The sequence below is a fragment of the Liquorilactobacillus uvarum DSM 19971 genome (assembly GCF_001434935.1).
In the GTDB taxonomy this organism is placed as follows: Bacteria; Bacillota; Bacilli; order Lactobacillales; family Lactobacillaceae; genus Liquorilactobacillus; species Liquorilactobacillus uvarum.
In genome coordinates this window covers 1-57,671 of the sequence record NZ_AZEG01000005.1, presented here as the reverse complement: position 1 = coordinate 57,671, position 57,671 = coordinate 1, and the positions used below count along the sequence as shown (strand labels likewise).

Here is a 57,671-nt window from a genome sequence, read left to right as displayed (position 1 = left end):
AGAAATATTGAATGTGATTTGGAAAGGAATAAACAAGGTTCCGATGCAGGAGCATAGTAATGAGCTTAAGCTTAATGTGTTCCCTACACCTTTAGGCAAAATGCTCAGTTTGTCTGATGAACGCTATTTATATTTATTGGAGTTTGTGGATAAAAGAGGGCTAGATAAGGAAATCAAAAAGCTGATTCAACATTTGACTGTGACAGTTGCTTTAGGGAGTTCAAACGTAGCTTTGGAAACACAAAAGCAGTTGCAGGAGTATTTTTCAAGACAAAGGACAAGCTTTTCGTTGCCTCTTTTTAAAGAAGGCACCGCTTTTCAAAAGAAAGTATGGACTATCTTAGAGTCAATTCCAGTCGGAAGAACATTATCTTATCAGGAAGTAGCAGCTGAGTTAGGGAATATCAAATTAGTTAGAGCAGTTGGAAATGCAAATGGAGCAAACAAACTTGCAGTCGTTATCCCTTGCCACCGAGTTATCAGGGCAAATGGCAAGTTTGGTGGATATGCTGGTGGATCAGAACGCAAGGCTGCTCTGCTTCAGTTCGAAATTGCTAATGTGGGGAACACAATTTAAGCTGAGAGGCTGAAATTAAAAAAATATTTCCTGGGAAATAAGAGTTAACAGTCACTTTGTCTAGTAACAAAGCACGAGAGCGTGGCAATTTAGTGGAAATATTGTCGGTAAGCTGCTTGCATATGTTTATTGGAACTCAAATCAAACTTTATGTGTTTAAAACAAAGCCAGAATGTTTAGTTCTACTGTGTCAAATTCATCGACGAACCAAGGAACAGACATTTTGATGTTTTTGAATGCCCAATCTGGTTGGTTTTCATTAAGGGCTTACTATAGTGCGGTAGAGAATGCAGAAAAAGGTGTGCGGTATTTTCTGCCGGCTTATTCTGTTCGTATTGCGTAAAGGTTCCTAAAATAATTCCCGCCAGATCTGAAAAGCCGGAGAGCTGTGATAATTGATGGAAATTTGAAAACAATAAATTTCTTTCCGCACCGTAGCTTTCTAAAAAAAGAATTTTATTTTTTAAATTTGGAAGATATCTAGTACCTGCAAGTTTTAAAAAGCAGCGAATATTTCCACCGACTACAATCCCTGACATAGCATGGCCTTGGACAAAGGAGTAATCGAAAGAATAAAGATCATTTGATTCTTTAAAAAGAAGATTGTAAAGAAGTTCTTTTTGTTTCCCGGTTTTATCCCAAACGATTGTTTTTAATTGAAATAATTCTACTTGAAGATCAGAGCAGGTTACGATCGCGTTTAATATAGCAGTTAGATCGCTATAACCAAAGAATAATTTGGGATTTTTTTTAATCAGGGAGTAGTCGAGGTATGGTAGAAGACTGTTCGACATGTTACCACCGCTGATGTCAAAGATTGCTTTGATTTTTTTGTTAGCAAAATGGTGATTGATAACAACAGCTTTTTGAATAAAATTACCAAGATCATTTTCATAGATTAGCGGGCTGATCTCTGTAATTAATCCCCACGAATTAAGAATATTTACTAGAGAATCAACAACTATCTTGTCGGAGGGCGAAAGCGGATCAGAACTTGCAATTAAGGCAACTGTGTCACCTTTTAATAAATGTGTATTCAATATAAAAAGACTCCTTATTTTTTCTTTATTATACGCGATGCAGATACTTTTTTGAATGACAACGAAGTTGCATATTCATAGACACTGAGTGCGGATTCAAGTTAAACTAACATTGGTAAGGAATAGTTGATTCGATTCGTAAAGCTTTGTTATCAAAAGGAGGAGTTACTTTGAAGAAACTACACGTTCTAATTCTGGGTGTGAGCTTTTTGGGACTACTGGCGGGGTGTTCTTCAAATAATCAAGATGCCGCTTCATCTAGCAGCAGCTCGGAGATTACAAGTTCAAAGACGAATCAAAAAAATGTTTTAGATGATAAGGTCAAGGTTTCTGCTAATCAAGTAATTGAAATTTATCAAAAGGCATATCCTGACACAGATATCACTTCAATCGAGCTGGATTCAACATTTGGTAAATATTATTATGAGGTTGAAGGTGTGGATGATAATAATGAATATTCACTTAGAGTTGATGCTAGCAGTAAGGCCGTCAGCCAAAAGAAGCAGGAACAACTTGATAATGATGAGAAAAACGGAACCAAACGCAATGAAGATAAGTTGAACCTGGATAAGTTGATTTCTGTGAAAGAAGCAGCCGACATAGCTGAGAAAGCGGCAGGTTCAGGAAATGCATCGGAATGGACGTTGGACAAAGATATGGACACCACATATTGGGAAGTTCAGGTAAAGAATGGCAGTAAGCAGGTCGAGGTTAAGGTAAATGCGCAAACGGGTAAAGTTTTGGAAAAAGAAACAGATGATTAAGCCGCTATTTTCCAGCGATTTATTTTTTGTTCAATACATGCAAACGCTAACTGAAAACTGCAGTTTATAAAAAAGCTGGTGTGTATGGACAAAAATGACTGCTTGTTTCGAATTTTTAGCGAATGGTAGTCAACTAGGTTTGTTTTTAGGACAATTAATTTAGTGTATTAGTTTTACAAGAGTGTTACCAAAAATGGTTATACTCTTTTTTTGACGTAATATAATAAATTAAAGAAAAGGTTTTTTCTTTATTTACAAACAATTGTCAGATTGTACTTGTTTTTTTTTGTTTTTCTAATTAAAATGAGAAGAACATTAGATTTTTAAAAAGTAAAAGTAGTAATTTTTCTAAGTAATGAAACTAATGTCTGTTGGAACTGACTTGTTAGATTAAGGTGGGAATTTATAATGATTGAAAAAAGCAAAACAATGTATACCCCGACCTTTGAACATGATGCTTGCGGAATGGGCTTTATTACGCAAGTTGACGGCAAAACTAGTCATGAGCTAGTTGAGCGTGCCTTAATTATGTTAAAAAGAATGAATCACCGTGGGGGAACTGGTGCGGAGCCAGACACTGGTGATGGAGCAGGTATTTTACTTGCGATGCCAGATGCTTTTTTTAGAACGTATGCTGAAAAAAATGCACTTAAGTTACCGGCGTTGGGTGAATATGCTGTTGGAATGTTTTTTTTGCCACAAGAAAAACATGAAAAAGATGCAATGTTAAGTTCAGTGAATGATGAAATTTCGCGGTATGGTTTTCCAGTTATTGGTTCACGAAATGTTCCGTATGTTTATGAAAGTTGCGGTCCTACAGCTCAAAAAGCCATGCCGGGATTTGTCCAAGTAATCGTAGGGAAACCTGCTGACATAGAGGCGGGAAGGCCATTTGAAGATGCTTTGTATTATTTAAGACGTCATTTAGAGAAGACTTTTTCATCCGATGAGTTCGCTATTGTCAGTTTTTCGAGTCGGACAGTATGTTACAAAGGAATGCTGCATGCATATCAAGTAGGGGAATTTTATCCTGATTTGCATGATCCTAAAATGAAATCTGCAATTGCTTTGATACATTCGCGTTTTTCGACTAATACATTTCCAAGCTGGGAGCGGGCACAACCATTTAGATTCATTGCACACAATGGTGAAATCAATACATTAAAACGTGCAGAAAACTGGATGGTTAGTCATAACATCGAAATTTATAATGAAGACGACTCGGATTCTGCAAAATTAGAAAATTGTATGGAATATCTTTACAGAAATGGGCGTGATATACCTCAAATACTTCTAATGATGGTTCCTGAGGCATGGGGCAAGGATGCTCATTTATCTGCTAAACAAACAGCTTTTGATGAGTATAATTCTAGTTTTGTGGCTCCATGGGATGGACCTGCGGCACTATGTTTTACTGATGGAATCCAAGTAGGAGCTATGTTAGACCGAAATGGTCTGCGGCCTTCAAGATATAATCTTATAAAAGGCAACTTTTTAATTGTTGCTTCTGAATCTGGTGTGTATGATGTAGAGCCGGAAAATATTATCGAAAAGGGAATTCTTGGTCCTGCAGATATGATTTTAGTTGATACTTCTGAAGGAAAGTTTTATCGAACAGAAGAGATCAAGTCTCATTATGCGAACCAACATCCTTATGAAAAATGGTTAGAAAAAGAACAGTTAAAGCTTGAAGATCTTTCAGAGGCAGATGTAGATGAAAATATATCATCTAACGCTCTACGAACGTTATGGCGTCGCCATGGCTATACAGAAGATGTTATCCGCGATGCAATTATTCCGATGGCTCAAAACGGTGAAGAACCGGTCATCTCGATGGGGTATGACTCGCCTTTATCTGTCTTGAGCAAAAAGCCCCAATCATTGTTTACGTACTTTAAGCAACAGTTTGCGCAAGTTACTAATCCGCCAATTGATGCGATTCGTGAAAAACTTGTTATCGGGACAGAGATGTTTCTGGGTTCCGATGGAGACATTACTAGTGACAGTCCATTAAATGCCAAAAAAATAAAAGTTGACTCGCCTATTTTGAGCTCAGCTGACTACGAACGGTTGAGACATTTAAATGGGAAAAATGGCTTTAAAGTAGCTGAAGTTTCAATGTGTTATGACAAGGTTCAGCGCCCGAATCGTTTGGAACAGGCACTTGATGATATGTTTAAAGATGCTGAAACAAAAATCGATAGTGGAGCTAATCTTATTATCCTAACTGATCGAGGAGCAACACGTGAAAAACTGATTATACCGGTCTTGCTGGCTGTTTCAGGCTTAAATAACTATTTAGTACGCAAGGGTAAGCGAGAGCTGGCCTCAATAATTGTAGATACGGGTGAGGCTTGCGAGATTCATCATTACGCAACATTGTTGGGATATGGTGCTTCTGCAATTCATCCTTACGGAGCGTACGCAACTTTGATAGCTTATGATCTTGGAAACAAGTTAGAAAATTATCGTAAAGCCTCCGAAAAGGGAATCGTTAAGATTATGAGTCGGATGGGAATTTCGACGATTATCGGTTATCAGGGAGCGCAGCTCTTCGAAGCTGTAGGGCTTTCGCAGTCAGTTGTTGATGAATACTTCACGGGAACTGAAAGCCGAATCGGCGGCTTGTCACTTGATCAGATTGAAGCTGAATATCTTGCTCGTTATGATAAAGCATTTGGATCCAAGGCTGTAGAGGATCTTCCGTCTGGTGGTAGTTTCAAATTCAGACATGAAGGTGAACACCATCTCTACAATCCTTTGACAATGTACAAGTTTCAACATGCGGTTCGAACAGGTGATTATGAGGTTTATAAAGAGTATGTTAGTGAAATGCATGAAGAAGAACTGGCAACTCCAACAACACTTCGTTCGCTTTGGGAGATAAAGAAGCAAAATAATAAAATACCTTTAAGCGAGGTTGAACCAGTCAGTCAAATTGTTAAACGTTTTAAAGCAGGTGCAATGAGTTTTGGTTCCTTATCGAAGGAAGCACATGAGTGCATTGCAGAAGCTATGAATGAGTTGGGAGCAAAGAGTAACAGCGGTGAAGGCGGCGAAAACCGTTTGCGTTTTAAAAAACAAGCTGATGGACGTAATTTGAACAGCAAAATAAAGCAAGTTGCATCAGGCCGTTTTGGAGTCAATGCTGAATACTTGATGAGTGCTGAAGAGATTCAGATAAAAGTTGCTCAAGGTGCTAAACCAGGTGAAGGCGGACAACTTCCAGGAAACAAAAACTTCCCTTGGGTAGCTGAAATTCGTGGTTCTGTACCAGGTGTTCGCTTGATTTCACCACCACCGCATCATGATATTTACTCAATTGAAGATTTAAAGCAATTAATATATGACTTAAAGCAAGTCAATCCATTTGCCAAAATTACTGTTAAACTGGTTTCGAGTACTGGAGTTGGAACGATTGCAGTAGGTGTTGTTAAGTCAGGAGCTGATAAGGTTGTTATCAGTGGTTATGATGGCGGAACAGGGGCTGCTCCACGGAACTCTGTTCGTGATGCGGGATTACCATGGGAGATGGGCTTAGCAGAAGCGCATCAAACCTTAGCACTGAATAATCTGCGGCAAAGGACGACTTTAGAAACTGATGGCAAGTTAATGACCGGAAGAGATGTCTTGATCGCAACGATGTTGGGAGCAGAGGAATATAGTTTTGCCTCATTAGTACTTGTTTCGATTGGCTGTATCATGATGCGTGTCTGCAGCAAAAATACTTGTCCAACAGGTATTGCAACTCAGAATCCAGGACTGCGCAACTTCTTTATAGGCAAACCTGAGCATGTTAAAAACTGCATGAAATTTATTGCTGAGGATTTACGCGAAGAAATGGCTGAGTTGGGATACCGTACAATCGATGAGCTGGTTGGACATACAGAAAATCTGCGACCACGCTTTATCGCAAAGGGAAAAGCAAAGTCACTCGATTTTTCAAGAATTTTAGGTACGCCATTAGGGATTGAACGCAAGTCTGTTAATCCGTTCCTGCCAAAATATCAGTGGCCAGATTTAAATGATTTTGCTGAAACGGCAATCGCAAATAAACAGGATGTTGTTATTAAGAGCAAAATTAATAATAGAATGCGTACAGTAGGTGCTAGAATGGGTGGCTGGATTGCACAACGTTTCGGAAACGACACTCTGCCAGCTGGGCACTTGAAATATGAGTACACAGGTGTAGCCGGGCAGAGTTTTGGAGCATTTATTACACAAGGTCTGGAACTTGAATTGACTGGAGAAGCAAATGACTATGTTGGCAAAGGGTTAAGTGGTGGCCGGCTGATAGTTAGGTCTCCTAAAAAGGCACAAGAATTGTATAGTAACGCCCCAATTGTAGGAAACGTTGCTTGCTTCGGAGCAACCGGTGGTGAAGCATACTTTAATGGTCGTGCAGGCGAACGATTCTGCGTACGTAATTCAGGAGCGAGAGTTGTTGCGGAAGGGATCGGAGACCATGGTTGTGAGTATATGACTGATGGGATTGCTTTGATTCTGGGTTCAATCGGGCGCAACTTTGGGGCAGGAATGTCCGGCGGAGTTGCTTATATCTATGATCCTGCTGGCAGCTTTAAACAAAAATGCAACTTTGAAATGGTTGAACTGTTTAAGCTGAATGAAAAAGGCGATGATAGCGTAGTTTTAGAAATGTTGAAGAAACACGTTAAATATACAGGATCTCGGAAGGCTAAGTATATTTTGGATAATTGGAATAGTGAACAAGATAATTTTGTTAAGGTCTATCCGAAAGAATATCGACATGTAAATGAAATCATGGCACGATTTGCAAACCAAGGTGTCGCAGCAGATCAGTTGGAACAAAAAGCTTTTGATACTGTAGTAGGCACGCAGCCGACAATGATGAAATAAGGAAAGTGAGGAAGCGAAATGGCAGATCCGTTTGGTTTTATGAAATATGCACGTGTCGATAATCCCATCAGACCAGTGGAAGAAAGAATCAAAGATTTTGAAGAAATGCAGAATGCTTTGAGTGATGAAGAGCGACGGAAACAGGCTGCACGATGTATGAATTGCGGGGTACCCCACTGTCATGTAGGTTTCTTTTATGCTGGAGGACGTGCCGTTAGCGGTTGTCCTAATGATAATTTGATTCCTGAGTGGAACGATCTTGTTTACCGGAATGAAGATAAACGTGCTTTTGAGCGCTTGACAAAAACTAATCCTTTACCTGAGTTTACTGGGCGTGTCTGTCCGGCACCGTGTGAAGTTGCCTGTAACGAGGCTTTGCATGGCAAGGGAATTACGATTAAGGATAATGAGCGGTTTATTATCGAGCAAGGTTTTAAATTTGACTGGGTTAAAGACAGCGGCACCCCTCTGAGAAAAAATGGGATCAAGATAGCTGTTGTGGGTAGCGGACCGGCTGGCTTATCAGCAGCTTGGGAATTAAATAAAATGGGCTATACGGTTACTGTCTTTGAAAGAGATGATCATCCCGGTGGTTTGGTAATGTATGGTATTCCTAACATGAAGCTGCCTAAAGAGATCGTTCAGCGACGTATCCGAGTTATGGAAGAATTAGGGATTAAATTTAAGGTCAACACTGAAGTCGGTGTAGATGTTACGGCCGCCGAACTGAAAAAAGAATTTCAGCGAGTTATTCTGACCATCGGTGCACGTTCAGCCCGTGATTTGAATGTTCCCGGGCGTCAGTTGAAGGGGATTATGCAGGCAGTTGATTATTTAACTTTAGCTACAAAACAAGTTCTCAAAGATGGAACGAAGGCTAATAAGGTTCTGGCAGGCAAGAAGGTTGTTGTTATTGGCGGTGGGGATACAGGTAATGACTGTATCGCAACAGCAGTCCGTCAAGGTGCTGCTAATGTCCGTCAGCTTGAGATTACACGACAAGCACCCAAGAAGCGTTTAGCCAGCAATCCTTGGCCACAGTGGCCAATGGTGTCTAAAATGGGGTACGGCCAAAAAGAAGCTCAGGAACTATTCGGTGGCGTGCTCACATCTTATGAAATGACAGCTGTTGGTTTCAAAGGTAAAAAAGGTAAAGTGACGAGTATGACTACAAGCAAAGTCCGTCTATTTAAACCGATTGAGGGAACTGAGCAGGAACAACCTGTAGATCTTGTTCTGTTGGCAATGGGCTTTACTGGAGCACAGCAGAGTGTACTGGATGCTTTCAACATTACACAGGTCAACGATGACTATACAACCGACCAAGAGCAGGTTTATGTGGCTGGTGACGCACGTCGAGGCCCAAGTCTTGTTATTTGGGGCATTCACGAAGGAAGAATGGTTGCAGATACTGTTGATCAATCTTGTCAGGTCCGTGTCTAAAGTTTATTTTTTAATATAATTCAGATTTATATTTATTGATTAGACTAATTAAAGTAATTTTAAGCAACAAAAAGGTTCCACGGCAAATTTAATTTTGCCGTGGAACCTTTTTTAATCTGCAGTTTTCTTAGCTAGCATGTTCCAAAAAGTAAAATTTTATTTATTTTTAGAGCATACGTTCTTTGATTACGTACATTAAAATTAGAAGGTGAAAAATACAAGTATAAATTGATAGAAAAGTAATTTCTGATTAATTACATTGTTGCAAATTTTTCTCGAATTGTTGCAGCTGAATTAGCTAGTTTTGCTTCTTCATTCTCAGGTAATGGAATGTCGATCAATTCTTCAACACCGTTTTTCCCGATAATTCCAGGCTGTCCAACGTAAGAATCATATTTTTTATTGTAGGAAGAACATGGACACATAAGACGGGCATCGTCCAAAACGGCACGACTCAGTTTGACAGCACATGTCGCAATTGCATAACTTGTATAACCTTTGCCGGAATGAATTGCCCAGCCACCAGACCTTGATTGCGATTCGAGCTCTGTAAGGTCGATATTGCGTTCCCTTGCAAGCGGAACAACATCGAGTCCGTTAACTTTAACTGTCGACCAAGCAACGAATTGTGATTCACCATGCTCACCATAAACAAAACCACTAATGTTTTTAGGATCAACATCGAATTGTTCCGCGACAACACGCTGCATCCGTGCTGTATCTAGGAATGTACCTGTTCCGAGAACTTGGGAACCTGGTAAACCGATCTCCTTTTGAAGATATTGTGAAATTGCATCGCATGGATTCATCGTGTCGATCAGGACACCATGAAAGCCGCTTTTCTTTATTTTAGGTGCGATATCTTTTACAATTTCGCGCGTATATTCGAATTCTGCCCAGCGATTACCGCTAGCGTGGTCAAGTGCGTGGATGTTTCCAGCGGTAACAAATAAAATGTCTGTATTAGCCAGTTCAGAATAATCCTGAATTTTGATCTTCGGGCGGGTTTCAAGCCGTGCTGTTGCATCCTGCAAGTCAAGTTGTTCTGCGCGCGCCTTTTTTTCATTTTTGTCAATCAAAATCAATTCGTCTGCATCACCCTTGGTAACAAGAGCAAAGGCAATCGTTGCGCCTACATGTCCAACGCCGATAATTGCGTATTTTCTTCCCATAAAAAAACAAGTTCCTCTCTAAAATTAGTAATAAATTATTCGTTGGTAATTAAACAATTTCCAAATGCAATTGATTATCTTTGATGAGGCCAGCCTTTTTCATCATGCTGTAAGCAACAAGTGAAATAATAGCTGGCAAGACAACCCCAGTAAACATATAAACCGAGAAACTGCCCCATCCTTGCGCTGCGTAGGCTAAAGGAGCGATGAATGAGTTGAGCCCCAAGCCGGCGAGCTTATAAGTTGAGCGGAAACCGAACATAATTGTTGCGATCGGTGCGCAGACAATAGCGGATAAGATAGACGGTAAGATAAGGTAAGGGTTGATCAGCAGATTAGGAAATTGAACCTTAGGTGTGATAACACCTTGAGCGATATTTGCTCCAATATTGTTCTGCCGGAAAGACATAACAGTGAAGGCAACGAACTGTGATGTTGTCCCGATCAAAGCAGCAGCAGAAGAGATAGGATCAAGTGTCAAGGCGATCGCTAAGGCTGCAGAAGAAGCGGGTGTCATTAAGAACAATGCCCAGACTACAGAAACACAGATTGATCCGATCAGCGGGTTAACTTGCATTGTTTCTGCAATATAAGCACTAACACCTAATAAGAATGGGGTGGTAACAGCAGCTAATCCCAAGCCGGCAACTCCGCCAATAAAGGTTGCAGCAAGTGGAACCAGCATCATATCTAATGGTGTTTTGCCTGTCAGATACTTACCTACTAAAGCGGCGATTAAACCAGCTAAAACAGCACTGATGGGCTGTCCAGTTGAAAAAGTGATTGAACCAGCGGCCTGCATCAGATTAGCACCGGTGGCTGTGGTTCCGTTAACAGCACTTGTAGTAAAGTGAACAGCATTTGCACCAATTGTTGATGAGATCATTGCACTAAAGATGACTAATGAATTTGTTCCCAGTTGGGAAGCAACTGCAACACCAAGTGCTGGGGCAAGCAAGCTATTTGCTATTAAACCAACTTGAGAAAGTGCATTCCAATGAACAAAAGAAGCAAATGTCTGTAATAAAAGTCCAATTCCTAATGTTACTAAGACAGCATTAGCGATTGCGGCAGTAATACGGTATGCATATTCTTTAACAGTTGGGTTTGATTGTGCCTCAGCGTTTTCCATAATTAACACTCCTTTAAAAAATTAAGCTAACTAAACTTTTTCGATCCAGCCTTCAGGTGCTTTAACATCACCAAATTGAATGCCGGTTAATTCATCATATAATTTACGTGTTACAGGCCCAACTTCAGTCTCACTATAGAAGACATGGAAGTTATTACCATATTTGAATCCTCCGATAGGGGAGATAACAGCAGCGGTTCCACAAGCGCCAGCTTCTGCGAAATGATCTAATTGATCAATAAAGATATCACCTTGTTCAGTTTCCATTCCGAAATTGTGTTCTGCTAAATAAAGCAGTGAGTATTTAGTTACACTAGGCAAAATAGAAGGTGATTTAGGTGTAACAAATTTGCCATCTTTTGTAATTCCGAAGAAGTTTGCTGACCCAACTTCTTCAATCTTCTTGTGTTCGATTGGATCAAGGTAGATACAGTCAGAGAAGCCATCGTTGTGTGCAAGTTGTCCAGGGAAGAGGCTAGCAGCATAGTTACCACCGACCTTGCTTGCACCGGTACCTTTGTGTGCAGCACGGTCATATTCAGATGCAACAAAGCTCGTGGGTGTCAGGCCACCTTTGAAGTAATTGCCAACAGGCATTGCAAAAATCGAGAAGATATATTCTTGAGCAGGATGGACACCGATGTTACCGCCAACTCCGATAAGATATGGACGAAGATAAAGTGTGCCACCTGAACCATATGGAGGAATATATGCTTCATTTGCTCGAACAACTTCTTTTAATGCAGCTACAAACATATCAGTTGGAACTTTAGGCATCATCAAACGTTCACAGCTTTTCTGCATACGTTTGGCGTTTTGATCAGGACGGAAAAGGTTGATGCTGCCATCTTTACAGCGGTATGCCTTTAATCCTTCAAAAACTTCTTGACCATAGTGCAGACAAGTTGAGCCTTCACTGATCGTCACATTTGCATCTTCAGTCAAGCCAGTATCCTGCCATTCTCCATCACGCCAGTAGGCACGGTAACGATAAGGAAGGTTCATATAGTTAAAACCGAGATTATTCCAGTCGATTTCTTCAGGTTTCATTGTTTTTGGTTCTGACATAGTCATAAAAAATTCCTCCTTCTAATTATTACAAAGTGGCTATTTGATTAAATAATAATGAAAAAGCACCCGTCGCCATAAAACTAAGCGATAGGTGCTAAAAAAATCCATCGCCTAAGATTGCCTTAGCGCGATGGATTCAATGTTCTCAGATTTAATCAGCCGAGACATTAAACAACACATCGCGCGTGCTAATAATGACTAGGCTCACTAGGTATGCAACTGCAGAAAAACTTCTATTTAACATAGTCCTACAAGTTCGTGACATGCTGTCTAACTCCCTTCCATAGCTTTCTAAATTCCACTTCGTAATTGATAAACCTAATTATATACAATAAAATTAAAATTGCAAGCATTTTTTAATAAAAATATCATTTTGTTGTTTTTCAAAATAAGAGTAGTTATTGTAGATAGATTTTTTTAAATTGAAACAGTTATGTAACTGATAATCCGTAGATAGGGTACGAAAAATATTTTTATAATGATTGAACTTACTATAATAAACGATTACAATTATGGGGTAAGGGATCACGATCTGAGAGGTGTCGATAGTTTTAGTTGTTTCTTAAGATACAGCGGATGAGATATCCTCAATTGAGTATCCCTTATAGACAGCAGTTGGACTGTGTTGCATTGAAGGAAGCTTGTATTGTGGTCTGGTTATCACAAGTAGCGGCTTTTGCCAGTGACAGCAAACAATAAGGACGTTGAAAGATGTTTCCTTAGTCTAGCTGTTGTTTTGACGTGTGCTGTAGCCTAGTTATGTACTATTTAAGTTAAGGTCGAAGTACACTTGTTGACAATTTTAGTGTTTGAAAGTATATTATAAGCAATCATTCTTATCTTAATTGATAAAGTAGTCAAAGTGCTTTGTCCACGTTTTTTGGCGTGGAGTGGCGCTTTTTTTATTGTCTAAAAGGAGGAAGAACTTGTTGACAACAACAGAGTTTGACACGATTGCTGCTATTTCTACTCCACCAGGTGAAGGAGCAATCTCAATTGTTCGTTTAAGTGGAGAAGAAGCAATTCTAGTCGCAGAGAAGGTTTTCAAGGGAAAAAACCTCTCGCAAGTTGCGAGCCATACCATCAATTATGGGCATATTATTGATCCTAAAACGAAACAAGAAGTAGATGAGGTAATGGTTTCTGTTATGCGGGCACCTAAAACATTCACACGCGAGGATATAATTGAGATCAACTGCCATGGCGGAATAGTAGCGACTAATCGTATTCTGCAGCTGTTGCTGAGCAATGGGGCTCGCCTTGCCGAACCTGGAGAATTCACTAAGCGTGCTTTTTTGCATGGTCGAATAGATCTATCACAAGCTGAGGCCGTAATGGATCTGATTAGAGCTAAAACTGATCGTTCAATGAAAGTTGCTTTGAATCAATTGGATGGAAACCTGTCTCATCTTATTAAAAATCTGCGCCAGGATATTTTAGATGTGTTGGCACAAGTCGAGGTTAATATAGATTATCCAGAATATGATGCTGTTGAGGAGATGACAACGCGTCTCCTCAAAGAAAAAGCAATTGATGTAAAAGGAAGAATCCAGCAGCTGCTACAAACTGCCAAACAAGGCAAGGTTTTAAGAGAGGGCTTGGCGACAGCTATTGTTGGACGGCCAAACGTGGGGAAGTCCAGTTTGCTGAACCACTTGCTGCATGAAGATAAAGCAATTGTAACAGATGTAGCAGGAACGACACGTGATGTCATTGAAGAATACGTGAATGTCCATGGAGTTCCTTTAAAGCTGATCGATACAGCCGGAATCCATGACACGTCCGATAAAGTTGAAAAAATTGGTGTTGAACGTTCTAGGAAGGCGATTGAGCAAGCTGATTTGGTGATGCTGGTTCTTGATAGCAGCCAAAAGCTCACTGAGCAGGATAGAAAACTGATCGATTTAACAGATGATAAAAAAAGAATTGTTCTTCTGAATAAAGTTGATCTGCAACAGCAAATTGAAATTGAAAAGCTGACAAAAAGAGTTGGTGCGGATGAGCTGCAAACGACCTCTGTTTTGAAAAATGAGGGGCTTGACCAGCTTGAAGAAAAAATTGCCAAATTGTTTTTTGGCGGTATTGAAAATAGCCAGACAACGATTATGGTTACGAACGCAAGGCATATTGCTTTGCTTAACCAAGCCGAAGATGCATTAGACAATGTACTCCAAGGAATTGAAGCGAATATGCCTGTTGATTTGGTCCAGATTGATATGACAACTTGCTGGGAGCTCTTGGGCGAAATCACTGGCGACAGTTATCAAGATGAACTTTTGAACCAGTTATTCAGTCAATTCTGTTTAGGAAAATAATAAAACTAACCTTTAAGTGTATAGTGGGAGATTGAAATGGAAGTAAAACAATATGTAAGCAAAACATATGATGTGATTGTGGTTGGTGCTGGTCATGCTGGATGCGAAGCAGCTCTGGCAGCAGCTCGAATGGGAAATAAGACACTTTTAATGACGATTAATCTTGAGATGGTAGCTTTTATGCCTTGCAATCCTTCAATTGGAGGACCGGCAAAGGGAATTGTTGTTCGTGAAGTGGACGCACTCGGCGGTGAAATGGGACGCAACATCGACAAAACCTATGTCCAGATGAGAATGCTTAATACAGGCAAAGGGCCTGCAGTCCGTGCATTGCGTGCACAGGCTGATAAACGTGCATATTCGATTGAGATGAAGCATACAATTGAGCGTGAGCCTAACCTGACTTTGCGGCAAGGAATTGTTGATGACTTAATTGTTGAAAATAATGTTGTTAAGGGTGTTATTACTAATACTGGTGCACGCTATGGTGCAAAGAGTGTGGTTTTAACCACAGGGACAGCAGCTCGGGGAAAAATTATTATCGGAGAGCTAATGTACTCTTCCGGTCCGAACAATTCTCAGCCATCAATGAAACTGTCAGGCAATTTGGAGAAGCTGGGATTTGAATTGAAAAGGTTCAAAACAGGAACCCCGCCACGTGTCGATGGAAATACAATTGATTATGATCAGACAGAGGAACAAAAAGGCGACGCCGAACCTAACCATTTTAGTTTTGAATCTAATGATAAAGACTATTTGGCAGTTAAGGACCAGCTATCGTGTTGGTTGACTTATACTAATGAAGTAACACATAAAATGATCCGTGCGAATCTCGACCGTGCTCCAATGTTTTCCGGACTCATCGAAGGCGTTGGTCCACGATATTGTCCTTCTATAGAAGACAAGATTGTTCGTTTTGCGGACAAACCGCGACATCAACTTTTTATTGAGCCAGAAGGACGCAATACAGATGAGTATTATTTGCAAGGGCTCTCAACTTCGATGCCCGAGGAAATTCAGCAGAAAATGGTTCATTCAATTAAGGGTCTGGAGAACGCTGAAATGATGCGCCCTGGTTATGCGATTGAATACGATATCGTTTCACCTTACCAATTGAGAGCAACTTTAGAAACAAAATTGATCAGTGGTTTATACACTGCTGGACAAACAAATGGAACTTCCGGTTATGAAGAAGCGGCAGGTCAGGGGATGCTGGCAGGAATTAATGCTGGATGTCATGCGCTGGGCAAGGAAGAGATTGTTCTGAAGCGCAGTGATGCTTATATTGGTGTGATGGTCGATGATCTGGTTACTAAGGGAACAAATGAACCTTATCGCTTGCTGACTTCGCGTGCGGAATACCGTTTAATTTTGCGTCATGATAACGCTGATTTAAGATTGACGGAGTTAGGCCACAAGTTGGGCTTGATTTCAGATCAACGTTATGAAGCATTTGAGACCAAGAAAGCTGCCATTGAGGCTGAGAAAAAACGTTTGGGAGAGTTTAGGATCAAACCTAATGATGAGGTTAATACTTTTTTAGCTGTTAAAGGCGACGCGCCGCTCAAAGATGGGGTATTGGCAAATGAATTTTTGCGACGGCCAGAAGTTAAGTATACCGATCTATTAAAATTTATTCCGGCACCTGAACGACCTTTAGATCGTAGAGTCATTGAGCAGGTTGAGATTCAAATAAAATATGATGGGTATATCAAAAAGGCTTATCAAAAAGTTGAGAAGCTGAAACGGATGGAAGCCAAGAAAATACCAGACCGAATTGATTATGACGCGATCGAAGGTCTTGCAACTGAAGCACAGCAAAAACTTAAGAAGATTCAGCCTGCTACGCTGGCACAAGCTAGTCGGATAAGTGGGGTGAACCCGGCTGATCTATCTATTTTAGCCATATACATTGAACAAGGAAAGATTGCTAAAGTTTAATTAAAAAACCCGCATCAGTTTGTCTTACCTCAAGTAACGGGGTACGATAAAATAGGATGCGGGTTTTCTATTTGCCTTTCTTTTCTTCATCTTCTTTATCTTTTTTTCTTTTTCTAAGTGTCTCAAATACCAGAATAGAGAGCAATGTTGACTCTACCGTCAGGTAAAAGAAGTCGAGCAAAAAGATACTAAAAATAATCCATTTGTTTGAAGTAGAAAGAGCCCAAATAGTTGCCAGTAATAAAGGGATAAAAAGGATACTTAGAAATGCGAAGGCCAAGCGCAACTTTGTTTTGATTTTTTCCAATTGACATCTTCCTATCTGAGTTAGTAATTTAAAGTCATTATACCTTTATTTGAAGAAATTTGTACTTGGAAAATAAAAGAACCTGTTGGGGTTAATAAACAAAGCAAAAGACTGTATAATCAGCATAGTAATTGATGGCAAATATGAAACTGAGCAAATAAACTTTTTACTATGAGTTAAATTATTAGATTTAAGTCGATAAGGAGATACCAATCAATGAATAAGTTAATTTCACTTGTTGTACCTTGTTACAACGAACAAGAAACAGTACCGCTTTTTTATAAGGCACTCGAGGGGGTTAAAACGCAACTCAGAGGTAATGAGCTCGAATATATTTTTATTGATGATGGTTCAAGAGATGATACCTTGAAGGAACTGAAAGAACTGCAGCAAAGGGATCCTAAACATGTTCATTATGTATCTTTTTCAAGAAACTTTGGTAAAGAATCGGCTTTGTATGCTGGATTGAGTTATTCAACAGGTGATTACATCGCTGTGATGGATGTTGATCTTCAAGATCCGCCAGAACAGCTGGCAGAAATGCTTGCCGGTATTGAGGATGAAGGATACGATGTGGTAGGAACAAGGCGGACAGACCGCAGCGGGGAACCGCCTATCCGTTCGTTTTTCTCCAACATGTTCTACAAAATTATTAATAAGATTTCCAACACACCCATCCTTGATGGGGTGCGGGATTATCGGTTGATGACCAGACAAGTTGTTGACTCTATTCTAAAATTGAGCGAATATAATCGATTTTCAAAAGGGCTTTTTAGCTGGGTCGGATTCAAGACTAAGTATTTGGAATATCAAAATCGTGATCGAGTGGCTGGTAATACTTCCTGGTCATTTTGGAAGTTATTTAAATATTCTTTAGATGGCATCGTCAACTTTTCTGATGCTCCGCTTTCAATTGCATCATTTGTCGGATTTTTCTCATTTATGGGGTCAGGTGCAGCGATGATTTTCATCATTATTCGCAAACTTGTTTATGGAGGAAGTGTTGACGGCTGGGCATCAATAGTGACACTTGTTCTTTTAGTTGGCGGAATGCAGCTGTTTTGTTTGGGCATCGTGGGTAAATATATTGCCAATATCTATCTGGAAGCCAAACATCGTCCGGTCTATATCGTCAGAGAGAAAAAATAGGTTTTTAGTTTATAATTACGTCTTATCAAATAGAATGTAAAAAAGCATTGAACACTGTTGTGGAGTGGTCAATGCTTTTTTTGATCGTACAAGTTTTGTGACACCTAATATATCACTTGCCAAGGCCGCAAATAATGATCCAATTACATTAAAAACTTCTTCCATAGCAATAGACCTCCTAGTTCGAATATAAGTTTACAGTATATTGTTTTGTTTATCACAAAGATGTTGAATGCAGAAAAAATCACTGAAATATGGTCAAGTGCCAAGTTGAAATAACTGATAATTAAGTATGTTACAAAATCAACAATGTTTTGTTTTTATCTGAAAGGGGTTACAATTTAGATGCAAGCGGTCCCTAAAGTTCTGAGCATGATAGATGCATAATTCTAATTCCTTTTATTATATCAAAGGTTATGTTATCTAGTAAGTAGTTACCGCAGTGAATTTTTGTTGAGGAGGTTTCAAAAATGTCTAAGAAAATTATTGATTTTGAAAAGTTAAAAGAGCAGTGTGATGAATTTGAAACTATTAAGCTACTGTCTGAAGAGGGGGAGATTGTTGATCCTGAATGGCAGCCTGATTTAAGTGATGATGAATTGATAGAGCTTTTTAAACAGATGCTTTGGTCAAGAACGCTTGATACACGTTCGACTAAATTGAATCGACAGGGAAGGTTAGGCTTTTACGCACCAACCGCCGGAGAAGAGGCAAGTCAAATAGCCTCCAACTTTGCAATGGAAAAAGAAGATTTTGTTTTACCGGCTTATCGTGATGTTCCGCAATTAGTGCAGCATGGTTTGCCATTATATAAAGCGTTTCTCTGGTCGCGGGGGCATGTTGAGGGTAATAAATATCCAGCAGACTTCAATGCTTTACCACCACAAATTATTATCGGAGCTCAATATGTTCAGGCGGCGGGAGTAGCACTCGGTTTTAAGCTTAAAGGGCAAAAAAATGTAGCTTACACATATACAGGTGATGGTGGAACTTCTCAAGGTGATTTTTACGAAGGCATTAACTTTGCGGGGGCATTTCAGGCACCTGCAGTCTTTATTATTCAAAATAACGGTTTTGCTATCTCGGTTCCGCGTGAAAAACAGACCGCTGCTAAAACACTGGCACAAAAAGCTGTTGCTGCCGGTATTCCAGGCATTCAAGTTGATGGAATGGATGCATTGGCAGTTTATGAGGTAACAAAAGCTGCACGTGATTTTGCGATAAATGGAAATGGACCTGTCCTGATTGAAACCCTAACTTACCGCTACGGTCCGCATACATTGTCTGGAGATGACCCTAAACGTTATCGGACTAAAGAAACAGATGATTTTTGGCGTGAGAAAGATCCACTTGTCAGAATGAGAAAATTTTTAAATTCAAAGGGCATATGGTCACAGGAAAAAGAAGAAGAATACATTGAGAAAGTTAAAGCTGAAATTAACGAGGCGATTGACAAAGTTGAAAATATGCCGAAACAGAAAATCAGTGAATATCTGAAAAACACCTTCGATGAAGTACCTGCCAATGTTCAAGAGGCAGTTAAGTATTACGAAGCAAAGGAGGTCAAATAGTTATGGCTAAAAAAACAATGATCAAGGCTATCACGGAAGCACTAGATGAAGAACTGGCACGTGATGAAAAGGTCTTAGTTTTTGGTGAAGATGTTGGTAAAAACGGCGGGGTCTTCCGTGCAACAGAGGGACTGCATGATAAATATGGAAATGAACGTGTTTTCGATACACCCTTAGCTGAATCTGGGATCGGCGGTTTGGCTGCAGGACTTGCACTGCAAGGATTCCGAGTTGTTCCCGAAATTCAGTTCTTTGGTTTTGTCTATGAAGCAATGGATGAAATAGCAGGCCATATTTCACGAATGCATTTTCGTTTGGGCGGTACGCGAAAAATGCCGGTTACAATCCGGGCACCTTTCGGTGGTGGGGTGCACACTCCAGAATTGCACGCTGATAGTTTGGAAGGACTCGTTGCGCAAATGCCTGGTTTACGTGTTGTCATTCCTAGTAATCCGTATGATGCGAAAGGTTTGTTGATCTCTGCGATTCGTTCAAATGATCCGGTTGTTTTTCTGGAACATATGAAGTTGTATCGTTCTTTCAAAGAAGAGGTTCCTGAAGAGGCGTATACAGTACCGCTCGATAAAGCAAAAGTTGCATTAGAAGGCACGGATATAAGTATTATTTCCTATGGTGCAATGGTTCGTGAGAGCTTGAAAGCCGCGCAAGAACTTGCCAAGCAAGGTATAAAAGCTGAGGTTGTCGATCTGCGAACAGTTTCTCCAATAGATGAAGAAGCAATTTTGGATTCTGTTAAGAAGACCGGGCGGGTTGTTATAGTTCAAGAAGCTCAGAAACAAGCTGGCGTGGGTGCACAGGTTGCTGCATTGATTGCAGAAAAGGGGATTCTCTATCTTGAAGCTCCTATTGGCCGAATTGCTGCACCGAATACACCATATCCTTTCAGCGAAGCCGAGAGCGATTGGCTGCCAAACAAACAGGACATTGTCGATAAAGTAAAAGAAAACATGAATTTCTAGGAGGCAAAAAAATGAGCGTATACCAATTCAAGTTGCCTGACATTGGTGAAGGAATTTCTGAAGGGACTGTTGCCCAATGGTATGTTAAACCAGGTGATGTCTTAAAAGAAGATGATGATTTATTAGAGATTGAAAATGATAAATCAGTTGAAGAGATACCTTCGCCAGTTTCAGGCACGATTAAGAAGATCTTAGTCGAGGAAGGCGAAACAGCAGAGGTTGGACAAGGACTCGTTGAATTTGAAATAGAGGGAGATCTTCCCGCTGGAGCGCAAGAAAAGGGTTCCGAACCAGCAGAGGAAGAGAAGGCTCCAGAATCTGTCGAGCAGACACCTGCTGCTCCGGCCTCTAAGACCGCGCCAAAACGAGCAGCGGAAACGAATATTGAAAAAAATTTCCAAGAAGAAGAGCCAGTTTCTGAACAAGCAGACCGCAGTTTACCTGTTTTAGCCATGCCGGCTGTCAGAGTTTATGCTCGGCAGCAGAGTGTCGATTTAAAACAGGTTAACGGGACCGGCAAACATGGTCATGTCACACGTGAAGATGTTGATGCTTTTCTTAAAAATGGACCAGCAGTCACACCCGAGCCAGCGAAGCAGGAAACTGAAAAGACCGTATCAGTGTCTGTTGCAGGTGACTGGCCGGAAACAAGGGAAAAAATGTCTGGTATCCGTAAGGCAACGGCCAAAGCAATGGTTCGCAGTAAGAGCGAGATACCGCATGTGACAGTGTTTGATGACGTGGTGGTAGATAAACTATGGGCACATCGTAAAAAATATAAAGAAATGGCTGCAAACAGGAATGCTCGCTTAACTTTCTTGGCCTATATCGTGAAAGCATTGGCAGTTATTTTGCGTGAATACCCTATCTTTAATTCCAGAGTCGATATGGAAAAACAAGAAATTGTTTATCGTAATTACATCAATATCGGTGTCGCAACGGACACCGATCGCGGGTTACTTGTTCCAAATATTAAACATGCGGATGAAAAGAGCCTTTTTTCTATCGCACGTCAGATAAGTGAAAATACTCAAAAAGCCAAAGACAGCAAATTGCGTGGAAATGACATGCAACACAGTAGCATGTCCATAACAAATATTGGTTCAATTGGTGGTGGCTTTTTTACACCTGTCATTAATTGGCCTGAAGTTGCGATACTAGGAGTCGGCAGAATCAAAAAGGAACCTATCATAGTGGACGATGAAGTAAAAGCAGCATATGTTATGAAATTATCCTTATCTTTTGATCACCGTGTAATTGATGGGGCAACTGCTCAAAGAGCCCTCAATCGACTAAATGAATTATTGAGCGATCCAGAACTTTTATTAATGGAAGGATGACGACAATATGGTAGTGGGAGATTTTGAGATTGAGTTAGACACGGTTGTTGTTGGAGCAGGGCCTGGTGGTTATGTGGCGGCGATCAGAGCTGCCGAAAAGGGACAGAAAGTAACTGTTATTGAACGCGAGTTTATTGGCGGTGTTTGTTTGAATGTCGGTTGTATTCCATCCAAAGCTTTAATCGAGGCAGCACACCGTTATCAAGCAGCAATGAGTTCACAAGATATGGGTTTGCGGGTTACTGCGGCGACTTTGGACTTTAAACAGACGCAAAGGTGGAAGAAAGAAGGGGTCGTTGATAAACTAACAGGCGGTGTAGCCAGTTTATTTAAAAAGCATCATATAGATGTAATATGGGGCAGTGCATTTTTAAAGGATGAGCATAGCTTGCGTGTTATTAATAACGATCAAGCACAGACATACACTTTCAATAACTTGATTGTTGCAACAGGAAGTCATCCGATAGAGATTCCTAATTTTAAATTTCAAGGACGAGTTCTGGATTCAACGGGTGCATTAGCGCTAGAAGAGGTTCCTAAAGAACTAATTGTCGTTGGAGGTGGTTATATTGGATGCGAGTTGGCATCTGCATACGCTAACTTAGGCGCACATGTCTCAATTTTGGAAGGCACCGACGGAATATTGGCAAATTATGAGCGTGACCTTGTTTCAGTCGTTGAGCATCATTTTAGTTCACAGCACGTTGATATTTATACAAAAGCAATGGCTAAAAACACAGAGCAAGATGATGATGGAGTAACTGTAACATTTGAGATCGATGGGGAAGAAAAAAAATTGCATGCGGATTATTGTGTGGTTTGTGTTGGACGACGTGCCAATACATCTGACATGGGCTTGGAACATTTAGGAATACAGATCGATAAGCGTGGTTTGATTGATGTGGATGCTCAGGGTCGAACGAGTGTTTCTAATATTTTTGCGGTTGGAGACGTTGTTGTTGGGGCTGCGCTTGCACATAAGGCCAGTTACGAGGGCAAAATAGCCGCAGAAGCTATTTCTGGTTCGAAGGGAACTGTTGATTATCATGCAATGCCAGCTGTCTGTTATACAGATAGCGAAATCGCGACAACAGGTCTGACTGTGAAGGAAGCAAAGGAACAGGGACTGGATGTTAAAAAAGCACAATTTCCCTTTGCAGCAAATGGACGTGCAATTTCGATGAACAGTACGGATGGTTTTGTCCGAATTGTCTTTGAGAAGCAGAGCCAAGCTCTTGTCGGTGCACAAATTGTTGGGCCCAATGCTAGTGATATGATTACAGAACTAACTTTGGCAATTGAAAGCGGAGCAACGGTTGAAGATATTGCTTTGACGATTCATCCGCATCCGAGTGTTAGTGAAGCTATCATGGATGTAGCTGATTTGGGTTTGGGATTACCAATTAATATCTGACAAGGAAGTGTAAACGATATGCAGTATGTAGCAATGCCAACATTTGATATCAGAAGGAATCTAGCAACTGAACAGTATCTAATGAATAACGATAAACTGACTTTACCGTTAATGTTATTCTATATCGAGAAACCATGTGTAATTGTGGGGCGCAATCAAAATACGTTGGAAGAAGTCAATCAAAAATACTGCCGAGAAAAAGAGGTGACGGTCACTCGGCGTTTGTCTGGTGGTGGCGCAATGTATCAGGATTTGGGCAATCTTTGTTTTAGTTTTATCGTTGATGCGGATAGCCGCCAATTTGGGGATTTTAAAACAATGGTCGCACCGATTGTTGATGCTCTTCACAAGATGGGCGTCACTGGGGCTGAGGTTACAGGACGAAATGATATTGTTGTTGATGGGAAAAAGTTTTCTGGAAATGCGATGTATACACGTGGAGGAAAAACATTTTCGCATGGAACATTGATGTTAGATGTAGATACAGATGAAGTTACCAAGACATTAAACGTTCCATTAGACAAAATAAAATCAAAGGGCATTAAATCTGTTCGCAGCCGTGTAACGAACTTGCGACCTTATTTATCACCTGAATTTAAAAATATTACTACAGAAGAGTTTCGCGATTTACTGATAAAAAATGTTCTGGGTGTTAACGATATCAGCCAAATTGGTCATTATGAATACAAGCTGACTAAGGATGACGAGGAGCAGATTGCCAAAATTGAAGAAAAACTTTACAGTAATTGGGATTGGGTCTATGGCCAGTCCCCAGAATTTACTGTTAAAAAAAGACAGCATTTTACGAATGGAACAATTGATGCTCGCATTTTAGTTGAAAAGGGCAAAATCAAAAATATTACTTTTTTCGGTGATTTTTTTGGGACTAATGTTGTTTCAGAGCTGAGTAAAGTACTAGCAGGATGTATGTTTGAAAAAGATGAGATAGAAAAAGCTTTAGAAGATGTTGATCTTAATCAGTATTTTCAAGGGATTCCTAGGCAGAGTGTTATTGAACTGTTAACGATTTAAACATTTTATAAATTAAAAAGGCTGGAAGTAAGAAAAGTTCCAGCCTTTTTGTTTTCATAAGAAAGTTTTTGAGTGAAAGGAAGTGATGAAATGGAATGGCGATTAGGATGGTACCATAGCTGTGATGACTACCGAGCTTTGCCTTTTACGTTTACAGAACTAACAGAAGTTATTCAAGCTGTGGTCAATATCAGTGGGAGGGGTGTTCGACTCAGTTTATCCAACTTATATGGCAAGACAAAGCTGGTGTTTCAAAAGGTGGAGCTTTCTTTAGATGAAAAGTTTCACGTGAAACAAACTGTAACTTTTAACGGAATGACCCAAGCAGAGGTTGAGAAGGGGACCGCAGTCATGAGCGATCCAGTTTGGTTAAAGATAGAGGCTGGTGTGAAGCTTTATGTAAAAATCAGCAGTCGTGACAAGCAAATATATTCTGATTTTTGCTGTACCTATGATACAACAGTAACTAACGCAGCCTTTGTGCGCAATTATGAGGGAATACCTCATCTTCAACATTCAATGAATGCACGAAGAGGATGGTTCTGTTTAAATGAGATCAATGTTTTAACAGACAGCAAACCTAAGCTTATAAATATGACAGGTGATTCATTAGTCGAAATGGGACAGATTTCAGCTAGTGTGGCTGAAACGCTATATCATGCTTATCCTGAAAAAGTGGTTGTCGTGAACACAGGAGCTTCCGGTGGAAGACTTTTATATGATGCTCCTAATGATGAACAGCTTTATCAAACCTTTGGTCCAAGCTTAATAAAGAGAGTTTTTACCGAGTCGCAAAAACTGCGACCGGCATTGACAATTGCACTTATCGGTTCGAATGATTTACTCTTGCCATTACTTAGTAGAGAAGCAGAAGGACAAATAATTACAGTAGTAGAATTTATGCAGGGAATCACACAGCTTAAGAAAATATTAGCCCAACATAATAGTGATCTATTGTTAGGAACCATTTTACCTTTCAGCTTAGGTCATGGTGCAGTTCCACACATTAAAAGGTATGCACAGGCACTAGAAAAACGTATGGAAATCAATCATTGCTTGCAGCAGTTACCTGAAGTATTGGATTGCAGCCACATAGTGGAAGATGGCAAACAGCAATTGAAATCTGCTTATGACTTTGGAGACCATATTCATTTAAATAAACAAGGCGGTCAAAAAATTGCAGCTGCCATTTGTGCCAAGATTAATGTTGAAAATTGATTTAGAATAATGATTTTTTTAAAATAAAGCGGTTACTTTAATTTTGAGAAAGAAAGTGGAATTATGAAATATTTAGCGATGCCGACATTTGATATCAGAACGAATCTGGCAACAGAACAATATTTAATGTCTAAAAAAGATATTGAATTGCCATTAGTGCTATTTTACATCCAAAAACCATGTGTAATTATTGGACGAAATCAAAATACCCTTGAGGAGATTGATCAGCAGTACTGCAGAGATAAAAATATTGTTGTTACACGTCGCTTGTCTGGTGGTGGTGCAATGTATGATGATTTAGGTAACTTGAGTTTCAGTTTTATTGTCAATGCAGATAAACAGCGTTTTGGTGATTTTAAGACAATGGTTGCTCCGATTGTTGGAGCACTGCATAAACTGGGGGTATCAGGAGCTGAGGTTACAGGGCGAAATGATATTGTGGTAGACGGGAAAAAATTTTCGGGCAATGCGATGTACACTAGATCAGGCAGAACATTTTCACATGGAACGTTGATGCTGGATGTGGACATGAACGAAGTGGGCAAGGCTTTGAGCGTTCCAAAGGATAAAATACAGTCAAAGGGGATTAAATCAGTTCGCAGCCGTGTAACAAATTTACGTCCATATCTGGCAGAAAAATATAAAAGAATCACAACAGAAGAATTTCGAGATTTTATAATTCAGAGTATCTTAGGGTCAGTATCAATGAGTGAAGCTCGAAAATATGCTTATGACTTAACAATTGAGGATCAAGCAGAAATCGAACAATTAGAGCAAAAATATTATCGTAATTGGGACTGGGTCTACGGACGGTCACCCAAATTCACTCTCAAAAGAAGGCGGCACTTTGAAAACGGAACGATTGACGCGCGTGTTTTAGTGGAAAATGGCAGAATCGAGACCATACGATTTTTAGGCGACTACTTTGGTGTTAAGGATGTTGCCCATCTAGAAAAGCTTTTAGCTGGGCAGACCTTTGATTCGCAGAAAATTGCAAAAGTATTGGCAGCAATTGATATCAATGATTATTTTCAAGGAATAAACAGCGGCCAGATAGTGCGACTTTTATTTAATTTATGATAACTTATAGTTGCTCAAGCAAAAAATGGAGAATATCAAACATGAATGGGCTTGAGTGGCCTGGCGATTATGTTATACTAATTTACAAAAAATGTGATTTATTTTTATGAAGGTGAAAAAGTGATCGATTTGCACGAAATTCTGGACAGAATGAACCAAAATCAAAAAATTAATTATGATAAAATTCTGCAAAAAATGATAAAAAATTGGCAGCAGCAAGACCTTAGACCCAAAATTTTATTGCACAGCTGCTGCGCTCCTTGTAGCACTTATACATTGGAATATTTAACAAAATATGCTGATGTTACAGTTTACTATGCTAATTCTAATATTCATCCGCGCGACGAATACAAGCGACGTGAATACGTCCAACAAAAGTTCATCACTGATTTTAATAAAAAGACAGGCGGCACCGTTCGGTTTATTGCGGCTCCATATGAACCGCAGCAATATTTTGAGGCAGTTAGAGGGCTTGAAAAAGAACCAGAGGGTGGGCAACGGTGTGAAGCCTGCTTTAATTATCGGTTAGATTTGGTTGCGGCTAAGGCAGTCGAGTTGGGATTCGACTATTTTGGAAGTGCACTGACTATTAGTCCGCACAAAAATTCACAAGTTGTTAATCGGGTAGGGATTGATGTTCAAAACTTTTATACCACTAAGTACTTACCAAGTGATTTTAAGAAGAACAATGGCTATAAACGTTCTGTCGAGATGTGCAAAGAATATGATGTTTACCGGCAGTGTTATTGTGGCTGCATTTTTGCAGCTAAAACACAAGGCGTTGAGTTGCCGCAGATCCGTAAAGAAGCAAGGGCCTTTATGCAAGGAAAAGATGCGGATAAGGAATTTCCTGATATTAGATTTGTCTATCATGACGAAGTGAAAGAATGAGCGTTTAAAATTGGTTAAAAATTCTTACTTTGTAAGATGATACTTAGGAGGATTACATAACATGGACAAAAAAGAATTGGAGCAATATGAGGTTGAAACTATCTTAGCACAGGCAGGAAATCGAAATAATGGGGATTCGCACGGTTCTATTTCAACTCCAATTTACTTGGCATCAAACTATCGCCATAAGGACTTGGAAGACATACGTAATTTTGATGAGCATAAGCAGTACTCTTATTCACGTCTAGAAACACCAACTAGAAAAGTGCTGTCTGAGACACTGGCTACTTTGGAACATGGAACACAAGCGTTTGCCTTAAGTTCAGGGATGGCAGCAATTCAGCTACCTTTCAGCCTTTTTAAAAGTGGGGATCATATAGTAACTTTGGATGACCTATATGGAGGAACATTCCGTTATTTTGATCAGTTGGACGAGCAGTACGGTATCCGTTTCAGTAAATGGAATGGTAAAAAAATCGAGGAATTGCATGACTTGCTTCAACCGGAAACGCGTGCGGTTTGGATTGAAACGCCCTCTAATCCAACTATGAAAGAAGTTGACATTGCGGCTGTTGCAGATATGGTCCATGCGGTTGATCCAAAAATCTTAGTAATGGTTGACAATACTTTTTATACACCCATCTACCAATTGCCTCTGACCCAAGGGGCAAACATCGTTGTGCACAGTGCGACCAAGTATCTCTCGGGTCATAATGATTTGTTAGGTGGAGTGGTAGTTGCACGTGGGGAAAAACTTAGCGAAAAGCTGGCATTTAATTATAAAACAACGGGTGCGACTCTTGCTTCCTTTGACTCGTGGCTGCTGCTGCGGAGTCTTAAGACGCTACCATTAAGAATGCGTGAGCATACAGCAAATGCACAAAAAGTTGTTGCGTATTTAAAACAAGAAGCAAAAGTTGAAAAGGTAATGTATCCTGGCAAGGGCGGGATGATAAGTTTTTATGTGCGGGATGAAAAAATTATTGATAAGATGTTTAAAAGCTTGAAAGTTATCTCATTTGCTGAAAGTTTAGGCGGAGTTGAAAGTTTGTTGACTATCCCATATATTCAAACGCACCGTGACATGGAAGAGTCTGAGAGATTAAGGTTAGGCATTACGCCGACATTGTTACGGTTATCCGTGGGCCTTGAAAATGCTATCGATCTTGTCTCTGACCTTAAGCAGGCTTTAGCATAACCTTTTTTCAATAAGTTATTGACAACGGCAAATTCAGCATGTAACATTAAAAATATATTAGAAAATTAAAAATGCTTAATTTAAAAGGAGCATAAATCTATGCTAAGCCAAGACGTAAAATACAAACAAGTCATGTGTATGGTTTCATGTTGCACAATGTGCAATGTGTGTTTTGGTGTACTTAAAAATGTAGATTCGTGTGGCAGTTTAATTTGAAGAGTATCTTAAAAATGTTATTGGCAGGACACACAATTTTAAGATCTTTGATAAAGCACCGACGATCTGCATAGATCATTGGTGCTTTTTGTTTGCAGATTATAAATTACCGGAAGGAGAACGTGTATGACAATTAAAGTTTATGCAATCGGCGGAGGCCAGATGGTTGAGGCAATATTGCGGGCAGCGTTGAGGAACAAAGTTATAGAACCATCTGCAACTACAGTGACAGATATTTCAGAACAAAGAGTCAGTTTTCTGCATGAAAATTATGGAATTGATGCACAAACGATAATTGATGAAAAAAAGCTGTCTGCAGCTGAAATTATTCTGCTAGGTGTTCGGCCTCAAGATGATTGGAAAGCATTAACAGCACAAATCGGAGCTACTGAAACAGCAGCACAAGTCATTTCAATCATTGCAGGCGTAACACTCGCTCAACTACAAGCAGCAAGTAACAAAAAATTAGCGTTTACACGTATCATTCCTAATACTTTGACGGACACAGGTTATGGATATTCCGGAGCTGCGCTTGGAGAAGGAGCTGAACGCGAACTGGTAACACCGTTTTTGGAAAGCTTCGGCAAGGTTGATTTTATTCCAGAAGAACAGATTGATATTTATACAGGTTATGCAGTTTGCGGTCCTAATTATGTTTATAATTTCTATATTGCTCTTACTAATGCAGGTGTACTTAGCGGACTTTCGCGTAAACAGGCAAACGCGATTGCACTTGAAAATTTGAAAGGAGCGGCTAAGTTTCTAGAAATGACAGGCAAACATGCTTATGAGTTATTAGATGTTAATAATTCTGCTGGCGGAGTTGGTATTACAGCACAGCATGAAATTGATGCAAGTGACTTTGCGGCTGGAGTCCAGAATGCAGTATTAGCAGCCGTAAAAAGGACAACTCAATTAGGAAAGAAGGGTTAGGATGGCAAAACTTAACTGGGATCACACAATGATCAATATCACAGATCTAAATGCGGCAATTAAAGTCCTTAAAGAAAAGGGAATTATATTTGAACCGGGAGGGGAACACAAACGTTGGGGAACCGGCAATGCACTTGGATATTTTGGCTTAAACTATATTGAACTGATTACTGTTTCAAATGAGAAAAGTGCGCGTAAGGTCAAACGCACAGATGGGTCAGCCGTGTATGATGCTATTCAGGATTATTTTTTGGGAGTTCAACGTCTTAATACAATCGCTATTCGTTCAGATAATATCGAAGAAACACATCAGCGCTTGAAAGAAGAGAATGTCTTGGTCGGTGATATTGAAGAAGGCCAACGCTTAGATCCACGTGGCAAGTTGATTAGTTGGAAAATATTTTTTGTCAATGATTATCTTGCACCAGGGCTTCCTTACCCCTTTTTTATTCAGTGGGCCGGAAATGATGAAAGTCGTTTCAAAAAATTGACTAAACAAGGATTGATTGTTGAGCATCAAGCAGGTGATTTGAAGGTTGTCACAGCAAATTTTGAGGTTGCTGAGCCACAAGATGTAGCTGCAAAATGGGGTAAATTATTGCAGCAACCTGTAAAGACAACAAAAAATGGAACGTTATTGATAGAGCTTAATGATCGACAGTTGAAGTTTACGCAAGGATCGCAAAATCACTTAGTCAGTTTGGATTTTGCGGGTGCTAACAAGACACTACAAAATCAAATAGTCAAAATAGACAAAGTTTTGTTTAACTTTTAAAAAGGATGGATAGATTCAAAAAATACTTATGTAGAGTTTTTGCTCTGGAGATAACGACGAGTGGTGTTTTGCTACAAAGATAGAACATGCAGAGGTTATTTCCCGGGTTATTACGAGTCCAAAAGATCCTATGATGACACTGATTCGGGTTTGTATAGATCAAACGTTCAATTCTTTAACCACTAATTTTGGGGTCGAGTTGAAGATGATAAGCGTTCTTGGCAATTAAAACGTTTGTTTATAGGTAATCCTTGGGTCGCAGAGCAAATTGATACAATTAAAAAGATGGCGATAAACTAGCAAGCGCAGATTGGAGGCTTCTATAGTAGTTTTCACTATGTATCACTTCCGGCTACTGTGGACAAACAAGATCGTGCATGCAAATAATGAATGGGTGATAGCAATATCATACAATAAAAAGCTTTTTGTAAAGAGGAGAATAAATGATAGAGATAGCAAATCTAAAAGAACTTCAGACATTTTTGGTAGAAATTTACCGACACTTGCATCAACACCCGGAATTGTCAGATCATGAGTTCGAAACCAGTGCTTTTATTCGGTCAAAGTTAACGGAATGGGGTGTACCGCTTAAGAAAACCGACCTTAAGACGGGTGTCATTGCAGAACTTGATTCAGGTCAAAGTGGGCCAACTGTTGCTTTACGTGCGGATATCGATGCATTACCGATTCAGGAAACAACAAATTTAGCATTTTCATCTAAGAATACAGGAGTTATGCATGCTTGTGGCCATGATATACATATGACAGCTCTTTTAGGTGCGGTCTACATATTGACGCATCAGTCAATTGACTTTAAAGGGAAGATACGCTTTATTTTCCAACCGGCGGAAGAAGCAAATGAAGGCGCACTTCAAGTGATCAATGCTGGACATGCTCAGGGAGTAAATGCCATTTTAGGATTGCATGTCAAACCGGGTAAACCAGTTGGAAACATTGGACTTCGTGCCGGTTATACAGCTGGGTCAATCGATAAGTTCAAAGTTTCAATTAGCGGAATTGAGACACATGCTGCACATCCAGATCAAGGAAGTGATGTGATTGTGGCTTTGACAGGCATAGTAACAGCATTGCAAACAATTGTTAGTCGTAATGTTGAACCAACTTCTAGCGCTGTTTTGAGTGTGACAGAAATACATGCAGGAACGGCCTGGAATATTCTTCCCAAGACAGCTGTGTTTTCTGGAACTGTGCGAGTACTTGAAAAAAAAGAACGAGAACTTATTCGTAGCCGTTTCCAAGAAATTGTTTCCCAGTTTAGTTCGGCATACCGGACAAAAGCTGAAACTGATTGGTATGTCGGTGATCCTGCTGTTTATAACGATCCTAAGTTGACGAAAATTGTAAAAAATGAAACTAGCAAGTTTGCAGAAGTTTTTGAGAGCCGTGCCGAACTTGGAAGTGATGATTTTTCCTGTTACCAAGAACGGTTACCAGGGGTCTACGCGCATCTAGGTGTTGGCGAGACAGGCGAAATTCATCATTCCGATTTTGCTCCGGATGAGAATGCAATTTTAACTGGGGTATCGTATTACGTTAACAATACTCTTCGACTGCTTGGCGAATTGAAATGATGTGAAAAATACAATTATTGAAATAGAATAAAGATCCTGCTGTGACTTATTTATGCCATGGCAGGATCTTTGAGTATCATCGAAAAATTTTCAAAGAAAATATAGAGGTATTTCTATTTCTTCTGAGGATGTTTTAGATAAACATAAAAAAGAAATTCTGTTATTCCTAAAAGTAAAACAGTGAACCAAATAGCAAGGCGAGTCCCGTTAATAAAAGATGCTGGGAAATCTGCAATTACAATCATTACTGTAACAGATACAGCTGCTGCAACTTGCCTGAAGGCGTTGTTTAGAGCAGTGGCGTGACTGATGTGTGGCATAGGGACATCTTTGAAAGCCTCAGACATCGCTGGTGAAAAGACTAGTGCATTGCCAATCATACGCAGCATATACGCACAAGTTATGAGCCAGATGGGTGTTTGAGTATTAATCGTTATAAACGGAATTGTCGCAATCAACATAAGGGCAACACCAACGCTGATTAGGACTTTGGGACCGTGCGTGTCATAATAGCGTCCCGCCAAAGCTGCAAAAAGCGCATTTGCAATTGCACCTGGAAGTAAGATTAAACCTGCATGCATGCTGCTTAATCCTTCAACATTTTCAACAAAAATTGGTATGATTTGCTCAGTACCTATGAGGACCATGAATGCAAGCATTCCGATGAAAGTCAATATTCTAAATGAACGGAGTTTAAGCAGTTCAATGCGAAGCATAGGTTCAGGAAGTTTGAATTGTCGTCGCGCAAAAATTGCTAAAATTCCACCTCCGACAATTAACATTCCCATGCCATACCATAAATTTTGCTGAAAAACAGTCAAACTGGCTAGAGCTAAACTTGAACCAATGAGCGAAAGAAAGACAGAAGGCAGGTCGATTTTGACTGCACGTTTTTGTGAATAATTTGGGAAAACAAAATATGCGATAATCAATATTAGTACACTAAAAGGTAAAAGTAGAGTAAATAAATAATGCCAATTGAAGTAATTAAGGATAACACCAGCAACTGTTGGTCCAAGTGCAGGCCCCGAAGCGATTACCAAGCCTGACATTCCCAGTACAGTGCCGCGTTTTGCGGCGGGATAAATCGTAACCATGGTTGTCATTTGAAAGGACAGCAAAATCCCGCCTGCACATGCTTGTAGTAATCGAGCTGCTAGGAGCATCCAAAAACTGACTGCAAAACTTCCTAATAAACTTCCCATTATAAAGACAACGGTTGTTGTCAGAAATACTTGGCGATTAGTGTACTTGTCATACAGATTGGATGATAAGGGTGTGACTATTCCTATAATCAGCATATAACCAGCAGTAAGCCATTGGGCACTAGTTAATGAAACATGCAACGTATGCTGGATAACAGGCAAGGCTGTGACCATCATTGTTTGGCTAGCCAAATTGAAAAAGGTTGAGACTAGAACAAGCGTTGTAACGATAGTTCTTTTATGAGTGCTTATTTCTGAAGACATAATCAGTTCCTTTCTCAATATAGGTAGAAATAAATTATTATTAGTGCGTAATTCATGTTATCTGTATTTTGATGTAAATTCAAGCATAGTATTTTAGGATAATATTTTAAAAAGCAATAATTCGGTTACTAATTAAATTTTCTCGATATACATAGTTAATATACGTGTATAGATTGACTTCCACAGCCGATTTTTTTACAACTACATACGTATATAAACGAAGCAGCAAAAGGGTTTTGACGCCTTAAACCAAGTAAAACATTCAAAAGTGCGATTGCGATTTTGTTCGGAAAAGGCTATACTGTAGGATAAGTTTGATGGAGTTAAAAATAAAAAATGAGGTGGCACCCATGAAAGCTATTTTAACAACAATTGGTAAAGATCAAGTCGGAATCATTGCAGGAGTGAGCCATTTTCTTGCGGAAAAAGAAATTAATATTTCAGATGTGTCGCAAACAATCATGAATGGATACTTCACGATGATGATGATGGTCGAAATTCAGAATAATAAAACAGATTTTGCTGTTTTATCTCAACAGTTGGATGAACTTGGCAAGCAACTGGGAGTTGAAATAAAAATCAGACGTGAAGAAATTTACGATGCGATGCATCAACTGTAGGAGGAAATAAATGGAGACAGAGAAAATCAAAGAAACAATCCATATGATTTCCGATGAAAATCTGGATGTTCGTACGATTACGATGGGGATATCCTTACTGGATTGTATTGATAGCGATAGTGATGTCGCATGTGAACGTATTTATCAAAAAATAACGACAAAAGCAAAACACTTGGTAGAGGTAGGTCATCAAATTGAGGTAGAATATGGAATTCCTATTATCAATAAGAGGATTTCAGTGACACCGATCTCAATTATTGCTGCGGCCTCAAATGATAAAGATTATTTCAAATATGCGCAGACTTTAGACAAAGCGGCCAAAGTTTTGGGAGTTAATTTCATTGGTGGGTTCTCAGCCTTAGTTCAAAAGGGTTACCAAACTGGGGATTTGAAGTTGATTCGCTCACTGCCCCAAGTTTTGGCAGAAACTGAGCTGGTTTGTGCTTCGGTTAATGTTGGTTCAACTCGAAGCGGAATTAATATGGATGCTGTTGCTGAAATGGGAAAGATAATCAAGCAGTCTTCTGAGCGCTCATTTATGTCTAATACTAAATTGGTGGTTTTCTGTAATGCAGTGGAAGATAATCCATTTATGGCTGGAGCCTTTCATGGTGTAGGTGAACGTGACACGGTGATCAATGTCGGTGTCAGTGGACCTGGTGTTGTTAAACACGCACTTGAAAAAGTTAAGGGAAGTACAATGGATGTTGTTGCTGAAACAATTAAGCAGACAGCATTCAAGGTGACGAGAATGGGTCAACTGGTTGGTACGCTTGCATCTGAACGTTTAGGTGTTCCTTTTGGAATCGTTGATTTATCTTTGGCACCAACACCTGCAGTTGGAGACTCCGTTGCGCAGATTTTGGAAGAGATCGGCCTTGAAAAAGTCGGGACACATGGAACGACGGCAGCCTTGGCATTATTGAACGATGCAGTTAAAAAGGGCGGCATTATGGCTTGCAGTCATGTTGGAGGACTCTCAGGTGCTTTTATTCCAGTTTCTGAAGATGCCGGAATGATTGATGGTGTAACCAGCGGATCATTAAACATTGAGAAACTTGAAGCAATGACAGCCGTTTGCTCCGTGGGGTTAGATATGATTGCAATTCCAGGTAAAACACCAGCGGAAACAATTTCAGCGATGATTGCTGATGAAGCGGCAATCGGAATGATCAATAACAAAACTACTGCTGTCAGAGTTCTTCCAATTCCAGGTAAGGATGTTGGTGAAACAGTTGAATTTGGCGGCTTGCTGGGGCGTGCACCGGTAATGGCAGTCAACAATGCTTCATCTGCAGCTATGATTCAGCGCGGCGGACTAATTCCCGCACCTATTCATAGTTTTAAAAATTAGTTTTTCCAACAATTTTTGTAACGCAATGTTTTAATAAATACAAGATGTGGAAACAACGGATGTTTACTTACAAACAAGAGTGAATTGCTGAAAGTGCCTTTTTTTACAGTAAATAAATTAAATATTTTGGGGAAATAACAAGGAGATAGGTCGATATTAGTACTGACCTATCTTTTTATCTGCAAATTTTAATTAAGAATTTGCAGTATTTGGAATGTTTTTTATGTTAAATTATGGCGGTAATAGGCGTTTATTAAAGAAAATGTGAAAGTTTTTATCTGTAACCTTTCAAAAACAGTCAAATATACTTAATTATATGGCTAAAAATGAATTTTTTTGCGTTTTTATGATTGCTTTTTAGTTTATTAGGTGGTAATATATTTTTTGGAGGTAATGTAAGTGCTTGCAGAAGAACGGCAACAAGTTATTTTGTCTATGCTTAAAACAAGCAGCGTTGTTAAGCTTCAAGATATTTGTAAGAAAGTAACGTGTTCTGAATCGTCCGTGCGACGTGATTTGCAATTGTTAGAAGAAAAAGGGCTACTGATTAGAGTTCATGGTGGGGCGAAAGTTAAACATTCGCTTCAACGTGAGCTTGATATGACTGGTAAGTCTTTAAGAAATGTGCAGCAAAAAAGTTCCATTGCTAAGTTTGCAGCTGAGCAGATTCAAGATGAGGATGTTGTTTATCTGGATGCAGGGACTTCGACGCTTGCAATGATTCAATTTTTGCATTCTGGTCAGCATTTAACTGTCGTCACGAACGGAGTAGTACATGCATCAGCTCTGGCGGATCGAAATATTCGCACGATTCTGGTTGGTGGTGAGCTGAAGACCACAACAAAAGCGATTGTTGGAATTGAAACAGTTAACTCATTGCATCATTATCGCTTCAATAAAGCCTTTTTGGGTACGAATGGAGTTCACCCACGTTTTGGCTATACAACCCCTGATCCAGATGAGGCCGCGGTTAAAAAAACTGCACTTGATCAAAGTGAGAAAAATTATATTTTGGCTGATGAGTCCAAAATTGATCAGGTTTCGTTTGTTAAGGTGGCTGAACTTGCAAAAGCAATTATTATTACTAATAGATTACCCAAAACAGTTCTCGATCAATACAGTGATCAAACAACAATTCAGGAGGTTTCAATATGATTTATACGGTAACGGTTAATCCTTCGATCGATTATATCGTCCAGTTAGAGAAGCTCACGTTAGGTGAAGTTAATCGCATGGACTACGATGCCAAATTACCTGGTGGTAAAGGAATCAATGTTTCGCGTATTTTAAAGGAGCTTGGACAAGACAATGTAGCTCTAGGATTTTTAGGCGGTTTCACAGGAAAATTTGTTGAAGATGCTCTTAAGGCAAAGAAACTTAAAACCAGTTTTACACATATTGCTGATGATACAAGGATCAACGTTAAAGTTAAGGCTCAGGATGAAACTGAAATAAACGGTAAGGGACCACAGGTAACATCCGAGGAAATCAATGCGTTTAAGAAACAATTTGATAACTTGACGAGTGAAGATGCTGTGATTTTATCAGGAAGCTTGGTTCCTAGCTTGGGGCAGGATTTTTATTTTGATTTGATTAAGTTAGTTCGTTCAAAGGGTGCGCAATTTGTTATTGATACAACGGGTGAAAGCTTAATGAAAACTCTTAAAGAAAACCCGCTGGTCGTTAAACCTAATCACCATGAATTAGCTGAACTATTTGGAGTTAAGTTTAATGGAATTGATGATATTGTCACTTATGGTAAAAAGTTGTTAGGATTAGGCGCACAACATGTTCTTATTTCAATGGCTGGTGATGGCGGGTTGCTGATCACACCTGATGAAGTTTATTACAGCAAAGCTCCTAAGGGGACAGTAATTAATTCTGTTGGAGCAGGCGACTCAATGATCGGTGGATTCGTAGGGACCTTTGCGGCTACTAAAGATCCGGTTGAGAGTTTCCGTTATGGTCTTGCTTGCGGGAGTGCAACGGCATTTTCTGAAGACTTAGCTGATCGTGCTAAGATTGACGAAATTTTACCTGCAATAAAAATTGAAAAATATTCTAAATAGATAGGGAGTGTTTTTAGTGGATATTCGTGATTTGTTATTAAAAGATGTTATGATCATGGATCTTAAAGCTTCGACTAAAAAAGAAGCTATTGATGAAATGGTTCATAAATATTATGTTAACGGCGTTATCAATGATGAAGATTTTTATAAAAAAGCCATTATTGCGCGTGAGGAACAATCAACAACCGGTATCGGTGATGGAATTGCTATGCCTCATGCTAAGAACAAAGCTGTCCAGCGGGCAACTGTTTTGTTTGCTAAGAGTAATGCTGGGGTGGATTACGATGCTTTAGATGGTAATCCTGTGCATTTATTTTTCATGATTGCTGCTCCAGAAGGTGCTAATGACACGCATTTGCAAGCATTAGCAGCATTGTCAGGTTTATTGATTAATCCTGATCTGGTTGCTCAGTTGAAGAAAGCTCAAACACCAGATGAAGTTCAACAGTTGTTTGCAGATGCAGAAGCTGCAAAAGAAGCAAAAGAAGCTGCAAAGAAAAAAGCTGATGCTGAAAAAGCTAAAGCTCCTGCAGCGGAAAAGAGCGACCGCCCTTACGTTGTAGCTGTAACAGCTTGTCCTACTGGGATTGCGCATACTTATATGGCTGAAGAAGCATTAATAAAACAAGCTGAAGCAATGGGAGTAGATATCAAAGTTGAAACAAATGGTTCAGAGGGTGTTAAACATCTTTTGACAGCTGATGAAATCAAACGTGCAGCAGGTGTTATCGTTGCTGCTGATAAAAAAGTTGCCATGGATCGCTTTAATGGCAAACCTTTGGTAAACCGTCCTGTAGTTGATGGTATCAAAAAATCAGAAGAACTTATCACTGAAGCTATGCATGGTGATGCTCCAATCTATCATGCTTCACAAAATGATTCTTCAGCAGAAGAAGAAGCTGCGGGTGGTTCGATTGGAAGCCGCATTTACAAAGATCTGATGAATGGTATCTCTCATATGTTACCATTTGTTGTTGGTGGCGGTATCTTAATGGCGTTGTCGTTTGTTATTGAACAATACTTCGGCGGACCTAAATCAATTGAATTTATTTTCCTGAACAATGCTGGTAGTATGGCGTTTGCTTTCATGATTCCTGTCTTAGCTGGTTTCATTGCTGAATCAATTGGTGATCGTCCAGCGCTGATGCCTGGGTTCGTTGGTGGATTCATGGCAACTGTTTACAGTGGCTCGTTCGGTGGTGCCTACACGGCTAACGTGATGACACATGCTCAAAGTTCAGCCGGTTTCTTAGGCGGTATCGCAGCTGGTTTCTTGGCAGGTTACATTACTGTTCTTTTGCGTAAATTGTTCTCTCATTTACCAAAATCACTTGAAGGTATGAAACCTATGTTGCTTTATCCAATTGTTGGATTACTGATTATGGCACTTTTGATGTTCTTTATCGTTAACCCGATTTTCTCTGTTATCAATGAGGTTGTTACAACATTCTTGAAACATATGGGAACTGGAAATGCTGTCGTATTAGGAATTATCTTAGGTGGTATGATGTCGATCGATATGGGAGGTCCTTTCAACAAGGCTGCTTATGTCTTCGCGGTTGGTGCGTTTACTTCAACTAATAATGGTGATTTAATGGCTGCTGTTATGGCTGGTGGTATGGTTCCTCCATTCGCAATTGCGCTTGCAACAGCTATTTGGCCTAAGAAGTTCACGGATGACGAACGTAAAGCTGGTATTACAAACTGGGTTTTAGGTTTCTCATTCATTACCGAAGGTGCTATACCATTCGCAACGGCCGATCCATTGCGTGTAATCACGTCTGGTGTGATTGGAGCTGCAATTGCAGGTGGATTGACACAATTCTGGCATGTTTCGGTTCCAGCACCCCATGGTGGTTTCTGGGTAACACCATTAGCTACTAATCCATTCGGATACATTATTGCTGTTGTTATCGGAACAGTTATCGCGGGTGTTATCTTAGGATTTTGGAAAAAAGAAAAAGAAGCTAGTAAATAACTAGATATTAAAAAATAGGGTCCCACAGTTAACAGATTTAACTATCTGTAATTGTGGGGCTTTTTTGTTTGAACATGTATAGTATGTTAATATTTTTTATATTAATTGTCAGAAACAGGTGTACAAAGGGCAGGAGCAACTTTATACTAATGTATATTAGTATAAAATTCAGATGGGAGAGATAAAAAATTAAATTTTTTAAATTGAACGATAAAACTAAACATGTCATGGTGTATCCGCTTTTTATGGCAATCTGTATCATAGTTATGATTCCTTTTTGGAAGCATAACACTCTTAATAGTGGTTCAGACATGCAATTCCATTTGCAACGGATTTATGAAATCTATATGAATCTGAAAAACGGCAGCTTATTTCCGTATGTTTCCGTATATTCTTTTAATAACGTCGGGGTTCCTTTGAATTTAGTCTATCCTGCAATTTTTCTTTATCCATTTGCGATTTTTATGCTGTTGCTGCGGAACCCAGTACATGCCATTTATTTGGGTATGTGGTTAATCCTGTTTTGCTCAATGTCTGTCGCCTATTGGACTGGGATGAAGTACTGGAAGGGAAACTTTAAAAAAAGTGTGCTTTTCTCCTTTTTGTATACTCTATCAGCGTGGTATTTTCATGTCCTTTTTAGCGGTTTCACTTTAGGTGAAGGAATAGGTATGATTTTTCTTCCGCTTATAGCTTTTGGTACGTACAGCATCTTTTTTAGAGACGAACACGAATGGTATATTCTAGCACTTGGTATGAGCGGCGTGGTGTATAGTCATTTGCTCAGTGCGGCGATGTATTCGGTTGTAGTAGGCGTTATTTTGGCGCTAGGAGTCTTCTATACTTCAAATTGGATTAAAAATTTTAAATATTTGCTATTTGCTGTTTTAAGCACGGTTGTTATTACTGCTTTTTATTGGGCAGGTTTTATCCAAACGATGTTCAATAACAAGTTAAATCTAACGATGGTTGTAGATCTGCAAAAAAGTGCATTACCTTTTGGAAATTACGTTACGACATCATTAAACAACGATATGATCGGTATTTTGCCTATCTTTTTCGTTGTACTTGCATGTGTATTGTGGAAAAAACTGGATAATGAAACTAAATGTATTGCTATTATCGGGATTACTTTTTTCTTAATGGTAACTTCCGTATTTCCATGGCGTTTATTACAAGACACACCTGTAAGAAATTTACAGTTTCCTACACGCTTGCAAACAATAGTTAATTTGTTCCTGGCTCTATTAGGAACTAATATTATAGACTATTTGACTTCTTCCAAGGTTTTAACAAAGAAGGCTTATATCTGTGTTGCAAGTCTGACAACAATATTTTTCATCAGTAATGCTTTTAATTTTTTTATCAACACTGCTTCCCAAACAGAAGTGAATTATAGACCTTCAACCAGTAAAAACATGCCTTTTATGGGTTTTAAGGTTAATTCCCAAACTTTTTACAATATTTTAGGATACAATTTGGGAGTGGGCTCGACTGATTATTGGAAGAAAATCAGTGTTAGCCATAATCGTGATCTTACTGCGCATGTAGGCTACATCGATGGAGCAAAGAAAATTCTGGTCCCTAAAATCTCTCCGAATAAAGAACAGTTTAAGGTGCAAACTAAGGGCTCTGGAGAAAAAATTGATTTACCGATTATGAATTATGGTTCTTATAATGTAACAATAAACGGCAAAAAAGTTTCTTACAAAGAATCCAAACGTGGGACAATTGTCGTCTATTCGAAGAGCAACACAAATACTGTTACTATTCAATATAAACCATCAACTGTGTTGGTAGTTGCAAAATATATTTCTCTAATAGGACTAGTTTGTGTTTTTGCTTTTCCTTTTAGGCAAAAATTATTTAAGAAAAAACAAAAGAGCTGAACTACTAATTGCAGCATTGAGTTATAAATATAGTCCATTATTCAGGAAGGAACATTTCTAAAATAAATTGGATGGGATATTGTGAGGAAAGAAAAGGCTTGTTATGGATTTAAGCATGATTTCTTAAAATTTTATCCTAATAACGGTAACAATCTAGTTTTAATGTCATTTTTTTGTTAAGTTAGTATTCATACATATAAGAACAAACGGCTGAAAAATAATAGTATGTTTGTTTTTTAAAAAGAGGTTTTCGTGATAATGATAAATAAAAACTTTAGAAAAGAACTACAAAGACTGATACCTTTCTCTTTTATTGCAATTGTTTCAATAGTATCAACTGTTCCAGCATTTACAGGTGGAAAATTCAAATTAAATTATGATGGTCAATTCCATTTAGCACGTTTTGAAGACGTCTACATGGCATTATTGCATTTTAGGTTGCCTCCACTTGTGAATTTAATTGGTCTCAGTCAGCATGGACTGGCAGTTAATGGGATGTATCCATGGTTAACGGGGCTAATTTTTATTATTCCAAAGTTCTTTATACACAATTATATGTATGCTTTAGGTACAGGGTTTTTTATTCTGAATTTTTTAACTATGTTCTGTGTCTATTGGCTGACTAGATATGTTACCCGAAATATTTGGATACAAGTTCTGGGGATTTCTCTGTATCAATTCAATGCATATCATCTGACTCTTATGTACTCACGAATTGCTTTGGGTGAAGCAATTGCATACATGCTGTTACCCGTTGTTTTACTTGGATGTTTAAAGATATGGAATAAGGATCCGAATGGCTGGCTCTATCTCGGACTAGGAATGGGCGCAATAGCAAACACACATGTTCTTTCTCTAATTATGGCAGCAGGTTTGATCTTTAGTGTCGAAACAGTTCGTATCTTTCAAAGAAAGTTGGATAGAACCGAGTTTTTAGCATACCTGAAAGCTGGTGGATTAAGTGTGCTTTCAGGTTTTTATTCATTAGTTAATATATATTGGTTATCATCACGTAATCTTCTTAATAACCCCAGTGGGCCGTGGGTGACCATTAAACCGAATGTCCTTTTGCAGGCCTTGCTGAATAATTCCATCGTGGAAGATGCAAATAGTTTTAATATTGGATTTTTACCTGTCTTAGTGTTAATTATTTTTACAGGATTACTATTTACAAGTAGAGAGGGATCATGGAGAATATGGACAGTTGCAGCGTTTATTTCTTTTATCAGTACATTTAGCTGGTTTCCTTGGCAGTTAGTTGCAAATCAGATAACTTTCGTATCAATTCAGTTTTTGGGCCGCTTTCTGAGTTTTACAGCGCTTTTTCTAACAATGGCGGTTGTGTGCTATTTTGAAGAGCAAAAAATAAAAACGAAGGATATATCTTTTGCGATCACATTTTTAGTGATGATTACTGGAATTTGTGCTGTTCATTCTTACCATGGTGAAAAAACAAATGATGGTTTCAAAGTGTGGGTTAATGCTGAACAATTAAAGAGCAGTACATATAGTAGCTTTTTGGGCAATGATTATGCGCCTCTTAATAATAAAAAAGAGAGGCTATCGGCGCTGGTACAAAGTGCCGGAATTAAAATGGAGGTCAAAAAGCAAAGTTATAATAAATTACAGCTTAGGTTGACGGTAAGTAAAAATGGCAACTATAGTCTGCCCATTGCACGTTATACTGGTGTAAGATACAGAGCTGTGTTGAACGGTAAAAAAATATTAAGTTTAGGTAAAAAAAATATCAAACTTAAGCTTCTTAAAGGTACAAATGATTTTTCACTTTCAAGCGAGGCACCTGCAAGCAGCTATATCACTATGGCTATTTCACTTTTGGCAACATTTGGGGGTGTTTTGATGTTACTGAGGCGATTTTTTAGACCGAAAATTGAAAAAAAGATCTCTGATAATAATGAATAATTTTACGAAAGGAAATCTATATAATTATAAATAAAATGAGAATAACCACGTTATTTATATAGAAATAATAATTTATGATAGTTGAAAAAAAAGCAGTAAAGACTTTAGTAATTAATCTAGTATTTATTTTATTGTCATTCATGATGGTATCATTTTTCTTGTTCAGCAAAAAAATATATGGGGGAGGCGACTTAGTCTTTCACATTAATCGCATAGATGAGCTTGCTAATGCATTAAAAAACAACAACAGTCTTGCCGATCTGTTCAGTTTTTCAACTTTTAACAACACTGGCAATGCGGTGCAGCAATGTTATCCAAATTTTACGTTGCTTCCCTTTGCAGTATTTAAAATGCTTTTTTCAAATCCAGTCACAGCCTACTACCTGGGAATTGTTTTCTATTCTTATATAACCCTTGCTGTTGCATATTATTCATGTTTAAAAATGAAAATTGGTATGCGGCAAGCTTTTATATTTGCTGTCCTGTATTCTTTTTCCCATTATCGTTTGATAAATATTTTTCGCCGTTTTGCGATGGGGGAATGGATTGCGATGAGCTTTATTCCATTGGCTCTTGTCGGTGCGTATTTGATATTGTTTGGAAATCAAAAATATTGGTATTTGCTGACAATTGGGTTGACACTGATCATATACTCTCATGTACTGTCGCTTTTGCTGGTAGTTGGCTTTATTGCCATTATGATTATATGTGCCTTTTTATTTCGGACAGATTGTATTACTAAGAGATTGGTTAGATTGATTGGGGCTGGCATTCTTACTCTATTATTAAGTTCAGTAGAGTTTTATCAATTATTTACATATGTTCACAACGGGAATCTTTATCTACCTGCTGGACAAACAACGTTATCGGTCAGTGCCTTGCCTGTAAAAACATTACTGACAAGTGCTTTAGGTAATGAAATTTCGTCCTATATTGGAGTAGAAACAATAATTATATTGATTTTAGTCCCTTTGTTTTGGAAAAAAATATCTTCTGTTTCAAAAAGTGCTTCCTTTTTCTCCCTTGTCTTTCTAGTCTTAAGCACTAATATAATACCTTGGACTTTACTGGCTAAGACCCCTTTAGAAACAATTCAGTTTCCATGGAGATTTCTGACATTATTCTCTGTCTTACTTACATTTACTGGTGCGGATGTTTTGGAAAAGCTACTGAATACGATTACATATCGTAGAACGGAAAAGTTAGTTTTTATGGGATTGGTAGCAGGTATAGTTATATTGGGAATTTATCCGCTGCATAAATGGCAGAAGAGTGCTGAACAGAATACGCAAACGGCAACTGCTACCAACTACGATTCTGCTTGGCCGGGTTCACATATCTTCAATGGTTCAAGCTATAAAATGATGTCACATGTTACTACGGCATTTATCTATGTTGATTATTGGCCCATGGAGAGCGTAAATTACAGAGATTCAATTAACAAAAAAGAAGTACTTTTAGGCAATCAACAAATTGGAACAATGAAGTTCTTGTCTTATAAGAATGATATGGCTGTTTTTAGCTTTAAAGCAAGTAAGAGCAGCACAGGCTATGACTTACCAGTCCTTTACTACGGCAGAAAATATAAAGTAAGTGTTAATGGCAAGATAGCAGAGTATTCGAAAAGTCAGCGGGGGACAATTCAAATTGCGCTAAAAAAAGGGACGAATAGAATAAAAATAAGGATACTAAAAGCCAAGCGATTTATATGCCTTGAAGTGCTATCATTGATGGGGTGGCTTGCACTGATTGTGTATATATCTTTTGTAAAAATATCTAAGAAACGCAAGTGAGGAATGCGTACCGACTGTTTTTTAAGCTTAACATATAATGTCAATAATCGAATTTTCATAGTATAACTATGAAAATAATGAGCTAGGATTTTAAACTATCCTAGAATTTATATATATAAAAAAACACCGTTAATATAAGTTGATGGTGTTTTTTTAATATACTAGGTTTTAAAAGAGATTTTTCATATTCTAGAATCTTTAATTGATTAGATCAATTGGTAGCGATTTTAAAAATAATTTTTTCCTGGATTCAGTTCTAATGGACGTTGATGGACACTGGTTGAGAAGACGATTTGTGTCTTGGTTTCTCCAAAACGTTGAATATCATTGATAAAGTTATCGAGAGATTTTGTGCTTTTGAAGTAGCAAACAACGATCTGCGAGTAACTTCCAGTAACACAATCACAGGAAACGACATTCCCAACGGATTTTATGTAGGGATAAAAAGCATCTTTGTCCTTAGGAGACAAATGCAAGCTGACATACGCTTTTATTGGAAAACCAAGTACTTTGTAGTTAATAGCAGTATGGTAATCAGTTATTATCCCACGTTCTCGTAAATGCGTTAAGCGGGTTGAAACAGCTGGTGCAGAAATAAAACAGATATCTGCGAGTTTTTTTAGTGATATACGCGCGTCTTTTTGTAAAGTCGAAACAATTTTTAAATCAATCTCATCCATTCTAATTCCTCCAAGCATGTCTTTATGTAATATAATATAACATAGATAGTCAGCTAGGTAAAATTCTGCAGAATATGAAAACCTTTATGACCGGATTTTCATAATATCATGAAAAAAATGAGTTTTACAATTGATATTTAAGTTTTGATTAAGCTGTATGTTATAATCCAGATGTGGTGTTTGAGTCACAAAAGACAATATTGTACTAAAAACTGTCTTGTAAAGTCTATTGTATTGATCTAAGAAGCAATGCAATGGTCAAAGGTAGAGAGTAAGCAACTTTGCGGGAATACGCTTATCATTTATAATTTCCTGCTAGTTAAAATTGTTTTTTGATTTTTTGAAGCAGACACCAGTAAAAACTAAAAAATGGAGTACAGAGATATGATAACTAGAAAAAAATTTTTTTTTATATTTAATAAGCTGTTGCTTTCGGTTTTTACTGTTTGGCTGGGTATTGTTTTAATTGGGGCAATTCGAAATGATCATTTCTTTATCGGAAATATTTCAGCAATGGCTGTTGGTTTGATACTCTTATTAATCTTTTTAATCGTTGTGTATTTAAAAATACCCTCTGTTAAAATGGTTTTCAGGTCAGTTTTTGTTAGATATGCCTACATAACTGCGCCAATATTATTGTTGCTGGTTATTTTTTGGCAACTGTTAATTTTAAATCAAACGCATACAAGAATTGGTTTTGATGCAGGATTTATCCATAATTTTTTGAAAAATCCTCATCTAAGTACATCTTATCTAAGTACTTATCCAAATAATCTATTTTTACTTTTTTTTCAAAAATTTTTGCTAAGTTTTTTTAATATGAAACTGACTTGGCTAAATGCTGCATACCTCTCGCTACTTTGCACTGATATATCAGTTTTGTTGAATCTTTTGACTGTGAGAGTAATAAATAAGAAAAAAGTTAGCCTTGCTGTTTATATTCACTGTGTCTTTTTATTTCTTTTTCCGATGATAATAGTTCCGTATTCTGATACGTTGGTACTGCCCTTTGTTTCGGCTTGTTTGTTTGCTTTTTCGTGTATGGTTTATCTTAAGAACGAGATAGTAAGAATCAGTGCTTCCATTCTTTTGGGAGGGAGTATAGCTGGGACGTATTTGATGAAGCCATCTTCTGTTATACCGATTATTGCGATTGTAATAGTTTATGGTTTGTATGTATGTACCTTGGACAAAAACAAGTTTTTGTCCAAACAAATGTTAATGAAAATGCTTTTACCAACTTTTTGTGTTCTTTTTTTTGCTGGGATAAGTGTTAGGTCATTTAATAATTACATAGAAAAACAGAATTTCGTCCATGTCCAGAAGGGGATGGCACTACCTCCAATTCACTTTATCAGTATGGGTATGATTGGAAAAGGGGGATACAATCAGGAAGATGTTATGAGAACTCTTGCACTTAAGAAACCAGAAGCGAGAAAGAAGTATTCAAAAAAAGTTATGAATGAGCGCTTAAAGCAAATGGGACCGTTGGGATTCATTAAGTTTCTTCTTTTTAAAAATTACAATAACACTTCAGATGGTTCTTTTGGTTGGAATGTTGAGGGCGGGTTTATAACTGCTCCAGTTGAAAGAGGGAGTAAAGGATTTTTACAGTCTTTCTTGTATCCGACAGGAAAACGCTTAGGAGATTTCTATTGGTTTGCGCAGCTGAGTTGGTCAATGTTGTTGCTTATAATAATATTTGGCTATGATCATAGGACGAAGTACGTACAGATGCTGCGTTTAGGTATTCTAGGCGGATTTTTGTTCCTGCTTATCTTTGAGGGGGGGCGCAGCAGGTACCTGATTCAATTTTTGCCGATGTACTTGATATTAGCTGTATTAGTTTTTGATGACGCTAAAGGAAGAATAAAAAAAATAACGACTACTTTGAAATGAAAAATTTATATAAGTATTTAGAAAAAAGCCCTGAAAATGAATTTTTCAGGGCTTTTTATTTTTAAAATTGCAGCTAGTTTAATTATTGATACCTAATATCTCTGTGACGGTTGTTTTCATTAGAGCGGGTGCAACTTCGCGGTGATGATTGAGCGGGAGTGTTGCGAGTTCTTTGATTGTCTGCGGGAGCTGGATACCAGTCTTCGAATGAAGTGCATCAATCATGGTAAAGGGTGAATCTGAACTGTAATCAGTATGAAGTGCAGTGAGCACGAATTGTGGGAACTTGTAAGGACTTGCAGTTGAGATAACAACGGTTGAATGCGAGTCAGCTGTATGCTTTTTATAGTTTTCAGCGACATAAGAAGCGACAGCTGTATGCGGGTCAATTGCAATTTGATCATCGGCAAAGATCCTGGCAATTTCTTGTCCGGTTTGTTCTTCAGTGGCATATGCTGCGTAAAAGTCTGCCAGCTTAGCCCGCATAGAATCATCGATTTTGTAAATACCTTTGCTAGTAAGCTTATCCATTAGAGACTTTGTTTTGATTGGATCTTCATTGCTGATATAAAACAGTAGCCTTTCTAAATTGCTGGAAACCAGAATGTCCATCGAAGGAGAAGAAGTTACGTAAAAAGGTCGGTTTTTATCGTAGACACCTTCGTTGAAAAAGTCTGTCAGAACATTATTACGATTCGAGGCACAGATCAACTTATTAATTGGTAAGCCCATCTTCTTAGCAAAATATCCAGCTAGAATATTTCCAAAATTACCAGTTGGAACGCTGAAATTGATAGCCTCACCGCTTTTTATTTTGCCAGAACTGAGTAGTTGACCATAAGCATAGAAATAGTAGACAACTTGTGGGAAGAGACGGCCAATATTGATTGAATTGGCGGATGAAAAACGGAATCCGTTTTGATTTAGTTCTTTGTTAAGTTTGGGATCATTGAATATTTGCTTCACATTTGTTTGTGCATCGTCAAAGTTGCCTTCCACACCTACAACAAAAGTATTGTTCCCTTTTTGAGTCAACATTTGTTTTTCTTGAACAGGGCTGACCCCATCTTTCGGATAGAAGACGATTATCTTAGTACCGGGAACATCTGCAAAACCAGCCATAGCTGCTTTACCGGTATCACCTGAAGTTGCAGTTAAAATCACGATATCTTCTTTCAAGCTGTTCTTACGAGCAGCAGTTGTCATCAAATGTGGCAGTAACTGCAAGGCGATATCTTTAAATGCGATCGTTGGGCCATGAAATAATTCAAGATAGGGATTACCTGCATGGTAGGTAATGGGAGCGATCTTAGGAGATGTAAAATTAAGACCATAAGCTTTGTTGATACAGTTTTTAAGTTCTTGCTCGCTGAAATCGCTGTAGAAAGCTTGTAAGATGTGATATGCTAACTCGCGATAAGATAGTTTTTCTAAATTGGATAATGGTAATTCAAATTTTGGAATGGAGACAGGAACATATAGACCGCCGTCTGGACTGAGCCCCTGCAAAATTGCTTGAGATGCGGTGACCGTTTGCCCATTTTTGTCGCGGGTGCTCCTATAAAGTACATTCATAAAGGTTTTCCTCCTCGGATTCTTAATGATCTCCTCATTATATAGTATATTTTACAAGAAGAATAACATAATTTCGAGAACGATAACAGTCAATCAGTAATTAAGGACGGATCTTTTCAATGTGTTATGTAGTTAAGTATTATTTTTAATCAAAATTAAACTAATTTCATTTAATGATTCAAAAGTTAAATTTATATGATAAAATAACTTCATTAGAAGAATTGGAGGATGCGACATGCAAGTCATTAATATTGGAATTTTGGGTCTTGGAACTGTCGGCAGTGGTGTGGTAAGAATCTTACGTGATCATCAAAATAAGATATCGAGCATCACAGGACGAAAGTTAGTTATTAAAACTGTCGTGGTCCATGATCTTGCTAAGAAAAGAAATGTTGACTTAACAGGGATTAATGTGACAGATAAGATTGATGATTTGATAAACGACAAGGATATACAGATTGTTGTTGAGGTAATGGGAACCGTGACAACAGCTAAAGAATATATTGAGAGATTATTAAATGCAGGAAAGCACATCATTACTGCTAATAAAGATTTGATTGCAACTTATGGTTCTGAACTTGCAGAACTTGCAGGCAAAAATGATTGCGATTTGTTTTACGAAGCCAGCGTAGCGGGAGGAATACCTATCTTAAGAACGATCGTCAACTCTTTTGCAGCTGATCGAATCGTTGAAGTTAAGGGGATTGTCAATGGAACTACCAACTACATTATGACTCAAATGAGCCAAAATCATGTTGACTACCAAAAAGCATTGAAATCAGCGCAAGAGCTTGGTTTTGCCGAACCTGATCCAACGAATGACGTTGAAGGGATCGATGCAGCGTATAAGATGATCATCTTAACGCAATTTGCCTTTGGAATGAATGTAACACTTGATGACATTGAGGTTGAAGGGATCAGCAGAGTTGACCTTGAAGATATTAAACAGGCTAAGAAGTTGGGATACAATATTAAGTTAGTAGGAATTGCTAAATTGATTAACGATCGTATCAAAGTTTCAGTTGGGCCTGTACTGATACCGTTAGATCAACCTTTAGCTGCTGTTCAAAATGAAAATAATGCGGTGCTTGTTACAGGAGCAGCAGTCGGAGAAACGATGTTTTATGGCCCTGGGGCGGGTGAATTGCCAACGGCTAACAGTGTTTTAAGCGATATTATTGCAGTTACTAAGAATATTGTTTTAGGAACGACTGGCAGCAGGTTCAATGACTTTTCGCGCGAAGGCAAACAAGCTTTACCAGATGAGGTTGTTTATCCATATTATATTTCCCTCCGTGTTAAGGATCAACCAGGACAGATGCTGAAAATCACGGAAGTTATGACAAGTGTTAAAGCAAGTTTTCATCTTATCCTTCAAACTGAGATCGATGATAATTATGCCCGTGTAGTCATGACGACACATGAAATGTCTGAAGCACAGTTGAAAGAAATCATTTCTGCAATTGCTGAGTTAAATGATATTGACGTAATTGCTTCTTACAAGGTTTTACCAGACTAATTATGGAGATGAATCCGCAAATGCAGATGCAAATTAGAGTTCCCGCGACAAGCGCTAACTTAGGTCCGGGATTTGACTCGTTAGGAATCGCCGTTACTTTGTACTTGACGATTACTATCGGTGAAAAAACAGACAAGTGGATTGTTGAGCATGATATGGGGTCGGATATTCCTAATGATGAGTCAAATATGATTGTTAAAACCGCACTGAGAATTTTCCCTAGTCTTCAGGCGCATAGGTTTAAAGTGGAATCTGACATACCTTTAGCACGTGGCTTGGGTAGTAGTTCATCAGCAATTGTAGCAGGCATTGAAATGGCTGATCAGCTTGGCAAAATGAACTTAACAAAGGAAGAAAAGATCCAGCTTGCTACGGAAATAGAGGGACACCCAGACAATGTAGCTCCAGCGATCCTAGGTGATTTTGTTGTTTCAACTTTTGTGCAGAAGAAAAATACGAGTATTAAAGGGCACTTTCCTGAACTGCAGTTGCTTGCCTACATTCCAAGCAATGAGTTATTAACGACGGAGAGTCGCAATGTTCTTCCAAAAGAACTGTCTTTTAAAGAAGCTGTAAGTGCTGGAAGTATTGGAAATACGCTAGTGGCGGCACTAATGACAGGCAGAACAGAGCAGGCAGGACGCTTAATGGAAGAAGATCTTTATCACGAAAGATATCGCTTAAAACTTGTTCCTCATTTGGCAAAAATAAGAAAAATCGGGCATAAACATAACTCCATGGCAACGTATCTAAGTGGTGCAGGACCAACGGTAATGACAATTTTGCCAATGCAGGAGGCAACTGCATTTTCACAAGAAATAAGAGAAGCGGGGTTGCTCGGCGAGATAGTTGCGCTAGAGGTCGATCGGCAGGGGACAGTTATAAGAAAACTGAAGTCTTGATAGATTTAGAGTAAAGGTTTTGCTAAAAATAAATATTTTTAAAAGATGTGTGGCTGAAAGCAGTTCACACGTCTTTTTGCTTAAAAAAATGTTAGTTTCTAGTTAAGGGTTTATCTTTGTGCTTTACATTAATGTTTTTATTAGTAAAATAGAAAATGTGTATTTGTAGGTTTTTTTTTATCATACGTCTACCCTATGATTTTGGAGATCAAGAATCAGTTTTATAAGTTAAAATCTTGCTTTCTCAATCGGATTTTGCGAGGGGTAGCATTTAGAGGAGAAGTATAATGACTCAAAATGTCAAAAAAAAGGGTCCTAGTTATATATATTTGGGTGTTAAGCGGTTAGTAGATATTATTATCTCAATAGTGGCTTTGATTTTGATGACCCCTATATTTATAATAATGTTTATCATATGCCACGTTGGTCAAAATAAAGGTCCTCTTTTTTATAAGCAGCAAAGAGTTGGAAAAAATGGACACAAATTCTATATTTATAAGTTCAGATCAATGATTGTTGGAGCAGAAAAAAAATTGAAGAGCGACAAGAAACTTTATAGACTGTATGTTGATAATAGCTATAAACTACCAGCGGATGTTGATCCCAGAATAACTAAATTGGGGCGTTTTCTGCGCAAGTCCTCTATTGACGAACTACCACAATTTATTAACATTTTTAAAGGAGATATGTCATTGATTGGTCCGCGACCTATAATCGAGGAAGAACTGCGTGAGTATGGTGACAGAGTAAATAAATTTTTGTCGGTTACGCCGGGGGCTATGGGGTATTGGCAGGCTTCTGGCAGAAGCAACATTGAGTATCCTGAAAGATGTGATTATGAGTTGTATTATGTTGATCATGCATCTTTGATATTTGATATAAAAATTTTATTCAAGAATATTATAGCCATCTTTAAGGGAGACGGTGCGTTTTAATGTGCTATGAATCGACAATTGAGGAAGTGAAATCTTTTTGAAAGCAGAAGTATATGTTGTAAGTCACAAAAAGGCTAAAATGCCAACGGACAGTATTTATGTGCCGATACAGGTAGGAAACAGTAAGGAGAACTTTAAGGGCTTTTATCGTGATAACATTGGAGAGAACATTTCTTCGAAAAACAAAAATTATTGTGAACTTACTGCGCAATACTGGGGATGGAAAAATAGAGATGCGGATGTGAAAGGATTGGTTCATTACCGCAGGTTTTTTTCTAATGGGAGTACTAATTTTTTTAAAAATAGTCAAGCTAAGTTTAATGATATAATGAATAAAGGAAAGCTCGAACAAATAATAGCTGAACATGATATGATTCTTCCGCGGAAGCGCAATTACTATGTTGAAACCTCATGGTCGCACTATAAGCATGCACATCATATTGAGGGACTTAAAGTTGCAAGAGATGTGCTTTCTGAAAAGTTTCCAGATTATGTGCCAGCTTTTGACGAGGTTGTTAACAGAAAAGCTGTACATATGTTCAACATGATGATTGCACGTGCAAAGGTCTTTGATGATTATACAGAGTGGCTTTTTTCAGTTTTAACCGAGGTTGAAAAAAGAGTGGATATTTCAAGTTATTCTGAATATGAGAAGCGTATTTTTGGATTTATTAGTGAAATATTAGTTGATGTGTGGGTTGAGAAAAATCAGGTTGATTATGTTGAAGTGCCGGTGATGTTTATGGAGAAGCAGCATTGGATAAAAAAAGTTGCTGCGTTTCTTTTTAGAAAGTTTGGAGGTAACAAGCTTGAAAATTGATTTTAATGATAGAAAATTACTGCAGTCTTCGGAATTGAAATTAGTTGCAAGCTTTAGCCGTTTTTGTGACCTTCATGGATTAAGATATTTTTTAATGGGCGGTACTTTTTTAGGGGCTGTCAGACATCATGGCTTTATTCCATGGGATGATGATATTGATGTTGGCATGCCGAGGCCTGATTATGAAAAGTTATGCTCTTTGATGGAAAAAGACAACAATAGGATAGGCAGCTTTCCTTTCAGAAATTTCAAAAACTCTGATACATATGAGTATGTGGCAAGACTAGAAAATCCTGAAACAAAAATTATAGACCGTTCGGCGGCAGAAGTCGAAAAAAGAAATTCATGGATGGATATCTTTGCTCTAGATGGTATGCCGAATAATGCCCTTTTGCGTAAAGCGCATAGTTTCAACTTAATGCGTCTTCGTTTGATGCTTAAGTATTCTGAGTTTAATAAAGTTAGTGTGAATTATACAGAACGACCGTTCTCAGAAAAAGCTTTGATCAAGGTCGGTAAGGTTATTCGGCCTGAAAAGTGGTTGGATACGAGGAAGTGTTTAGATAAATTAGATAAAGCACTTCAAAAGTATTCTTATGAATCTTCTGAGTATGTAGTTAATTTTATGGGCGCTTATAAATTGCGTGAAATGTTTCCAAAGGGTTTTTATGATGATGATTGCAACTACACATTTGAAGATCTTAATTTACGAGGCCCTAGGGATTATGACGCAATACTTTCACAGTTATACGGTTCTGATTATATGGAACCACCATCTGATCAAATGAAAAATAAACATTTTACAGAGGTTGTAAGATGAAAAACACCAAAAGTAAAACAATTATTGTATTAGGCAGTTTTAATACAAATAATGGCATCACGACTTTTGTAAAAAATAATTACATGTCTTTAGTTGAAGAGGGATTTAAGTTTGAATTTATTAATATTGCTAACTCCGCACCTGCAACTGAGTTAGCAGAGATCGGAAAATATATTCAAGTTGTCCAACTTAAGCTGGGAATATTAAAGCATATCGCTGGACTAAAAAGTGCACTTAAGCAAGCACGTCAGCACAGTACGATTATCCATATGCATTTGGATTCTCTTCATAACTTTATACCTATAGTTTTGGCTAAAGCCGCTGGATTTAAACGAATAATCATTCATGCACACTCGGATCAAAGAGGGCAGTATTCATTTGCTAAAAATACGGCACACGTTTTGGGTATGTGGATAACAAGTTTGTTAGCAACTGATTACCTTGCATGTTCTCAGAATGCTGCTGATTTTTTCTATAGTCGCGGTACACAAAAAAAACCGACTTTTAAAATTATTGTTAATGGAGTGGAACTTGATAATTTTAGATATGATGCTTCAAAAAATATTCAGGTCAGAAAGCAGTTTGAAATTCCGCCTAACACAGTAGTTATAGGACATTGCGGACGTTTTGCACGCCAGAAAAATCATCCATTTTTGATAAAGAGTTTTAAAATTTTTCATGACAAAGTACCTAATTCTGTATTGTTACTAGTCGGAAATGGTGAGCATTTTGAAAAGATAAAACATTTGGTAGCAAGCGCTGGAATTAAGGATAGTGTGCGGTTCCTAGGGTATATCAAGAATGTTGCAGAGGTACAGAATGCTTTTGACATATTTGCTTTTCCGTCTCTATACGAGGGTTTGTCTTTGTCTTTGATAGAAAACCTGGCCAATGGTACAGAATGTTTAATATCTGAGAATCAATCTCCAGAATCTTTTCAGGCACCTACGGCACATAAGATGGCAATTGCAGATGAAATTTCGGTAAATCAATGGGCTGAAAAGATGCTTTCTTTTAGTGATGCAACAACTGACAGAAGTTTGAAAGAAATGAAAAGTCAGACCAATATTGATGTATTAAAAGCAAAAGGATTTGACAAAAAGACTACAGTTGCATCCCTTAAGAAAGTGTACGAAAATTAGTATGATATTTAATTTATTGTATTGAAAAGGAGGAAATTTTTATGAAAGGGATCGTTTTAGCTGGTGGGAGTGGGACACGCCTGTATCCTATCACTAGAGGAATATCGAAACAGCTTATTCCTGTTTATGATAAACCAATGATTTATTACCCGTTATCAACGCTTATGCTGGCAGGAATACGTGACATATTAATTATCTCTACTCCACGTGATACACCACGTTTTGAAGATCTTTTAGGAACAGGTGAGAATTTTGGAGTGAATTTATCCTATGCTGTTCAAGATAAACCGAATGGATTAGCTGAGGCTTTTATTATCGGCGAAAAATTCATTGGTGATGATTCAGTCTGTTTAATTCTTGGAGATAACATTTATTATGGAAGTGGTCTTTCACAGATGTTGCAAAAAACTGCCAATAAAAGTGAAGGGGCCACTGTTTTTGGTTATCATGTTAATGATCCCGAACGTTTTGGTGTGGTAGATTTTGATAAACAAATGCATGCTTTATCGATTGAGGAAAAACCTGTCCACCCAAAAAGTAATTACGCTGTTACCGGCCTCTATTTCTATGATAATAAAGTTATATCTATTGCTAAAGCTCTTAAACCATCTGCACGGGGCGAATTAGAAATAACTGATATCAACAAGGTGTACCTTGAACGCGGCAAGCTTGATGTGCAGCTTATGGGCAGAGGATATGCATGGTTGGATACTGGAACACATGATTCAATGCTCGAGGCTTCTAGTTTTATTGCAACAATTCAAAAGAGACAGAATTTAAAAGTTGCTTGTTTGGAGGAGATTGCTTTCCGAATGGGGTATATTACAGCAAGCAGGTTATGTGAGTTAGCTCAGCCTATGAAGAAAAATGATTATGGAAAGTATCTTTTAGATATCGCAAAGAGGTAATTACAAGGAGGACGTTTTGTGGTGAAATCTGAAGTGGCTATTGTGATGTCAACATATAATGGTTCGAGGTATCTAAGAGAACAAATTGACTCTATCTTGGGCCAAGATTTTAAAAATTGGGATTTATATATTCGTGATGATATGTCTAGCGATGATACCGGTGTGATTTTAAAGGATTACGAAGAAAAATATGATAATATCCATGTTGTCGAAAATAATAATATAAATTTAGGTGCGAAAAGGTCATTTTTAAAGTTAGTGGAATGTGTAAATGCGAAATATTATATGTTTAGTGATCAAGATGATTTTTGGTTACCAAATAAAATTTCATTAACTTTAGGGGCAATGAAATCTGCTGAAAAAGTAAGGCCAGATGCTAGTATCCCTATCTTGGTTCATACTAACTACCGAATTGTTGACAGTAAACTAGCTGAACTTAGAACACCACCTGCATCTTTTAAAAACTATACTGATTTATCTAGTTTATCGATAAATAATTGTATCACCGGCTGTACAATGATGATAAATGAAGCACTTAAGAATTTAATTGGTAGTGTTGATACTGAAAGTGTTGGGATGCACGACTGGTGGTTTGGACTAATTGCGAACTGCTTTGGCATTGTTAAATATCTTCCACAAGTGACAATTTTGTATCGCCAGCATGAAGGAAATGTTGTTGGAGCTAATACTGGGATGGCAGATTCTGGCTCAGGTTCAAAGGTGAAAAGAATTCTGAGAGGAATCAAAAAAAATTTACGGTATTATCGGAAAGAATTTAAATATGATTCTATTACTGCAAAGCAGATTTATTACTTTCGTAAATACTACTCTAAGATGCTTACAGATAATAAGAAAAAAGAACTTGATGTTTTGTATGAAGGATTAATCGGTGGTCCTAAAGCAGGGGCAGTTTTAATTAAAAAACTAAGACCGCAAAGTCGAAATAAAGAAGTAAAATGGGTAATGTACTATGCTCTGATTACCAAATAATAGTGTTTGATAGGTGGAAGTGTGATTATGAAAATTATTGATACTAAACTAAAAGATGTTAAGATTGTTGAAACTGATGTATTTGGAGATCATCGCGGTTTTTTTACTGAGACCTACACGCAAAACAAATTTCATGAAGCAGGGATCGATGTCGATTTTATCCAGGATAATCAGTCATTGTCAGTTGAACCAGGTGTGTTGCGTGGCATGCACTATCAAAGAGCACCATATGCACAGACTAAATTGTTGCGTGCAGTAACTGGCGTTATTTATGATGTTTTGGTTGATATTCGCAAGGGTTCGCCAACATATGGTAAATGGGAAGGCTATCTTTTAAGTGAATATAATCATCGCCAG

Annotated in this window: 46 protein-coding genes (1 of these 46 running past the window's edge); 37 read left to right on the top strand and 9 right to left on the bottom strand. The window is 38.4% G+C overall.

The genetic code is table 11. The features are described from left to right. Positions 1 to 577: the 3' portion of a methylated-DNA--[protein]-cysteine S-methyltransferase gene (locus FD20_RS03725; RefSeq protein WP_057736250.1), read on the top strand. 29 nt of this gene lie to the left of the window's left edge; only the last 577 of its 606 coding nucleotides appear in the window; its start codon lies beyond the left edge, outside the window; the stop codon is at positions 575 to 577. Between the two features lie 182 nt (positions 578 to 759). Here FD20_RS03725 and FD20_RS03720 read toward each other — a convergent pair whose 3' ends face one another. Then, positions 760 to 1,617, bottom strand: coding sequence for an LD-carboxypeptidase (locus tag FD20_RS03720; protein ID WP_057736249.1), 858 nt, complete (start codon positions 1,615 to 1,617; stop codon positions 760 to 762). Positions 1,618 to 1,787: 170 nt separating this feature from the next. Between FD20_RS03720 and FD20_RS03715 the strand changes: the two genes are divergently transcribed. The 3 genes from FD20_RS03715 (at position 1,788) to FD20_RS03705 (ending at position 8,702) form a co-directional block, all read left to right on the top strand. Beyond that, entirely contained in the window at positions 1,788 to 2,381 is a 594-nt protein-coding gene (locus FD20_RS03715) for a PepSY domain-containing protein (RefSeq protein WP_057736248.1), read from the top strand. A 408-nt stretch (positions 2,382 to 2,789) separates the two neighbouring features. Beyond that, a complete protein-coding gene (gltB, locus tag FD20_RS03710; RefSeq protein ID WP_057736247.1) occupies positions 2,790 to 7,259 on the top strand; it encodes a glutamate synthase large subunit in 4,470 nt (1,489 codons plus the stop codon). An 18-nt stretch (positions 7,260 to 7,277) separates the two neighbouring features. After that, positions 7,278 to 8,702: a glutamate synthase subunit beta gene (locus tag FD20_RS03705; protein ID WP_057736246.1), complete on the top strand. Its 1,425-nt coding sequence runs from the start codon at positions 7,278 to 7,280 to the stop codon at positions 8,700 to 8,702. A gap of 254 nt (positions 8,703 to 8,956) precedes the next feature. Here FD20_RS03705 and FD20_RS03700 read toward each other — a convergent pair whose 3' ends face one another. Genes FD20_RS03700 through FD20_RS03690 form a run of 3 tightly spaced genes read right to left on the bottom strand, consistent with a single transcriptional unit; the run spans position 8,957 to position 12,080 of the window. Further along, complete coding sequence (locus FD20_RS03700; protein ID WP_057736245.1) at positions 8,957 to 9,874, bottom strand: L-lactate dehydrogenase; 918 nt, start codon at positions 9,872 to 9,874, stop codon at positions 8,957 to 8,959. A 49-nt stretch (positions 9,875 to 9,923) separates the two neighbouring features. Beyond that, on the bottom strand, positions 9,924 to 11,006 hold the full coding sequence (locus tag FD20_RS03695; RefSeq protein WP_057736244.1) for a PTS sugar transporter subunit IIC: 1,083 nt from the start codon (positions 11,004 to 11,006) through the stop codon (positions 9,924 to 9,926). A 30-nt stretch (positions 11,007 to 11,036) separates the two neighbouring features. After that, on the bottom strand, positions 11,037 to 12,080 hold the full coding sequence (locus tag FD20_RS03690) for a branched-chain amino acid aminotransferase (RefSeq protein WP_057736243.1): 1,044 nt from the start codon (positions 12,078 to 12,080) through the stop codon (positions 11,037 to 11,039). Between the two features lie 923 nt (positions 12,081 to 13,003). Here FD20_RS03690 and mnmE point away from each other — a divergent pair. Both mnmE and mnmG read left to right on the top strand, forming a co-directional pair. Next, positions 13,004 to 14,392 (top strand): tRNA uridine-5-carboxymethylaminomethyl(34) synthesis GTPase MnmE, encoded by a 1,389-nt coding sequence (gene mnmE / locus FD20_RS03685; protein ID WP_057736242.1) that lies wholly within the window; start codon positions 13,004 to 13,006, stop codon positions 14,390 to 14,392. A 36-nt stretch (positions 14,393 to 14,428) separates the two neighbouring features. After that, positions 14,429 to 16,333, top strand: coding sequence for a tRNA uridine-5-carboxymethylaminomethyl(34) synthesis enzyme MnmG (gene mnmG, locus FD20_RS03680; RefSeq protein ID WP_057736241.1), 1,905 nt, complete (start codon positions 14,429 to 14,431; stop codon positions 16,331 to 16,333). A gap of 67 nt (positions 16,334 to 16,400) precedes the next feature. Here the strand turns inward: mnmG and FD20_RS03675 are convergent, their stop codons facing one another. Next, positions 16,401 to 16,640, bottom strand: coding sequence for a hypothetical protein (locus FD20_RS03675; RefSeq protein WP_057736240.1), 240 nt, complete (start codon positions 16,638 to 16,640; stop codon positions 16,401 to 16,403). Positions 16,641 to 16,856: 216 nt separating this feature from the next. On the opposite strand from FD20_RS03675, the gene FD20_RS03670 reads away from it, so the two are divergent. Further along, positions 16,857 to 17,789, top strand: a complete 933-nt coding sequence (locus tag FD20_RS03670; RefSeq protein ID WP_057736239.1) for a glycosyltransferase family 2 protein — start codon at positions 16,857 to 16,859, stop codon at positions 17,787 to 17,789. Positions 17,790 to 17,804: 15 nt separating this feature from the next. On the opposite strand, the gene FD20_RS13280 is transcribed toward FD20_RS03670, so the two are convergent. Next, entirely contained in the window at positions 17,805 to 17,954 is a 150-nt protein-coding gene (locus FD20_RS13280) for a hypothetical protein (protein WP_157060840.1), read from the bottom strand. 305 nt (positions 17,955 to 18,259) lie between these two features. Between FD20_RS13280 and pdhA the strand changes: the two genes are divergently transcribed. From pdhA to FD20_RS03610, 12 genes are all read left to right on the top strand, one after another. Continuing rightward, the gene (gene pdhA, locus FD20_RS03665) at positions 18,260 to 19,360 is read left to right on the top strand and encodes a pyruvate dehydrogenase (acetyl-transferring) E1 component subunit alpha (RefSeq protein ID WP_057736238.1); all 1,101 of its coding nucleotides are present in this window, start codon (positions 18,260 to 18,262) and stop codon (positions 19,358 to 19,360) included. Between the two features lie 2 nt (positions 19,361 to 19,362). Next, positions 19,363 to 20,340, top strand: coding sequence for an alpha-ketoacid dehydrogenase subunit beta (locus FD20_RS03660; RefSeq protein ID WP_057736237.1), 978 nt, complete (start codon positions 19,363 to 19,365; stop codon positions 20,338 to 20,340). Between the two features lie 11 nt (positions 20,341 to 20,351). Next, positions 20,352 to 21,680 (top strand): dihydrolipoamide acetyltransferase family protein, encoded by a 1,329-nt coding sequence (locus FD20_RS03655; protein WP_057736236.1) that lies wholly within the window; start codon positions 20,352 to 20,354, stop codon positions 21,678 to 21,680. Between the two features lie 7 nt (positions 21,681 to 21,687). Next, entirely contained in the window at positions 21,688 to 23,094 is a 1,407-nt protein-coding gene (gene lpdA, locus FD20_RS03650; RefSeq protein WP_057736235.1) for a dihydrolipoyl dehydrogenase, read from the top strand. Positions 23,095 to 23,112: 18 nt separating this feature from the next. Further along, complete coding sequence (locus FD20_RS03645; RefSeq protein WP_057736234.1) at positions 23,113 to 24,126, top strand: lipoate--protein ligase; 1,014 nt, start codon at positions 23,113 to 23,115, stop codon at positions 24,124 to 24,126. Positions 24,127 to 24,216: 90 nt separating this feature from the next. Next, positions 24,217 to 25,344: an SGNH/GDSL hydrolase family protein gene (locus tag FD20_RS03640; protein WP_057736233.1), complete on the top strand. Its 1,128-nt coding sequence runs from the start codon at positions 24,217 to 24,219 to the stop codon at positions 25,342 to 25,344. Positions 25,345 to 25,407: 63 nt separating this feature from the next. After that, positions 25,408 to 26,424, top strand: a complete 1,017-nt coding sequence (locus tag FD20_RS03635; RefSeq protein ID WP_057736232.1) for a lipoate--protein ligase — start codon at positions 25,408 to 25,410, stop codon at positions 26,422 to 26,424. Between the two features lie 120 nt (positions 26,425 to 26,544). Continuing rightward, on the top strand, positions 26,545 to 27,315 hold the full coding sequence (locus FD20_RS03630) for an epoxyqueuosine reductase QueH (protein WP_057736231.1): 771 nt from the start codon (positions 26,545 to 26,547) through the stop codon (positions 27,313 to 27,315). Positions 27,316 to 27,376: 61 nt separating this feature from the next. Continuing rightward, positions 27,377 to 28,513 carry a trans-sulfuration enzyme family protein gene (locus FD20_RS03625; protein WP_057736230.1) on the top strand — a complete coding sequence of 379 codons (1,137 nt, stop codon included), beginning with the start codon at positions 27,377 to 27,379 and terminating at the stop codon, positions 28,511 to 28,513. Positions 28,514 to 28,855: 342 nt separating this feature from the next. Further along, positions 28,856 to 29,662: a pyrroline-5-carboxylate reductase family protein gene (locus FD20_RS03620; protein WP_057736229.1), complete on the top strand. Its 807-nt coding sequence runs from the start codon at positions 28,856 to 28,858 to the stop codon at positions 29,660 to 29,662. A gap of 1 nt (position 29,663) precedes the next feature. Further along, positions 29,664 to 30,437, top strand: a complete 774-nt coding sequence (locus FD20_RS03615; protein ID WP_057736228.1) for a VOC family protein — start codon at positions 29,664 to 29,666, stop codon at positions 30,435 to 30,437. A gap of 443 nt (positions 30,438 to 30,880) precedes the next feature. Continuing rightward, positions 30,881 to 32,029: an amidohydrolase gene (locus tag FD20_RS03610; protein WP_057736227.1), complete on the top strand. Its 1,149-nt coding sequence runs from the start codon at positions 30,881 to 30,883 to the stop codon at positions 32,027 to 32,029. A 113-nt stretch (positions 32,030 to 32,142) separates the two neighbouring features. On the opposite strand, the gene FD20_RS03605 is transcribed toward FD20_RS03610, so the two are convergent. Continuing rightward, positions 32,143 to 33,498 carry an MFS transporter gene (locus FD20_RS03605; protein WP_057736226.1) on the bottom strand — a complete coding sequence of 452 codons (1,356 nt, stop codon included), beginning with the start codon at positions 33,496 to 33,498 and terminating at the stop codon, positions 32,143 to 32,145. A 350-nt stretch (positions 33,499 to 33,848) separates the two neighbouring features. Between FD20_RS03605 and FD20_RS03600 the strand changes: the two genes are divergently transcribed. The 8 genes from FD20_RS03600 (at position 33,849) to FD20_RS03565 (ending at position 45,124) form a co-directional block, all read left to right on the top strand. Next, complete coding sequence (locus FD20_RS03600; protein WP_057736225.1) at positions 33,849 to 34,118, top strand: ACT domain-containing protein; 270 nt, start codon at positions 33,849 to 33,851, stop codon at positions 34,116 to 34,118. A 10-nt stretch (positions 34,119 to 34,128) separates the two neighbouring features. After that, the gene (locus FD20_RS03595) at positions 34,129 to 35,472 is read left to right on the top strand and encodes a PFL family protein (protein WP_057736224.1); all 1,344 of its coding nucleotides are present in this window, start codon (positions 34,129 to 34,131) and stop codon (positions 35,470 to 35,472) included. Positions 35,473 to 35,871: 399 nt separating this feature from the next. Further along, positions 35,872 to 36,627: a DeoR/GlpR family DNA-binding transcription regulator gene (locus FD20_RS03590; RefSeq protein ID WP_057736223.1), complete on the top strand. Its 756-nt coding sequence runs from the start codon at positions 35,872 to 35,874 to the stop codon at positions 36,625 to 36,627. Then, on the top strand, positions 36,624 to 37,541 hold the full coding sequence (pfkB, locus tag FD20_RS03585; RefSeq protein ID WP_057736222.1) for a 1-phosphofructokinase: 918 nt from the start codon (positions 36,624 to 36,626) through the stop codon (positions 37,539 to 37,541). The genes FD20_RS03590 and pfkB overlap by 4 nt, the downstream gene beginning before the upstream one ends. A 16-nt stretch (positions 37,542 to 37,557) precedes the next feature. Next, complete coding sequence (locus FD20_RS03580) at positions 37,558 to 39,519, top strand: PTS fructose transporter subunit IIABC (protein ID WP_057736221.1); 1,962 nt, start codon at positions 37,558 to 37,560, stop codon at positions 39,517 to 39,519. A gap of 203 nt (positions 39,520 to 39,722) precedes the next feature. After that, complete coding sequence (locus FD20_RS03575) at positions 39,723 to 41,408, top strand: hypothetical protein (RefSeq protein ID WP_162255616.1); 1,686 nt, start codon at positions 39,723 to 39,725, stop codon at positions 41,406 to 41,408. A gap of 258 nt (positions 41,409 to 41,666) precedes the next feature. Beyond that, on the top strand, positions 41,667 to 43,331 hold the full coding sequence (locus tag FD20_RS03570; protein WP_057736219.1) for a glycosyltransferase family protein: 1,665 nt from the start codon (positions 41,667 to 41,669) through the stop codon (positions 43,329 to 43,331). A 74-nt stretch (positions 43,332 to 43,405) separates the two neighbouring features. After that, the gene (locus tag FD20_RS03565; RefSeq protein ID WP_057736218.1) at positions 43,406 to 45,124 is read left to right on the top strand and encodes a glycosyltransferase family protein; all 1,719 of its coding nucleotides are present in this window, start codon (positions 43,406 to 43,408) and stop codon (positions 45,122 to 45,124) included. Between the two features lie 227 nt (positions 45,125 to 45,351). On the opposite strand, the gene FD20_RS03560 is transcribed toward FD20_RS03565, so the two are convergent. Continuing rightward, a complete protein-coding gene (locus FD20_RS03560) occupies positions 45,352 to 45,804 on the bottom strand; it encodes an Lrp/AsnC family transcriptional regulator (RefSeq protein ID WP_057736217.1) in 453 nt (150 codons plus the stop codon). A 384-nt stretch (positions 45,805 to 46,188) separates the two neighbouring features. On the opposite strand from FD20_RS03560, the gene FD20_RS03555 reads away from it, so the two are divergent. After that, positions 46,189 to 47,703, top strand: coding sequence for a glycosyltransferase family protein (locus FD20_RS03555; protein ID WP_057736216.1), 1,515 nt, complete (start codon positions 46,189 to 46,191; stop codon positions 47,701 to 47,703). A 78-nt stretch (positions 47,704 to 47,781) separates the two neighbouring features. Here FD20_RS03555 and thrC read toward each other — a convergent pair whose 3' ends face one another. Further along, the gene (gene thrC / locus FD20_RS03550) at positions 47,782 to 49,278 is read right to left on the bottom strand and encodes a threonine synthase (protein ID WP_057736215.1); all 1,497 of its coding nucleotides are present in this window, start codon (positions 49,276 to 49,278) and stop codon (positions 47,782 to 47,784) included. Positions 49,279 to 49,513: 235 nt separating this feature from the next. Here thrC and FD20_RS03545 point away from each other — a divergent pair, with 235 nt between their 5' ends. The 9 genes from FD20_RS03545 to FD20_RS03505 form a co-directional block, all read left to right on the top strand. After that, positions 49,514 to 50,797 carry a homoserine dehydrogenase gene (locus tag FD20_RS03545; protein ID WP_057736214.1) on the top strand — a complete coding sequence of 428 codons (1,284 nt, stop codon included), beginning with the start codon at positions 49,514 to 49,516 and terminating at the stop codon, positions 50,795 to 50,797. 26 nt (positions 50,798 to 50,823) lie between these two features. Further along, positions 50,824 to 51,699 (top strand): homoserine kinase, encoded by an 876-nt coding sequence (gene thrB, locus FD20_RS03540; RefSeq protein ID WP_057736332.1) that lies wholly within the window; start codon positions 50,824 to 50,826, stop codon positions 51,697 to 51,699. A gap of 287 nt (positions 51,700 to 51,986) precedes the next feature. Beyond that, positions 51,987 to 52,634 (top strand): sugar transferase, encoded by a 648-nt coding sequence (locus FD20_RS03535; protein WP_057736213.1) that lies wholly within the window; start codon positions 51,987 to 51,989, stop codon positions 52,632 to 52,634. A 37-nt stretch (positions 52,635 to 52,671) separates the two neighbouring features. Further along, complete coding sequence (locus FD20_RS03530; RefSeq protein WP_083489027.1) at positions 52,672 to 53,454, top strand: DUF4422 domain-containing protein; 783 nt, start codon at positions 52,672 to 52,674, stop codon at positions 53,452 to 53,454. Beyond that, positions 53,444 to 54,274, top strand: coding sequence for a LicD family protein (locus tag FD20_RS03525; protein ID WP_057736212.1), 831 nt, complete (start codon positions 53,444 to 53,446; stop codon positions 54,272 to 54,274). The genes FD20_RS03530 and FD20_RS03525 overlap by 11 nt, the downstream gene beginning before the upstream one ends. Then, positions 54,271 to 55,416: a glycosyltransferase gene (locus tag FD20_RS03520; RefSeq protein WP_057736211.1), complete on the top strand. Its 1,146-nt coding sequence runs from the start codon at positions 54,271 to 54,273 to the stop codon at positions 55,414 to 55,416. The genes FD20_RS03525 and FD20_RS03520 overlap by 4 nt, the downstream gene beginning before the upstream one ends. A gap of 41 nt (positions 55,417 to 55,457) precedes the next feature. Continuing rightward, positions 55,458 to 56,324 (top strand): glucose-1-phosphate thymidylyltransferase RfbA, encoded by an 867-nt coding sequence (gene rfbA, locus FD20_RS03515; RefSeq protein WP_057736210.1) that lies wholly within the window; start codon positions 55,458 to 55,460, stop codon positions 56,322 to 56,324. A gap of 18 nt (positions 56,325 to 56,342) precedes the next feature. Then, positions 56,343 to 57,314, top strand: coding sequence for a glycosyltransferase family 2 protein (locus FD20_RS03510; RefSeq protein WP_057736209.1), 972 nt, complete (start codon positions 56,343 to 56,345; stop codon positions 57,312 to 57,314). Between the two features lie 27 nt (positions 57,315 to 57,341). Further along, positions 57,342 to 57,671: dTDP-4-dehydrorhamnose 3,5-epimerase family protein (locus FD20_RS03505; RefSeq protein ID WP_162255615.1), on the top strand; the 330-nt coding region annotated here is incomplete at its 3' end.

What these genes read in the sequence shown, in the direction of transcription:
- FD20_RS03670 (WP_057736239.1), top strand. Translation starts at nt 16,857, where the DNA reads ATGAATAAGTTAATTTCACTTGTTGTACCTTGTTACAACGAACAAGAA.
- thrB (WP_057736332.1), top strand. Translation starts at nt 50,824, where the DNA reads ATGCAAATTAGAGTTCCCGCGACAAGCGCTAACTTAGGTCCGGGATTT.
- gltB (WP_057736247.1), top strand. Translation starts at nt 2,790, where the DNA reads ATGATTGAAAAAAGCAAAACAATGTATACCCCGACCTTTGAACATGAT.
- FD20_RS03700 (WP_057736245.1), bottom strand. Translation starts at nt 9,874, where the DNA reads ATGGGAAGAAAATACGCAATTATCGGCGTTGGACATGTAGGCGCAACG.
- FD20_RS03520 (WP_057736211.1), top strand. Translation starts at nt 54,271, where the DNA reads ATGAAAAACACCAAAAGTAAAACAATTATTGTATTAGGCAGTTTTAAT.
- FD20_RS03645 (WP_057736234.1), top strand. Translation starts at nt 23,113, where the DNA reads ATGCAGTATGTAGCAATGCCAACATTTGATATCAGAAGGAATCTAGCA.
- FD20_RS03570 (WP_057736219.1), top strand. Translation starts at nt 41,667, where the DNA reads ATGATAAATAAAAACTTTAGAAAAGAACTACAAAGACTGATACCTTTC.
- pfkB (WP_057736222.1), top strand. Translation starts at nt 36,624, where the DNA reads ATGATTTATACGGTAACGGTTAATCCTTCGATCGATTATATCGTCCAG.
- FD20_RS03555 (WP_057736216.1), top strand. Translation starts at nt 46,189, where the DNA reads ATGATAACTAGAAAAAAATTTTTTTTTATATTTAATAAGCTGTTGCTT.
- FD20_RS03690 (WP_057736243.1), bottom strand. Translation starts at nt 12,080, where the DNA reads ATGACTATGTCAGAACCAAAAACAATGAAACCTGAAGAAATCGACTGG.
- FD20_RS03640 (WP_057736233.1), top strand. Translation starts at nt 24,217, where the DNA reads ATGGAATGGCGATTAGGATGGTACCATAGCTGTGATGACTACCGAGCT.
- lpdA (WP_057736235.1), top strand. Translation starts at nt 21,688, where the DNA reads ATGGTAGTGGGAGATTTTGAGATTGAGTTAGACACGGTTGTTGTTGGA.
- FD20_RS13280 (WP_157060840.1), bottom strand. Translation starts at nt 17,954, where the DNA reads ATGGAAGAAGTTTTTAATGTAATTGGATCATTATTTGCGGCCTTGGCA.
- FD20_RS03565 (WP_057736218.1), top strand. Translation starts at nt 43,406, where the DNA reads ATGATAGTTGAAAAAAAAGCAGTAAAGACTTTAGTAATTAATCTAGTA.
- FD20_RS03705 (WP_057736246.1), top strand. Translation starts at nt 7,278, where the DNA reads ATGGCAGATCCGTTTGGTTTTATGAAATATGCACGTGTCGATAATCCC.
- FD20_RS03535 (WP_057736213.1), top strand. Translation starts at nt 51,987, where the DNA reads ATGACTCAAAATGTCAAAAAAAAGGGTCCTAGTTATATATATTTGGGT.
- FD20_RS03625 (WP_057736230.1), top strand. Translation starts at nt 27,377, where the DNA reads ATGGACAAAAAAGAATTGGAGCAATATGAGGTTGAAACTATCTTAGCA.
- FD20_RS03655 (WP_057736236.1), top strand. Translation starts at nt 20,352, where the DNA reads ATGAGCGTATACCAATTCAAGTTGCCTGACATTGGTGAAGGAATTTCT.
- FD20_RS03610 (WP_057736227.1), top strand. Translation starts at nt 30,881, where the DNA reads ATGATAGAGATAGCAAATCTAAAAGAACTTCAGACATTTTTGGTAGAA.
- thrC (WP_057736215.1), bottom strand. Translation starts at nt 49,278, where the DNA reads ATGAATGTACTTTATAGGAGCACCCGCGACAAAAATGGGCAAACGGTC.
- mnmG (WP_057736241.1), top strand. Translation starts at nt 14,429, where the DNA reads ATGGAAGTAAAACAATATGTAAGCAAAACATATGATGTGATTGTGGTT.
- FD20_RS03695 (WP_057736244.1), bottom strand. Translation starts at nt 11,006, where the DNA reads ATGGAAAACGCTGAGGCACAATCAAACCCAACTGTTAAAGAATATGCA.
- pdhA (WP_057736238.1), top strand. Translation starts at nt 18,260, where the DNA reads ATGTCTAAGAAAATTATTGATTTTGAAAAGTTAAAAGAGCAGTGTGAT.
- FD20_RS03605 (WP_057736226.1), bottom strand. Translation starts at nt 33,498, where the DNA reads ATGTCTTCAGAAATAAGCACTCATAAAAGAACTATCGTTACAACGCTT.
- FD20_RS03615 (WP_057736228.1), top strand. Translation starts at nt 29,664, where the DNA reads ATGGCAAAACTTAACTGGGATCACACAATGATCAATATCACAGATCTA.
- FD20_RS03545 (WP_057736214.1), top strand. Translation starts at nt 49,514, where the DNA reads ATGCAAGTCATTAATATTGGAATTTTGGGTCTTGGAACTGTCGGCAGT.
- FD20_RS03560 (WP_057736217.1), bottom strand. Translation starts at nt 45,804, where the DNA reads ATGGATGAGATTGATTTAAAAATTGTTTCGACTTTACAAAAAGACGCG.
- FD20_RS03620 (WP_057736229.1), top strand. Translation starts at nt 28,856, where the DNA reads ATGACAATTAAAGTTTATGCAATCGGCGGAGGCCAGATGGTTGAGGCA.
- FD20_RS03635 (WP_057736232.1), top strand. Translation starts at nt 25,408, where the DNA reads ATGAAATATTTAGCGATGCCGACATTTGATATCAGAACGAATCTGGCA.
- FD20_RS03595 (WP_057736224.1), top strand. Translation starts at nt 34,129, where the DNA reads ATGGAGACAGAGAAAATCAAAGAAACAATCCATATGATTTCCGATGAA.
- FD20_RS03600 (WP_057736225.1), top strand. Translation starts at nt 33,849, where the DNA reads ATGAAAGCTATTTTAACAACAATTGGTAAAGATCAAGTCGGAATCATT.
- rfbA (WP_057736210.1), top strand. Translation starts at nt 55,458, where the DNA reads ATGAAAGGGATCGTTTTAGCTGGTGGGAGTGGGACACGCCTGTATCCT.
- FD20_RS03660 (WP_057736237.1), top strand. Translation starts at nt 19,363, where the DNA reads ATGGCTAAAAAAACAATGATCAAGGCTATCACGGAAGCACTAGATGAA.